Raw genomic sequence first — 55404 nt, forward strand, 5'->3', positions numbered from 1 at the left:
TCGAGGCGGCCGTCTACACCGGGGAGCTGGAGCGGGCCCAGTGGGCGCTGACGCAACTCGAGCAGCGCACCGTCAACACTGAAACCGGTTGGGCACGCGGCACGGTGGCCGGAGCGCGGGCATTGATCACCGGCGATGACGCGCTGTTCCGCGCCGGCATCAAACATCTCGGCCGCGCCCGGGTGGGCGTGCACCTGGCCCGCGCCCACCTGCGCTACGGCGAGTGGTTGCGCCGCGCGCACCGGCGCAACGACGCGCGCCACCACCTCACGCTCGCGCATGACATGTTCACCCGCTTCGGGGCCCAGGGTTTCCAGGACCGGGCCCGGCGCGAGCTCGTCCCCGCGGGGCAGAAGGTGCAGAAGCACCCGGTGGCGGCCGGGGAGCACCTGACGGCGCAGGAGACCCAGATCGCGCGGCTGGCCGGGACGGGCCTGACCAATCAGGAGATCGCCGCGCAGTTGTTCATCAGTGCGCACACCGTCGACTGGCACCTGCGCAAGGTGTTCGTCAAGCTCGGCATCACCTCACGCAGGCAGCTGCGCACCCTGTCGTGGGCCGGCTGAGTCACGCCGCAGCAGCGGCAGTGCCGCCGGTGCGTCCCGGTGCTCTGTCTGCCAGCGCCATCCGCAGTCTTTTGCGCGCGCGGAACATCCGTGACATCACGGTGCCGATCGGGATGTCGAGCATCTCGGCGATCTCGGCGTAGGCATATCCTTCGACGTGCGCGTAGTACATCACCAGGCGCTGCGGTTCCGGCAAGGCGAGCATGGCTGCTCGTATTCCGTTGTCCGGGAGCGTGTCCAACACATCCCGCTCCGGCGAAGCCGGGTTCGCGGTCCGGTCCGTGCCCGCGGCCAGCTCGGTGTCGGTCACCGAGTCCAGGGCCACCTCGGCGGGGCGGCACTGGGCGCGACGGTGATTGTTGATCCAGCGGTTCTGCATGATCCGGAACAGCCAGGCTTGGACATTGGTGCCCGGTGTGAAGGTGGCGAAGCCACGGTAGGCCGAGAGCAGCGTCTCCTGCAGGAGGTCCTCGGCGTCCGCGTCATTGAGGGTGAGCCGCTTCGCCCCGCGTAACAGGGTGCTGCGCAACGGAAGTACGTCCTGCTCGAACTGGGTGGTGAGAGTGGAAGTCATGTGATCAGAATCATCTTCCGCGAGCTCGGGCGAGCCCTCGTAACCACGTAGTCGTCCTCACGTGGTGCCGGCTACGTGGTGGTGTCACACCCGGGGCCGCTGTCCGGTCATAGCGGGTAGGGCGGCGCGGCCGTCTGGAAGCCCACTGAGGAGATGAACATGAGCGTGGTCAACCTGTCCCAACCCGGTGTCGTCGAGTCGACGCCGTCGCGCTACGCCTTGCAGGTCGGCGACATCGACGTGCTGGTGATCAGCGACGGCGTACTACCCATCACGGCGGTCACGATGGCCACCAACGCCCCACCGGCGGCCCTGTCGGCGTGGCTGCGGGACATGTACCTGCCGCCGGAGGTGCTGGATTGGCCGCTGAACGTCGCCGTGGTGCGCAGCGGTTCCCAGACCATCCTGATCGACTCCGGGCTGGGCACCGAGTTCCCGGACTTCCCGCGGGCCGGGCAGTTGGCGTTGCGGTTGGAGGGCGCCGGGATCGATCCCGCGTCGGTGACCGACGTGGTGCTGACCCACCTGCACATGGACCACATCGGCGGCCTGCTGGTCGACGGCCTGCGGGGCCGGCTGCGCCCGGACCTGCGGGTGCATCTGGCGGCCGCGGAGGCGGAGTTCTGGGAGGCGCCGGACTTCTCCAAGACCGTGATGCCGGCACCGATCCCCGAGGTGCTGCGCTCGACGGCCGCGCAGTTCCTCGACGTCTACCGCAACCAGCTGCGGCCGTTCGAGACCGAGTACGAGGTGGCCCCCGGTGTGCTGCTGCGCCGCACCGGCGGTCACACCCCCGGTCACAGCATCGTGCGGATCGAGTCCCGAGGCGAGGCCCTGACCTTCGCCGGTGATGCGGTGTTTCAGCCGGGCTTCGAGAACCCGGACTGGCAGAACGGCTTCGAGCACGATCCGGAGGAGTCCACACGGGTCCGGATCAAGCTGCTGCACGAACTGGCGGCCAGCGGCGAGCAGCTGGTGGCCACCCACCTGCCGTTCCCATCGGTGTGCCATGTCGCGTTGTCGGGCAACACGTTCCGGTTCGTGCCGACGGTCTGGGATCACTGACTAGGTGAGCTGCACGAAATTGCCTGCGTCGATCTGCGTTTCGCCCGACCAGCGGTAGGCGGTCAACGCGCCGCCCTTGGCAACGCTGAAGTCCAGACACGCGGCGTTGGCGCTCCAGTCGAGCCGTTCTTCGGGGGCGCCGCGGCGCCAGTAGTGACCGAAGAACACCGGCACGTGCCCGGTGTAGACGAAGTTGCGATCGGCGGCCGGCACCTCGACATCGGGCAGCTCCGGGTACGGGGAACCGTCTCGGGTGGTGAAGGTGGGCTCGATCATCGCCAGCTCCGCCACCGAGACGGCGTCCTCGACCCACCACCGCAACCGGGCCTGCTCGCGGCTGTGGTTGCCCTTGTCGAGGTACGGCGGCAGGCCGTAGGGCCGCAAATCCAGCTCGGGACCTTTGAGCAGCGTCTCGATCGCGGCGTACAGCGGGTGCGCCGGATCGCAGGCGTGCGCGATCTGCTCGGTGCTGGTGAACCGAGCACCGCCCACTTCGCGTTCGACCACCTGGATCGAGGCGGGATGCCAGCAGGCGTGCACCACCCGCAGATCGCCGAGGTCCAGCCACACCGGCAGCGTTCGGAACCAGCTGAGGTAATCGGCGCGCTGCGGCGGCGGCACCTGGTCCAGGAACGCGGCGTGCTGCTGGGTGTTCTTGGCCGAATGCGGACGCAGCGGACGGCCGCTGCCGGCCGGCCACTCCGCGTCGAACGCCATCGCGTTGAACTCGTGGTTACCGAGGGTCACCAGCGCGGCGCCGGCGTCGACGGTGGTCTTGACGATCTCCAGCACCCGCAGCTGACCCGGCCCACGGTCGATCAGATCGCCGACGAAGATCAGGCTGCGCCGGGGATGCCGGAACGCGCCACCCGCATCAGGCGCATACCCGAGCTGGTGGAGTAGTCGCTCGAGGTCGTCGGCGCAACCGTGGACGTCGCCGATGATGTCGTAACCGGTCACCGGCTAATTGTCTCAGGATCCAGAAGCTCAGCGGGAAGAGTCAGCCTCCTCGCCAGGTCCGGTCCACCCACCTCGCGGATGAACTCCGGGTCTCCGCACACCACCAGTTGGTCACGCGCCCGGGACAATCCGACGTAGAGCCGTTCCCGGGAGCGTTCGAACTTGCCGGTGTGTCCGCAAGCCCGAGCTCAGTCGCGTAGGACCTGGCACGGTTGAGAGCGTCGCGGACGGCGCTCGTTCGAACCCGCTCCATTTCCAGACCCTGTCGCTCTGCCGTCAAGGTCCACCGGACGTTCGTGGCGTGGAACCCCTCGGTACTGGCGACCTGCTCACTGACCCAGGCAGACAACGCCGCGAAGTCCCGGAATTCCACCTCGACGTCGACACTCGCGTGGTGCACCAGCGGGAGTTGCTCGCCGTCCTGATTCCAGGGCCGCGACCAGGTGCGAAGGTGACCCGCGGACCACCGGGTGACTGCTGGGTCACTTCAGGAAGAACTCCAGCAGCTCGCTCATCTGGCACTCCGTTCCGATCGTGACGCTTTCCGGAGGAGCCAGCTATAGGGGTTCGCCGATGTCAGGCAGAAGGGCAATACCTTCCGGCTGACCATTCCGGAACATCGCTGCTAACTCACGCACCTGACGTTTCGCCCACTCGGGACTGAATTTGCTCAGCACCTCGTACTGGTACAGGAAGCTCTGCTTTCGGTCTCCGATGTGCCTGGACGCCTGAGTGCTGACGATGCCCTCGCAGTACCAGTACAAGACATCATCGAGGTCTCCGACGCGGTCAAAACCAAGCTTTCCCCGTTCGAAGTAGGCAAAGTGATACAACCCGTCGTCATCGACGTAGATGTTGAGTCCGTCGTTGGTCCGCATACCGACGGGCATTGAGTGCAAGCCCAGTCGTTCCGAGATCCGGTCGAGACTTGCCTGAAGCTCCCCGGACTTATCGCCCGAGGGGTGGGCCGTCGTCACGGGGCAATTCTCTCTTGATGAGTTCGCTGACAGTAGGTTTGGCCCCGGGACCCTCAACGATCTGCCAACCCTCAAAACAGACACTCAGCGCCCTTGCTTCGCCGATGCGCGACCCGCGGCCAAGAACTCAACCGGCGGACGTCAAATGGGTTCGCCGATATCCGGCAAGAGAGCAAGATCCTGGGGCTGACCATCTCGAAAAGTCTGCGCCAACTCGCGGATTCGTCGCCTGGCCCACTCCGGGTCAAACTTACTGAGTACTTCGAACTCATACTTGAAGCGCTCCGCGCGGTCCCCGAACTGCCCCGCGGCCCGGTCTCTGACCACCCCTTTGCAGTACCAGTACAAGACGTCATCAAGATCGCCAACCAGGTCGAAGTTGATCTGGCCACGTTCGTAGAACGAGTAGTGATAGCTCCCATCTTCAGCGACGTAGATGTTGAGACCATCGTTCGTCCGTGAGCCAACTGGCACCGGTCGAGCACCGAGATCGTTAGCCAGGCGGTTGATTTCGCCTTGAAGTTCACTCAGTTCAGCGTCCAAGGGGTGGCCCATACCTGTCGAGAATACCCCTATCAACCAGCTCTGCGACGCTTACTCTCACACCGTCGGGGCCAACGATCATGTACTGCGTCGAATTCGGCGCCGGAGTTTGTCCGAACCACGGTTCGACAGGTCCTTGCAGGATCTGCCAGCCGGGCGGAAGTGGCTGCCCTGTCACCAGATAGCGGTTGTAATCCCCTCCGACCGATTCCGGCGTGAGGGCCCGGTCCGCGAAAGGAGTGCCGTCTGGTGCGAGGTATCGACCGTACTCGGAGCCAAACCGGTCGATGATGGTTCCCTCCGACAGCTGAGCAGGCTGCGGGACGTACTCGGAGGGGAACCCGTTGTTGTCTGGCCAGATGCGCGATGCTGGTGTGCCGAACAACGACTCGAAATCCGCCGCAGGCAGGCCACCCGTCGGATCCCAGCCTCGCAGAACAGCGGCGGGTGCGCCGCCGGGGGTAACGAGCTCCGCCGGCAGCCCAGCCCGCACCGCTGCGAACTCACCACCGAACGGCAGGGTGGCTGCGGACGCGCCGACGTCGAAGGTCTTCTCACCGAGGTAGTGCGCGGCGCTGGGCGAGTTCAATGCGTTCTGGACCTCTCCAACAGCGGTGCCGACAGGATCGGTGATCGTCTCATTGAGGCCATGGACGAGGCCCGACCATGACTCTTTGAGCGCGTCCACGCCCTCTTGCCCGGTCAGGTTCTTCAACAGTTGCTCGGTCGCAAACCAGCGGTCGCCGAAGCCCTCGGCGAAGCCAGGAGCGGGCATGCCGCCGGGTTCAGGCGGCTTCGCCTGAGGTAGTGGCTGTTGTGCGCGCATGACCATCTCGTTCAGCCGCCGCTCGATCTGGTCTGCAGGCACACCGTCGCGTTTCATGACTTCACGGGCCACTGACTTGAATTCGTCGACCGCTCGAGGGTTCAGCGGAACCGGCACAGCGGCCGATGGAGGCGCGCCTAACAGCTCCCCCAAGTTGGTCGGCTCAAGGGGGCCATCCGACGGAACATCGGAGCCCGCCGGCGTAGAGACTTCTGAAGGCTGACTGACTGCGGGGTCACGGCCGTCGATGGGATTGCCAGCAGCACTCTCGCCGGTCAGGGATCCAAGTAGGTCGTCCAGATTTGGTCCTTGCGCAGCGGACGGTGCGGCGATGGGAACAATGCCGCCCGCCATGTCAATGGCGTTGGCAAGCGCGGCATCAACCAAGTTGGCCTCACCGATCAGCTTGTCGACTCTCGACTGAAGCTGCTCCTGCTTGAGCAACAGCTCCATCGGGTTACCGCTGAAGCCGGGACCGGCCACCACTTGCCCTGATATCGGGTCGATCTCCATGCCCAGCGAGGCGGCGTCCGCCTTCAAGGTCGCCAAGTCTGACCTGATGCGTTCGATCTCATCGGCCGCGCTGCGGGCCGCGTTCGCAACTGCCAGGGCCTCTCTGCCGTGCGCATCCAGATCGTCACGGGTCTTCCCGATCGCTTCCTTCGCCGCTTCGGCTGCTTCACCGCCCCAGGTGGTAAAGGCGGGCAGTGTTGCCAAGCCGTTTGCAGCGTCCTGCACCGCTTGAGCACGGCTGGTGGCAGCGTGGAAAACCTCGCGGACGTCACCCGCATTCCAACGCTCGATATCGGCAAAAGTCAGGGTCATCGCACGCAGCCGCTATATCTCAGCGGATCCACTCTTCACAGCGATCACTCCCCCCGTTCTGCTCCTCCACCCACATACTTAGCAGCATCGGCAAGGTAGCGGTAGTCACCCGGCCGCGGCGCCGACCATGCCTACGTGATGCCCCCACCCTCAACCCGCACCACAGTGATCTCCGCCTTCTCGAACGGCAGCACATCGTCATCCGTCGCAGCACTGTCGGTCACCAGCGTCGCCCCGGGCGGGATCGGCGCCCACGCGTGGAAGGGGCGCCGGCCCAGCTTGTCGGCGTGCGCCAGCACGTATAGCTCCGAACTGCGTTGCATCATCAGCTCTTTGAGCCGGGTCTGCTCCAATTCTGCTTCGCAGATGCCGAACTCAGCGGTCACGGCGTCGGCACCCAGGAACGCGCGGTCGAAGGTCAGCCGCTCCAGGGTGGCCTCGGCAATGGGCCCAACGAAGCCCTGACTCAGATGCCGCAGGGTGCCGCCGATGCATTCCACCCGCACGTCGTTGGCGTCGGCCAGCGCCTCCAGTGTGGTCAGGCCCGAGGTGACGACAGTCAGTCCGGGCACCCGGCCCAGGTACTCCCCCATCGCCCCCACGGTGGTGCCGGCGTCCAGCAGGATGGTCTCACCCGGGCGCACCTGGCTGGCGGCCCACCGCGCGATCGCGTGCTTGGCGTCGAAGCCCTGCTGAGCGCGCTGGCGCAGCGACGATTCGGGGTGCCGCTCCAGCGCGATGGCACCGCCGTAGGTGCGGGCGATCAACCCCTGATCGGTCAGCATGCTCAGGTCCCGGCGGATGGTAGACGCCGTGACGCCGAACTGAACCGAGAGTTCCTCGACGTTGGTCAGCCCCGTGGAACGCGCCAGCCGGACGATCTCGGCGCGCCGCGCTGTGGAACCCCGTGGGGGCATCAACTTCTCCTAATTGAGAACAGTTGTGCTGGTGGCCAGTTCAGTGGCCTGCCGTAGAGCTTCGATCATGCTACCCGCTTCGGCAATGCCCTTACCGGCGATGTCGAAGGCGGTGCCGTGGTCCACCGAGGTCCGGATCACGGGCAGCCCCACCGTGATGTTCACCCCGGCCTCGATGCCCAGCACCTTCACCGGGCCGTGGCCCTGGTCGTGGTACATCGCGACGATCAGGTCGTAATCACCACGGCCGGCCAGGAAGAACGCGGTGTCGGCGGGCAGCGGGCCGTGCGCATCGATGCCGTCGGCCACCAGCGCGGCCACCGCGGGCACGATCTTCTGGTCCTCCTCGCCGTACCCGAACAGCCCGCCCTCGCCGGCGTGCGGGTTGATACCGCACAGCCCGATCTTCGGGTTCGGGATGCCCGAGCGCACCAGCGCCTCATGGCCGCGGCGCACCGTGCGCTCCACCAGCCCGGGCTCGATCTTGGCCACCGCATCGATCAGGCCGATGTGGGTGGTGACGTGAATGACCTTGAGCTTGGGCGTCGAGAGCATCATCGACACCTCCTCGGTGCCGGTCAGATGCGCCAGCAGCTCGGTGTGCCCGGGGAAGATGTGCCCGGCGGCGTGCAGCGCCTCCTTGTTCAGCGGCGCGGTGCAGATGGCCTGCACCTCACCGCGGGTGGCGAGTTCGGCGGCCACGCGGATGTATTCGTAGGCGGCGTTCCCTGCGACGGCGGACAGCTCTCCCCACGGCAGGTCGGCGGGCAGCAGATCCAGATCGATCACATTGATCCGGCCGAGCACCGTGTCGGCGTCGGCCACGGACTCGACGGTCACGATGTCGCAGGAGATGCCGAGCAGTTCGGCGGCCTGGGCCAGCCGCTTGGCGTCACCGATGACAACGGGCACACACCGGCTCAGCGTGGCCTGGTCCAGCACGGCGGGCACGATCACCTCGGGGCCGATGCCGGCGCCGTCGCCCATGGTGATGGCAACAATGGGACGAGTGGTCATGGTGGGTGTCTCCTGACTGGTGATAGCGGTGTCACGCTCCGGCGGCGATGCCAGATACGCGGCGATGTCGGCGAGGCTGGTGCGTTCACCGAAACTGCCGGGGCGGGTGACGATTCGGCGGCCGTCAGACGCGGTGCTGACGACGGCGCCGTGATGCACGGTGTCCACGGGGCACAAGGTGTGAACCCCGAGGGCATCGACAACCGCTCGCGCGGTCTCTCCCCCGGTGAGAACCAGATCGGGGTTGTGTGACACGGAGCGGTCCACCTGGGCGATGAAACGGCCGAGCGCGGTGGACAGGGCCCGCTGGTGTGCGACGGGGACGGATCCGACGATGGCGACGACGACGTGCTCGTCACCGCCGAGAAGCGTGGCGACACACTCACTGTCGATGCTCCCGGCCAGCAGGCGATCAGCGTCGAGGGCGACCTGCACGGCCCCACGATCGAGGAGCGCGGCCACCTGGGCGGGCGCGTTCGGGGCGGCCGAGCCCACCACCGTCAGCACGGGGCCGACGCCGACGGTCGGTGACGCCGGTTGCGGAACCATCGGAAAGGTGCGCGCCAGCGCGGCGCCCAGGGCAGCGGTGCCGACCAACTGGGCGCCTGCGACTGTGGCAGCCACGGCCACCGCGGCATCGAGGTCGGCATCGTCAGCGACATTGCACACGGCCACCAGCCCGGCCTCGAGCGCGTCGAGCACTTCCAGCGGTGAGGAGCACAGTGCGCTGGGGCGGTGGATCAGGTCGGTGACGCTGTGCGGCGCGGGCCGGTCTTCCAGGTGCCACAACGTGGTGTCCGGTAACGGGATCCCGTTGACGTAGAGCACCCCATCGCGCATGGTCCGGCTCAGCGCGGGCAGTCCGGCGGCGACAATCACCGGACCGCGGGCGGCCAGGGTGTCGACGATGACGCCGACGTGGCCGCGCAGCAGCGAGTCGATCTTGTGCATCACCGGCCGACCAGATGGCACCGCCTCGAGCGCCGTGCGCAGCACACATTCGGCGGCGTGCGCGTCCATGCCGCGGGAGTCCAGGTCCACCACGGCCACCGGGTGTGAGACGCCCTGGTGGGCGCGGAGTTCCAGCACGGCACCACCTCGGCCGAGGAACGCCGAGGCGGTCTCGGCGGCCCCGGAGAGGTCGTCGGCGAAGATGGTGATCCCGGCGTTCACAGTGACATCCCCGCACACTGCGTGAGCACTTGGCCGGTGATGCTGCGGGCGTCGGGACCGAGCAGGAATGCGACCAGCCCGGCCACCTCGTCGGCGTCGATGAGGCGGCCCATCGGCGGCATCTTCGGCGGGGTGTGGGTGCGGTTGGGGTCGGCCAGCATCGGGGTGTCGGTCGGGCCGGGGGCCACCACGTTGACCGTCACCCCACGGGTCACCAGTTCGGCGGCCCAGGAACGGGCCAGCCCCGCCAGTGCCGCCTTGGTGGCGGCGTACTGGCTCTTGCCGGCACTGCCGGTCATGGTGCGGCTGCCGAGCAGGACGATGCGTCCGCCGTCGGTGATCCGGGGTGCCAGGGCGTTGGCCAGCACCTCGGCGGCGCCGACGTGCACGCGCCACATCTGGGCGCTGTGCTCGGGGTCGAGGTGGCCCAGGGGTGCGCTGAACTGCAGACCGGCGGCATGCACCAGGGCGTCCACCGACTCGACTGTGCTGAGTTCTGCCGCGAGCGAATCGAACTCGGTCATGTCGGCTGCCACCCACCGGAAGCCGTCGGCGGCGATGCCGGGGTCGCGGCGGCTCAGCCCGAGGACGTCCCACCCGTCTGCCAGCAGCCGGGTGGTGATGGCGGCGCCGATGCCGGAGCTGGCGCCGGTGACGACCGCTTTCATGGTGTGGCCCCGCGCAGCCAGTCGGGCTCCAGGGCAACGTATTCGATGGCCTGGCGGAAGCGGGTAAAGGCGACATGGAGCCGGTCGCCATCACAGCAGATCGACGGGTAGGACAGTTCGCGGTTCAGCGCGTCGCGGGAGTTGTTGGACAGGCAGTACCCGTCGCCGTCTTCGATGGTGCGTCGCCACGGCCAGGTGAGGCCGCCGTCGTCGGAGAACGCCAGCGTCATCGGCGCGCGGGGCGCGCCCCAGAAGGCGGTGCGCTCGCCGGTGTCCACCACCACCGGCGCTGCACCGTCGGGTGCGGGGCCGTCGGCGATGCCGTCGTCGTCGATCTCGTCGTACAGCGAGAGCCGGCGCGCGGTGGCGTCGGCGGCACTGGAATGGTTGAACACCAGGGCCAGCCGGTCCTCGGGCAGCACCACGAACTGGATGGAGGAGTTGTTGTTGGGCAGTTCGGTGGGCTGGGGCGCCGACCAGCTCTGCCCGTCGTCGGTGGACACGCTGCGGTAGATCGCATCGGCCCAGCGGCTGCGGAACAGCGCCACCAGGGTGCCGTCGGAGAGCCGACCGATGTTCATGTGCACACAGCCGGTGCTCTCGGGCACCGCAACCTCGGACCAGGTGGCGCCGCCGTCGTCGGAGAGCAGCACGGCGCTGTAATCGCGGTTGCCCACCCACTTTTCGCCGGGCACCCGCACGCAGTAGAAGATCGGCAGCAGCAGGCGTCCGCTGCGCAGCTTTACCGGGGGTTGCCGAATGAACACCCCGGCCTCGTCGGTGGCCGGGATCAGGGTGTGGGTGGGGCCGAAGCTGCGGCCGCCGTCGAGGGAGATCCGGCGCTGCACCCGGGCGGTGTCCTGGTTGCCGGCGTGCTGGGAGGTCCACATCAGCCACACCTCGTCGCCGCCGTGGACGTAGAGCACGGGGTTCTGCTCGGAGCGGGTGTTGTCATCGGAGAGCTGCTGCGGGGTGGTCCAGGTGTCGGCGCCCGGGTCCAGGCGGGAGAACCACACGCTGATGTCGGCGACACCCTCCTGGGTGCCGGAGAACCACACGCACGCCAGCGCGCCGTCGGGCAGCACGGTGAGGTTGGCGGCGTGGTTCTGGATGTGCGGGGGCGGCAACAGGGTTTCGCGACGGCCGGGCTCGTCGTGCGGGCGCAGCACACCGTCGGTGTGCAGGGTGGAGGTGTCCGCGGTGGTGGTCATGAGTTTCCGTTCAGGGTCACAGCAGCCAGGTCGTAGGAGTTGGTGGGGCGCAGGTCGATTCCGTCGATGCGGGTGCGCCGGCCGAGCACGGCCTTGGGGACGAAGGACCACAGCATGGGGCAGGTGTCCCAGATGCGGCGCTGCGCATCAGCCAAGAGCGCATCGCGGCGGGCGGGTTCCACCTCCTCGGAGGCCTGGGTGATGATCGCGGTGATCTCCGGGAACAGGTAGCCGTGGTAGGTGTCGCGGGTCTCTTCCTTCTCCGGGGTGCCGGCGTACATGCCCTGCAGGATGGTCAGCGCCAGGCCGGTGGGGCTGGGGTAGCCGTTGCCCAGGATGTCCCAGTCGCCGGCCTTGCCCTGGCGCCACTGCGCGATGTCGCCGCCGGGTTCGAACTGCTGCAGGGTGGCGCCCACGCCGGCCGCCGAGAGCATCTGCAGCACCGATTCCATGATGTCGGTGTCGGCGGCGAATTCCCCGCTCTCCCAGATGATCTTGACACGCAGATCCTCCAGGCCCAGGGAACGCAACTCCGACTTGGTGCGATCAGGGTCGAAGGTGTAGCTCCCGGTTTCGATGGCACCGGCCAGGCTCAACGGGATGACGCCGCGCGAGGCGGTGGCCGAACCCTGCATCACATTGTCGATCAGCGACTGCCCGTCGATGGCATAGGTCAGGGCTCGGCGGACGCGGGCGTCGGCCAACGGGTGCCCGGCCGGCTTGCGGAAGTTGTAGAACAGCTGGTTCAGCCGCACCCCGTCGGTGTGCTGGACGGCGACGCCGTTGAGTCCCTCGATCTGGTCGGTGGAGTCGGGGGTGATGGAGTCGATGACGTCGAGCTCGCCGCTCCGCAGGGCGACCACGCGGCTGGACTCGTCGGGCATGAAGCGCACCTGCACCTGCTCCACGTGGGGTGCTGTGCCCCAGTAGTTCTCGTTGCGCGCCAGCGAGTAAGTGCCCGAGCCGCGGTCGGAGGCGGTGACGATGTAGGGCCCGGTGCCGACACCGCCGGAGAGGTCTTCGGGCTTGTTGGCCGCCGCCGGGGTGATGAGGATGTTCGACATCAGGTAGTCGAGCACCGGCACCGGGCGGGTGGTGTTGAGGAAGAAGCTGTTGGCGTCGAGGGGCTCCACCGTCGGCCACTCGGGGAAGAAGCCGGCCACGAACGATCCGTCGACCTGTTGGTACATCGACAGGGCGGTGGCCACGTCCTGCACCTGCACCGCGCTGCCGTCGGAGTAGCGGATGCCGGGGCGCAGGTGGACGAACCAGCGGGTGGGCTCGACGAGGCGGAACTCGTCGGCCAGCACCAGCCGCGGGGTGAGGTCGGTGGTGATCTCGGTGAGGGCCTGGCGCACGGCGCGCTGCACAGTGAGCGCGGCGTCGTACTGAAGAAGCTTGTTGTCCAACGTGTTCAGTGCGCGGTTGAGGCCCAGGCTGATCGCGTTGGGCCCGGGGCGGCCGGTGGGCGTGGCGCAGGACGCCACGACGGGCGCCAGGGCCATGCCGGCGCCGAGCAGCAGGCTGGAGCGCAGCATCGACCTGCGGGTAAAGCGTCGATCGAGTGGCGACTCGGTCATCGTCGACCTCCGAGTAGTGGCGGGTGGCGCGGTCACCAGAAACCAGTGAGCCTGTGACTGCTGCCACACAGACCATAACCGTTCTGCGCACAACACGCAATATTGGATTTGCATCTTGCGCATTACGCGCATCAATGTCATTGTGATCTGGACGACAAACCTTTCGTCAGTCGGCGTCCACCACGCGTGGAGTGCCGCTGCAGATCAGAAGGGTCGATGATGACCACACAGGTTCTTCACGAGGCCGGTGACTGACGTGGCCGACCAGCTCCTGGCGCCCATGCCGGCGTCCTCGGCCCCCGCGGCCACCACCCAGCGCGGTGTTCTCAGCAGACTGGTGGGCCCGATGCCGCGCTACATCCTGCGCCGCCTCGGGCAGAGCGTGCTGACGGTGTTCCTGACCCTGACCACCGTCTTCGTCCTGATCCGGATGGCGCCGGGTGATCCGGCCTACTCACTGGCCGGGCCGCTGGCCAGCACCGAGGACCTGGCCCGCATCCGCACCGACATGGGCCTGGACCAGTCGGTGTTCGTGCAGTACCTCAAATACCTGCAGGGTCTGCTGCACCTGGACCTGGGCACGTCGTACTCGTTCCAGGCCCCGGCGTTCGACGTGGTGCTCTCGCGGCTGCCCTACACCATCACCTTGGCCGTCTCGGCGATCCTGCTCACCACCCTGGTCGCGATCCCGCTGGGCGTCTGGATGGCCCGGCGCGCCGACACCCGCCGCGAGCTGGCCGCCAACGCCGTCACCATCGCCGGGCAATCCATGCCGGACTTCTGGACCGGCCTGATGCTGATCACCGTGTTCGCCGTGCTGATCCCGGTGCTGCCGCCGGCCGGGTTCACCACCTGGTCCAGCCTGATCCTGCCGACGGTCACCATCGCCGTGCTGCAGGTGGCGCTGATCTCCCGGATGGTGCGCCGCGAGATGGTCGGGGCGTTCCTGTCGCCCTACATCACCGTCGGGCGCGCCCGCGGCGTCTCCGAGCGCGAACTGATCTGGCGCTATTCGCTGCGCAACTCCGCGATCCCGGTGCTGACCGCCCTGGGCACCCGCTTCGCCTCCATGCTCAACGGCGTGGTGGTGGTCGAGGTGGTGTTCGCCTGGCCCGGCGTCGGTTCCCTGGTGGTGCGGGCGCTCGAGACCCGCGACTACCCCCTGATCCAGGCCACCGTCCTGGTCACCGCCGTGCTGGCCATCCTGGTCCAGTTGCTCGTCGACCTCTGCTACCCCCTGCTCGACCCGCGCGTGCGGCTCGGAAAAGGACGCTCGAAATGACCACTCCGGCAACCACCGTCATCGATCCCCCGGCCCAGCCGCGGCCCTCGGCGGTCACCGAACGCGACATCGCCCGCGCCGGCGCCACTCGACGCCGCCGCGACAGCCGCATCAAGGTCTGGGTGGGCACCATCGCCGTGCTGATCGTGGTGGCACCGGTGGCCCTGGCACGGATCCTGCCGCTGCCCTCCCCCGATGCCACCAACCTGGCCGCCCGACGGCTCCCGCCGCTGACCGACGGCCACCTGTTCGGTACCGATCAGCTGGGCCGCGACCTGCTGGCCCGCGTGCTCTACGGCGGCCAGGTGTCCCTGGCCATCGGCCTGCTGGCGGTGCTCGTGTCCGGGCTGATCGGCCTGACCCTGGGTGCGCTGGCCGGCTACCGCGGCGGCTGGATCGACACCGCCGTCAGCCGCCTGCTGGAAGCACAGCTCTCGCTGCCGCTGCTGATGATGCTGCTGTTGGTGGTCGCCCTGTTCGGTCCGTCCATCCCCGTCATCACCTTCGTCATCGCCATTGCCCAGTGGCCCGAGATAGCGCGCCTCACACGGTCTTTGACGCTGGTGGAACGCGAGAAGCCCTACATCGCGGCTGCCCATGTGCTGGGCCTCGGGCACGCCGGCATCCTGTTGCGCCACATCATCCCCAACATCGTCAAGCAGGTCTCGCTGGTGGTGCTGCTGCTGCTGGCCCAGGCGGTGCTGCTGGAAAGCGCCCTGAGCTACCTCGGCGCGGGCCCACAACGCCCCTTCGCCACCTGGGGCCGCATCATCTCCGACGGCCAGGACTACGTGACCACCTCGTGGTGGCTGGTGACCCTGCCTGGTCTGGTGATCGCCCTGCTGGTGGTGGGCGTCAACCTGCTCGGCGACGGCCTGCGCGACGGCCAGGGCGGCGGTCTGCGAAAACTGTTCTCCCTGCGCACGAAGGAGGCCTGAGATGGGTAACCTGCTGCACGTCGACGAACTGCAGATCGAGCTGATCACCACTCGAGGTGTGGTCCGCGCGGTCGACGGAGTGTCGTTCAGCATCGATGCCGGCGAGACCGTGACGATCATCGGTGAGTCCGGCTCCGGAAAGTCCACCACCGCCATGGGCATCCTCGGACTGCTGCCCGCCGACCTGGCCGTGCTCTCCGGCAGCGCCCGCTTCAAGGACACCGACATCCTGGGCAACGACGCCGCGCTGCGCAAAGTCCGCGGCCGCCACATCGCCCTGATCCCCCAGGACCCGATGACCGCGCTGAGCCCGGTGCACACCATCGGCGCCCAACTGCGCGACGCGGTGCGCCACAGCGGCGTCTCCGGCCGCGCCGCCCAGCGCCAGCGCGCCGTGGAACTGCTGGACCAGGTGCACATTCCGCGCCCGGCCGAACAACTCACCAAATACCCCCACCAGCTCTCCGGCGGCATGCTGCAGCGCGTCCTGATCGCCGCCGCACTGGCCGCCGGCCCTGAACTGATCGTCGCCGACGAACCCACCAGCGCCCTCGACGTCACCGTGCAGGCCAGCATCCTGGACCTGCTGCTCGAACTGCAGGAACGCACCGGCGTCGCGATGCTGCTGATCACCCACGACCTCGGCGTGGCCCGGCTGATGTCGGACCGCATCTTCGTGATGAAAGACGGCCGCTTCGTCGAAGGCGGCTGCGCCGAGAGCCTGCTGGGCAACCCCCAGACCGCCTACAGCAAGCGACTTCTCGACGCCGTGCCGCGGCTCGACGTCCCCACCGGCATGGAGGTACCGGCATGAGCGAACCATTGCTAAGCATCGAGGATCTGGTGGTCGAGTACCCGGTGCCCGGCGGGGTGTTCCGGGCGCTGGATTCGGTGAGCCTGAGCGTCGAACGCGGCGCCTGCCTGGCCGTGGTGGGCGAATCCGGCTGCGGCAAGTCCACTCTGGCCAAGGCCATCGTGCGGTTGGTGCGCCCGGCGTCGGGCACGATCTGCATCGACGGTGTGGACATCGCCGCGATGTCGGAACGCAAACTGCGCCCGTTCCGCTCCCGCATCCAGATGGTGTTCCAGGACCCCTACGGCTCGCTGGACCCCCACCTCAACGCCGTCGACATCGTGGCCGAACCGCTGCGGCTGCGCGGGGTGCGCAGCCGGCGCGACCGCGAGGCCCGGGCGGCGAAGCTGATCGACCAGGTGGGCCTACCCAGCAGCGCGCTGCGCCGCAAGCCGGCCGAGTTCTCCGGCGGCCAGCGCCAGCGCATCGGCATCGCCCGCGCCCTGGCCAGCGAGCCGGAGCTGCTGGTGTGCGACGAGGCCACCAGCGCCCTCGACGTGTCGGTGCAGGCCCAGGTGCTCGACCTGCTGCGCGACATCAAACGCGACACCGGCCTGACCTACGTCTTCATCTCCCACAACCTCGGGGTGGTCCGCGAGATCAGCGATACCATCGTGGTCATGCGTTCCGGCGGTATTGTCGAATCCGGTTCCACCGCACAGGTTCTGACGCACCCCAGCCAGCCGTACACCGTGGCGCTGCGGGCCGCGGCGCTGGATCCCACCACCATGACCGGAATCAAACCGCGCGACGTGGTGTCGCGCCTGACCACCGCAGTCCAAGGAGCAGCCTGATGCCCGAGCTCGACTTCACCCGCCCGGTTCTGGGCACCATGACCTTCGGAGACACGGTCACCGCCGACGTCGCCGCCCAGATGGTGGACGCCGCCCTGGCCGCCGGCATCACCCACATCGACACCGCCAACGGCTACGCCGGCGGCGAGGCCGAACGGATCCTGGCCGACGTGCTGCGGGGCCGTCGCGATCAGGTCACCGTCGCCACCAAGGCCGGGATCCCCCACCCGGACGCCGACGGCCATGCACCGCTGTCGCCGGTCGGGTTACGCGCCAGCGTCGAGGGCAGCCTGCGCCGCCTGGACACCGAACGGGTGGACCTGTTCTACCTGCACCAGCCCGACCGCGCCACCCCGCTGCACGAAACCCTTTCCACCGTTGCGCAACTGGTGGAGGAGGGCAAGATCGGCGCGCTCGGGGTGTCCAACTACGCCGCCTGGCAGATCGCCGAGATCAATCACCTGGCCGACCAGGTGGGCGCACCCCGGCCGGTGGTGGCCCAGCAGGTCTACAACCTGCTGGCCCGCCGCATCGAAGACGAGTACGCCGAATTCGCCGCCGTCACCGGGCTGATCACCATGGTGTACAACCCGCTGGGGGGCGGGCTGCTCACCGGCAGGCACAGCTTCGACGCCGACCCCGCCGAGGGCCGCTTCGGCGACTCCCGGCTGGCGGCGATGTACAAGCAACGCTATTGGAACACCACCGTTTTCGACGCCCTGTCCCAGCTGGCGGTCCTGGCCGACAAGGCCGGGCTGCCGATGACCGAACTGGCGCTGCGGTGGCTGGTCAGCAAGCCGGTGGCCGGCCCGCTGCTGCTGGGCGGATCCAAGGTGAGCCACCTGGAGAACAACATCGCCGCCATCAACGCCGGACCGCTGGACGCCGACCTGGTGGCCGAGTGTGACGACATCGGTGCCGCGCTGCGTGGCACCATGCCGAACTACAACCGCTAGGAGCGCCATGACCGCGAGTGACTTCGCCGCCCGCCTGCGCCGCCGCGAGCGCCTGATCGGCTACTGGTCGGTGCTGGACTCCCCGGTGTCCACCGAGTGGCTGGCCCACGTGGGCTATGACTACCTGGCGCTGGACATGCAGCACGGGCTGATCGGCTACTCCGGCATGGTCGCGGGGCTGACCGCCATCGACGCCGCGCACGGGCCCGTCGGCCTGATCCGGGTGGAGGCCAACAACCCCACCCCGATCGGGCGGGCGCTCGACGCCGGCGCGGCCGGGATCATCGTGCCGCTGGTCAACACCGCTGACGAGGCCGCCGACGCCGTGAACGCCGCCACCTATCCGCCGGCCGGGATCCGGTCCTACGGCCCCATGCGCTCACAGCTGCGCATCGGCCCCGTCCCCGCGATCGCCGATGCCGACACCGTGGTGCTGGCCATGATCGAGACACCGCAGGGCCTGGCCAACGTCGAAAGCATCTGCGCGACACCGGGTCTGGCCGGGGTGTACGTCGGGCCGTCGGATCTGCGGCTGGCTGTCGGCGGTGCCCACCCGCAGGACCCCGCCGTGGACGACGAGTTCGAGGCGGCCCTGGTGCGGGTACGCGACGCCGCCGCCGCGGCCGGGGTGGCTGCCGGCATCCACACCCCCGACGGCGCCACCGCCGCCCGCCGCCTCGGCGAGGGCTTCACCTTCGCGTCGATCGCCTCGGACCTGACGCACCTCAAGCAGGCTGCTGCCGCGCATCTGAAGGCCGCCACCGGGGGTTGATCTGCGGAAGCCCCGGGCCCCGAGAAGGGTCCGGGGCTTTCGGCCAAGCAGCAGCGCGGTTTTCTGCATCCGGGCTGCGATCCGTCGGCATTCGCGACCGTGCTGCAGAAAAGCGCTTATCCGACCAGCGGCTCATTAATCAGCGTCTCGCCATAAACCCCACGAGGTCAATCAACGACGCGCCAATCAGTTCCCATTAGGCGGTCAAACAGAGGGCCGCGGCCCCGATGCGCAGTACCGAGCCGGGGGTGCCCCCCTGCCCCCGGACCGAGAACTACGGGTTTTCCGTGGTCCCTGACCACGGCCTCCAGTGCCATCGTCGTAGGCATGAAGGACGTGCTGGTTCTCGGTGGTGGCTTCGCCGGGGTGTGGAGCGCCGCCGGCGCGGTCCGCCTGGCCCGCTCGGTGGGCAACGACGACCTGCGCGTCCGCCTGATCAGCACCGGCGACGACATGGTGATCCGGCCGCGCCTCTACGAGCGCAACCCGGACAAGATGCGCGTCAGCCTGGACAGCCTGCTGGGCCCCATCGGAGTCAACCGGATGAATGCCCGCGTCGAGTTCATCGACGTCACCGCCCAGATGGTCAGCGCCCGCGACCATGACGGAACACCCGTCACCGCGATCTACGACCGGCTGGTGCTGGCCACCGGCAGCCAGCTCAACCGACCGACCTTCCCCGGGTCGGCCCACGTCTTCGACATCGACACCGTCGAGGCCGCCACCGCCCTGGATGCACATCTGCACCGGCTCCCCCGGCTCGACCAACAGGGCCGCTACACCGCCGTTGTGGTGGGCGCCGGCTTCACCGGCGTGGAGATCGCCACCGAGTTGGTCGGCCGGCTGCGCGAGATCGCCGGGACCGACGTCCGCGTCGTCCTGGTCGAACTCGCCGACGTCCCGGGTCCTGAACTCGGACACGCCCCGAGGCCCTTCATCGTCGACGCGCTCACCGAGCTGGGCGTCGAGCTGCGCCTGGGCCGCACCCCGATCGCAGCCACCACCGATACGGTGACCCTGGACGACGGCGAGATGATCCCGGCCGCCACCGTGGTCTGGACCGTCGGCATGGCCGCCAGCCCCCTGACCGCGCAGATCCCTGGTGAGCGGGACCGGTTCGGCCGCCTGCTCGTCGATGAGTACCTGCGCGTGACACCCACGGTCTACGCCGCCGGCGACACCGCCGCCGCGATCGCCGATGACGGCCATCCCACCATCCAGAGCTGCCAGCACGCGCAGCCGATGGGCAAGTACGCCGGCCACAACGTCGCCGCGGACCTCCTCGGACTGCCGATGCTGCCGTTCACCGCCGACCCGTACAGCAACTGCCTCGACCTCGGCGCCGCCGGCGCGCTCATGACGGTGGGCTGGGACCGGGTCGTCGACAAAGCCGGTGCGCAAGCCAAAGCGATGAAACAGGCCATCAACACGCAGTGGATCTACCCGCCCATCGACTCCGCCGACGCTCTGCTCGCCAAAGCCGGCCACTTCAGCAACAGCGCCTAGGAGGAAAACATGTCCCCAACCAGGATCGTGGTCGTCGGCGGCGGATACGCCGGCGTCCTGGCCGCCAACCGCCTGCGCCAACGCGCCGACGTCGACATCACACTGGTCAATCCGCGGCCTCAGTTCGTCGAACGGATCCGCCTGCACCAGTTGGTCGCCGGCAATGACGACGCCATCGAGGACTACTCGGCGGTGCTCGCCGACTCGGTGAAGCTGGTGGTCGACAGCGCCCGACGCATCGATGCCGCTGCCCACCAGGTGCAGCTGGGATCAGGAGCGTCCCTCGATTATGACTACCTGATCTACGCCGTCGGCAGTACCGCCCCCGTGCCGCCGTCGGTGCCCGGCGCCGCCGAGTTCGCCTACCCACTCGGTGAATTGGAGGCAGCGCAACGCCTGACCGCGCGACTGGCCGATGTGCCGCTGCAGGCGCCCATCGTGGTGGTCGGCGGCGGACTGACCGGAATCGAAGCGGCCTCCGAATGGGCCGAAGCCGGCCGCAACGTCACCCTCGTCACGGGTGCGCTGGGTCCGTCACTGGCCCGCGGCGGCCGCAAGTCGGTGGCCAAGCAGCTGAAGAAGCTCGGGGTCACGGTTGTCGAGAACGCCACCGTCACGCAGGTGGACAAAGACCGCGTCATCCTGCGCGACGGCACGCAGCTGCCGAGCGCTGCCACCGTGTGGACCGCCGGCTTCGGTGTCCCCACCCTGGCGGCCGACAGCGGTCTGCGCACCGACCGGCTGGGTCGGCTGCTCACCGACGAGACCCTCACCAGCGTCGACGATCCCACGATCATCGCCGCCGGCGACGCGGCCTCCCCCTCCGGTGTCCCGTTGCGAATGAGCTGCCAGCTGGCCATGCCCCTGGCCTCCCACGCCGCCGACACCCTCTTGGCGCGCCTCGACGGCACGAAGCCCAAAGACCTGAACCCGGCCTCGGTGGGTCAGTGCATCAGCGTGGGCCGCCACGGCGGCACCATCCAGATGTCGCACTTCAACGACGAAGCCCTGCCGATGCACCTCGGCGGCCACCTGGCCGCCACCATCAAGGAATCGGTGTGCAAGGGCACGGTGTCGTTCCTGGCCAAGGAGGCCCGCAAACCGGGCAGCTACTTCTGGCCCAAAGGTGGTAAGCGGCAGAAGAATCTGAGGAAAGGGACAGCCAGTGTCTGATGTGATGGACAAATTGATGAAAGCCATGACCGTCATCCAGTCGGTCACACCACCCCACATCCCCGACGGTGCGGACGCGATGACCGCCATCATCGAATGGGGCCCCGGCGACAAAGGCGCGCCGCCGCACCGCCACCCCGGCGGACCGTGTTTCGGTTACGTCCTCGAAGGCGAGATGCTCTTCGAACTCGAAGGTGAGGCGCCGCGGGTCATTCGAGCCGGAGAAGCGTTCTGGGAGCCCGGTGGCGACGTCATCCACTACTCCGACGGCAACAACCGCGACGACATCCCACTCCGATTCCTCGTCACCATGCTCTGTCAGCCGGGCGTGGACATGTTTGTCCTCGTCGACGACGCTGAACTCGACGAACGCAAAGACCGCCGCTTCCAGGAGGGACAGAAATGAAGATCACGATCATGGGCGCCACCGGCCAGATCGGCAGCCAGGTTGTCGAGTTGCTCACCGCCGCAGGCCACGACGTCAACGCAGCTTCCCGGTCCTCGGGGGTGGATGCGGTCGCCGGAGAGGGGGTGGCGACCGCATTCGCCGGGGCCGACGTGGTGGTCGACGTCCTGAACTCCCCCACCCTGGAACCCGGCCCGGCGCTGGACTTCTTCACCAACTCGGCCACCACCCTGCTCGGCGAGGCTGCCAAGGCGAATGTGGCGCACTACGTGCTGCTGTCCATCGTCGGTGTCGGGAGCATCGACGCCGACGGCTACCTGCGCGGCAAGCACCTGCAGGAGGAACTGGTGGCCAACTCCGGCGTGCCCTACACCATCGTGCGGGCCACCCAGTTCCACGAATTCACCGCAGGAATCGCCGAATCACTGGTGGTCGACGGTGTGGTGCACGCACCGGATGCGATGATCCAGCCGGTTTCTGCAGCCGAGGTCGCGGGCGTGGTCGCGCGGGTGGCCACGGAGGCGCCGCGCAACGGCGTGCTGAATTTCGGTGGCCCGGAGAAGATGTCGTTCGCCGACCTGGCTCGCACCGTGTTCGCCACGCAGGGCAAGGATCTGCAGGTGATTGTCGATCCGCAGGCCACCTACTTCGGGGTCCCGGTCCAGCAGCACAGTCTGGTCACCGGCGACGGCGCCGAGCTGGGCACCACACGGCTCTCGGAGTGGCTGCGGCGATGAGCGAACTGGAAGGCCGCACCGCACTGGTCACCGGCGGTAGCGCCGGAATCGGTTTCGCTACGGCCCGACGGCTGGTCGACGCGGGCGCCTCGGTGATCATCACGGGGCGCAATCCGCAACGCGGAGAACGGGCCCGGGACAGCCTCGGACCGGCGGCACAGTTCGTTGCGGTGGACATGGCCGACCCGGCCGGGGTGGAGCGGCTGGCCCGCGAACACGAACCCGACATCCTGGTCAACAACGCCGCACGCTTCCCGGCGGCCCTCACTGTCGACCAGGACGAGAACGACTTCGGGCACACCTTCGCCACCAACGTGCGCGGGCTCTACTTCCTGGTGGCCGCAACGGTGCCCACCATGATCCGCCGCGGTGGCGGCGCCATCGTCAACGTCACCTCCATGGTGGCGTCCAAAGGTGTTCCGGGCGCCTCGGTGTACAGCGCGTCCAAAGCCGCGGTAGAGCAGTTGACCCGGACGTGGGCCGTCGAGTTCGGCCCGCACCACATCCGGGTCAACAACGTCGCGCCCGGACCGACCAGCACCGAGGGGGTCGCCGCCGAATGGGGCGAGACCAACGACGAACTCGGGCGCGCCTTGCCGCTGGGACGCACGGCGGATCCCGCCGAGATCGCCGAGGCCATCTACTTCCTGGCCTCGCCGCGCGCCAGCTTCATCACCGGAACCACCCTGCACGTCGACGGCGGCGGCACCGCCGTCTGAAAGGAAAATCATGGACTTCGACGACGTGGTGCTGCGCAGGCACTCCTCGCGGATGTTCCTGCCGGACAAACCCGTACCGCAGGAACTACTGGAGGAGGCGCTGACGCTGGCCATGCGCGCACCCTCGAACTCCAATGTCCAACCCTGGCGGCTGTTCCTGGCCTCGGGCGCCCGACGCGAACGCCTGGGCGCCGCGCTGGCCAAGGAAGTGCGCACCACGCCGCCGCCGAATCTCGGTCTGCCCGAGTCGCACAGCCATCTGCGCCGTGAGCTGGGTGCGCTGCTGTACGGCGCCATGGGGGTGGCCCGCGACGACAGCGCCGGCCGCTGGAACGCCCAGCTGCGCAACTGGGACTTCTTCCACGCGCCGGTGGCCGGCATCGTCTGCATGCACCGCGATCTGGGCCTGCCCGACGCCATCGGCGTGGGCATGTTCCTGCAGACGCTGCTGTTGGCGCTGACCGAACGCGGCCTCGACAGTTGTGTGCAGGTCTCCACCGCCCTCTACCCGGACGTGGTACGCCAACACCTGGACATCCCCGACGACCTGACGGTCCTGTGCGGCATCTGCATCGGGTATGCCGACCCCGCGTTCGCCGCCAACAGCATCAACACCCCGCGCAACCCAGTGACCGAGAACGTCGTCTTTCTCGACGACTGACATGGACGACGCACTGTTACTGCCCACCGGCAGCCTCAAAGACGAACTGCGCACCGTCTTCCTGTTCCAGTTCCTCACCGAGGAGCAGCTGGATGCGCTGTGCGGCAATGGCCGCTGCACCACGGCTGCGGCAGGGACGGTATGCCGCGAAGGGGAGCCGGCGCAGTTCTTCTACGTGCTGCTCGACGGCGGTGACGTGGTGGTGTCGAAGCGCTCCGGCGACAACGATGTCGAACTGCACCGGACATCCGAACGCGGAACGTATTTCGGCGCGATCTCCGATGCGGTCCAGGTGTACGACGTGTCGGTGCGGGTGACGCGGCCGTCGCGCCTGTTCGTCGTCGACGCCGGGTTCTTCACGCAGTTCACCCGGGCGGTGTGGCCGGTGGCGGTCCACCTGCTCGAGAGCAGCGTCACCGGCGGTCTGCGACAGCGTCAGCTGCTGGGGCTGCAGGAGAAGCAGCACGCGCTGGCGACCATCACGGCGGGACTCACCCATCAGCTCAACAACCCTGCGGCGGCCGCCGTGCGGGCTGTGGCCGACCTGCGCGACAGCATGGCCGAAGCGCACCGCCATCTCGGGGTCCTTGCGCGGACTGCTCCGCAGGCACTGAGCGGAGTGCTCGCGATTCAGGACGAGATCAGCGCGCTGCTTGCCACCGAGGTGACGCTGACGCCGCTGGAAACCGCGGATCGTGAAGACGCCCTGGATGACTGGTTTACCGACCACGGCATCGCCGACGGTTGGCGCTTCGCCTCGACGTTCGTGGAGGCCGGACTCGACGCGGGCTGGCTGGACCGCATTGCCGCAGCCACACCGGGATCGCTGCCGAGCGCCGTCTGCTGGCTGCGCCACATCATCGACATCGAGATGCGAACCCGCGAGATCGCCGAGGCCACCGCCCGCATCTCTACGCTGGTCGACGGCGCCAAGCCCTACTCGCAGATGGACCGCGGCCCCTACCAGTGCATCGACATCCACGAGATGCTGCGCAGCACCGTGCTGATGTTCGGCGACAAGATCGCCATGGCGGGCAAGGCGGTGACCCTGATCAAGGACCTGGACCACACACTGCCCGAATTGCATTGTTATCCCGCTGATCTGAACCAGGTGTGGACCAACTTGATCGACAACGCCCTCTACGCGATGAACGGCCGCGGAACGCTGACGGTGCGCACCCGGCGCGAGGGTGATGCGATGATCCGGGTGGAAATCTGCGACGACGGTCCCGGCATCCCTGTCGACATCATCGACCGGATCTTCAACCCGTTCTTCACCACCAAACCCGTGGGTGAAGGGCCGGGGCTGGGTCTGGATCTGGCGTGGCGCATCGTCGTCGACCGGCACGGCGGCCACATCTCGGTGCAGTCAGTGCCCGGCGATACCCGCTTCATCGTGTGTCTGCCGCTGGAGGCGCCCGCCCCGACGGCGTCCTGACTGCCACGATTGTCCGAGCGCAGCGGGAGGGGGGTCCGGTGATGAGCGCTCCAGAACTGACCGGGCGCACGATTTTGGTGACCGGGGGCACCTCGGCCGTGGGCGTGGCCACCGCGGCCCTGTTCGCCGCGGCCGGCGCCCAGCTCATCATCAGCGGCCTCGACGCCCGCGCCGGACGGGCTGTCGTCAGCGACCTCGGCCCCGGCGCCCGGTTCATCGCCGCGGACCTGGCCGACCTGGAGTCCGTCGACCACCTGGCCCGGCAGGTGCCCGTCGACATCCTGATCAACAACGCCGCCGTCACCGACGTCGACACCCTGGGCGGACTCTACTTCCTGGTGTCCGCCGTCGCGCCGTGCATGATCCGCCACGGCGGAGGCGCCATCGTCAACGTCGTTTCCGAGGGTCCCGGTGCCGTGGCCGCGCTGACCCGCACCTGGGCCGCAGAGTTCGGCGGCGACGGGATCCGGGTCAACTGCGTCGTCACCGGGGTCCGGGCCAATCCGCTGGGGCGGCGCGCAGAGCCGCGCGAAATCGCCGAAGCGATCCTGTTTCTCGCCTCACCGCGGGCGAGCTTCATCACCGGCGCCAGCCTGCTCGTCGACGGCGGTGCCGATGTCCTGTGAGCGGGCATTGAGTGCATACGCGTGCCGCAGCACCCGCACCTGGAGATAGCCGACGGCGATCGCCAGCGGCACACCGGTGAGCAGGTCCACCACACCCAGGGCCACCACGTTGTCGCTGAAGTAGAACGGCAACTTCGTCAAGGTCCGGGTGGCCGCGGCGGCGGCGAAAAGGGCTGTGGCCCAGTCGTATCCTCGCAGCAGGGTCTTGTTGGTGCGCCACTGCCGGCCGGACACCAACGGGCCCAGCAGCATTCCGAGCAGCGGCCGGCGCACGGCGATGGACAGTAGGAAAACGACGGTGAAGACGCCGGTCTGGATGAGGTCGGGCAGGAACACGTCACCACCGTCGCCGCCGGCCAGAGCCATCAGCCCGGACAGGGCCACCAGGATCATGCCGCCGACCGCGGGGGCCACCGACTGACCCGCGATCCGGCGGGCCGCAGCCAGTACCACCGCCAGCCCCAGCGCCGACATCGTGGACACCACCAGGTCCGGGGTGACGAGATAGACCACCAGGAACAGCAGGTTGGGACCTACGGCGTCGACGATCCCCCGCCAGCCGCCCACCACGTCGATGATCGGGATGTCCGGGGAGGCGATGAGCGCGGAGAGCCGCTGCCGCGCACCGGAGCTGCGGACCGGAGGTTCGGTGTCGAGTAGGTTCGTCAATCGGGTGCTCTCCCTGTGAGTTGCAGTGTGTCGGTGGCAACTCCACTGTTGCCATCCCGGCATGGTCCAGCCAGGACTCAGCAGTCCCTGGATCACCGACCCCTTCTCGCGGCCGCCCGACGTCGGGAAACTGGGCACCATGTGCACCCTCGACACCCGCCGTGATGTGGCGGCACCTCCAGACGGCCTGCTCTTCCTCGGCCAGTTGCTGCGCGAGCCGCGCCACGTGGGCGCGGTTGCACCGAGCTCCGCCCGGCTGGCGGCGGCCATCACCGCGGCGATTCCGGAGCAGGGCGATCCGGTGGTGGTCGAACTGGGCGCCGGTACTGGGGTGTTCACCGAGGCCATCCGGGGCCGGCTGCACGGGCGCGGTCACCACGTCGCTGTCGAAGTGAACCCGACGTTCGCGGCGCTGCTGCGCCGGCGGTTCCCAACGGTCGACGTGGCCGAGGCCGACGCCGAGGCGCTACCCGAGATCGTCGCGTCCCGGGCGCTGACGGCCGCCGACGTGGTGGTGAGCAGCCTGCCGTGGGCGTCGTTCGGTGCCGGCACCCAGGACCGCCTGAGCCGGGCGGTGCTCGGGGTCCTGACCCCGGACAGCGTGTTCACCACCTTCGCCTACGCGCACGCCCAGTACCTGCCGTCGGCGCGCCGGTTCCGTGCGCTGCTCGCCGAACGGTTCGAAGAGGTGGTGACCAGTCGCACGGTGTGGCGCAACCTGCCGCCTGCACACGTGCTGCACGCCCGGCGGCCACGCCTGTAGCTACTGTCGACCGGAGGGCGCTGCGCTTGCTTTGCGGCCATTCCGACCGACCACTCAACTGCCTGAGCTAGTATTTCCGGCCGTGGCTAAATTGACCGTTGCGATAATTGCCTTCGCCGCCGCGCTTCCCTTCGGACCCGTGGCGAACGCCGAGCCCAGCTCGTCGTGCGACGCGAACTACTCGGGCCCGTGCGTACCGGTAGACAGCGATGTCGACTGCGCCGGGGGCAGCGGCAACGGCCCGTCCTACGTGCAGGGTCCGGTGCGTGTCGTCGGCTCCGACATCTACGGCCTCGACCGCGACGGCGACGGCATCGGCTGCGATTCCTGACTCAGGTGCCGACGAAGTCCCAGGTGCCGGCGAGCACGGCCACGGCAATGGAGCCGGCGCCGATCACCAGTCCGTAGCCGATGATCGCCCACTCCGCGCGGCCGAAGCGTGACGGCCTGGCCCAGGTGCGGGTGGGGTAGGCGCCGAAACCGCGGGCTTCCATGGCGGTGGCCAGCTTGGATCCGCGCCGCAGCGCGAAGACCAGCAGTGCGAATGCCTGCCCGAGGAAGCGCCGCACCCGGGCGTGGTCGGCCACGCCGCGGGCCCGCCGCGCGTACCCGAGGTATTGCCAGTCCTGGCGCAGCAGCCCGACCATGCGCAGCCCGGCCAGCGCGCCGATGACAAAGCGGGCCGGGAGTTTCAGGATCTGACCCAACCCGTCGGCCAACTCGGTGGGCTGGACGTCGAGGAACAGGAACACCGAGGGAAGCGCGATCGCCAGCACCCGCAGGAACATCGCCGCGGCCAGTTCGATCGAGCCGTCGCTGACGGTGATCAGCAGGAACTGCCAGTGCACGGTCCCGCGTGGCTCGCCGTAGAGCAGGTTGGTCACCGCGGTGAGCGCCGCTGCCACGGTGATCAAAGCGGCGCGAATGAGGAACGCCCGCAACGGCACCCGCATCGCCAGGAACAGCGGGATCTCCAACACCAACGCCGTCAGCGCCGACACCCAGTCCACGCTTAGCACCAGCGCCACCGCGATCACCCCGGCGGCCATCAGCCGGGCGACGGGATTGACGGCGCTAGACATCGATGCGCTCATCGGCCAGCAGGTCCACGAATTCGGCGTCGTGGGTGATTGTCACCACCGCGGTGCCCTCGTTGGCGATCTCGGCCAGCAGCAGGATCAGCTCGGCCCAGGTGCGGCGGTCCTGGCCGAAGGTCGGCTCATCCAGCACCACCAGGCCAGGGCGCGTCATCAGCACCGTGGCCACCGACAACCGGCGCTTCTCACCGCCGGAAAGGGTGTAGGGGCTGCGGTCAGCCACCCCCGTCAGCCGCAGCCGCTCCAGCAGATCGGTGCTGCGCGCGTCGATCTCGGCCTCGGGCATTTTCAGCGCCCGCGGGCCGAGGGCCACCTCGTCGCGCACCGTCGGCGCCAGGAACTGGTGCTCGGGGTCCTGGAAGACGCTGGTGATCCGGGTGAGCAGTTCCCGGGACCGCCAGCGAATGGGGTTGCGACGCTTGGGTGTCGGCGCGAAGTCCACCGCAGCCTCCACCGCACCCCCTCGCGGCGGCAACAACCCACCCAGCGTCAGGGCCAACGTCGACTTGCCGGAGCCGTTCGGGCCCGTCACCGCCAGCACCCGACCGGGGGTGATGTCCAGATCCAGGGTCAGCAGGTCGGTGCGGTAGCCGACGGTCAGATCCCGCGCCGACAGAATGGGTTCGGCGCTGGTGTGCGTGCGGGACACTGCGGGAGCCGGTGCGCCCGGCACCCAGATGCCGGACTCCACCAGGTGGGTGTGCTCCCGTTCGATGGTCTGCTCGGGCGGTCCGTCGGCGATCACCTCTCCCCCGGCGCTGAGCACGATCACCCGGTCCACCACCGGCAACCAGACCTCGGTGCGGTGCTCCACCACCACGACGGTGGCCCCGGTCAGCTCAGCCGCCGCCGTCACCGCGTCGCGGACTTCCAGCACCCCGGCGGGATCAAGGTTGGCGGTGGGCTCATCGAGCAGGATCAGCCCGGGCCGCATCGCCAGCACACCGGCCAGGGCCAGGCGTTGCTTCTGCCCGCCCGAGAGCTGCGCCGTGTCGTGCTGCAGTGGCAGCGTCAACCCCACCGACTGCAGCGCGACTTCGACCCGCGGCCAGATCTCGGCGCGGGGAACACCGAAATTCTCCATGCCGAATGCGACGTCGTCGCCGACGCGGGACAGGATCACCTGAGAGTCCGGGTCCTGCAACACCATCCCGATGCGGGAGCGTTGCGCGGTGGGTGGCGCTCCGTCGACCAGTAGCCGGCCGGCGGCATGGCCTTCCTCGGCGCCGCCCAGCACACCGGCCAGGCCGTGCAGCAGGGTCGACTTGCCCGACCCGGAGGGGCCGAGCAGCAGCACCCGCTGACCGGCATCGATGGTCAGATCGAGTTCGCTGATGGCCCAACGCTGTTGGTCAGCATGACGCCAACCCCACTGCTGTGCTGTGACTTCGGCTCCGCCCGAAGCCGGCGTCACCGCGCGGTCGCGGTCCGGCCGGAGGCAAACCGGCTCAGCGCACCGGTTTTGGCCAGGCCGCGGACCACGAACCAGGACAGCACGCCCGCGATCAGAGCGCCGGAGATCATGGCCGACCCGGTGTAGATGACGGCAAACGCCGTGGTGGAACCCGGGTAGTAGAGGAAGAGTTCGTTGATGCCGAGCGCGAGACCGGCTGCCACACCGGCCAATACGGCCACCGGCAGGTTCCAGCGGCGGTAGAGGAAGATGGCGAAGATGAGCTCAGCGCCGAGCCCCTGCACCAGGCCGGACTCGATGGTGAGCACCCCCCACTGGTTGCCGACCAGTGCCGAGACGGTGGCCGCCACCAGCTCGCCGTAGAGCGCGGCGCCGGGCTTGCGGATCACCAGCGCAGTCAGCACCCCGGCGAACAGCCAGCCTCCGCCCAGGAGACCCTGCAGCCCGGGCAGCAGCGCGCTGAGCGGTTCGGAGATGGGGTTGTAGGCCACGTTCCAGAACACGAACACCAGGCCGGAGGCCACCGCGAGCACACTGGCCACGACGATGTCGACGACACGCCAGCGCAGCGCCGAGGGTTGCGTGATGGTCTGTTGGTCCATGAGGACTCCTTCATCTCCCTACGCCGGCATTACCCGGTCAGGTTCGTACGGTCGACGGCCGTCCAGCCGTCCTCTCAGCGCACTCGGTGTGCACTCCCGTGTGGTTTTGCGTTTCCCACGCTAGCCCAGGACGAGCGGTGCTCGCTACACCGGGTCGACCCGGACCCGTCCGTCGCCGCCGTCGGTGACCACGAAGTCGGCGCGGTCGCGCGGATCGAATTCGGCGATCAGCGCGTCCTCCTGGCGCGCCCAGCGGTCCCAGTGCGGTCGGAAGGTGTCGCCGTCGCGCTGCAACGCCCGCTCTTTGCGGACCCCATCGGGTACCTCGACCCAGATCCTCACGTCGGCCAGCTCGGCGTTGCCGCCGGACAGCGCGCCCACGCCTTCCACGATCAGGCGCTCGGCGTCGACGGTGCGCCATTCTGCCGGGCGGTCAGCGGTCCAGTCCCAGCGTCGCCACCGCGCCACCCGCCCCGCCGAGCGGGGTGCCAGCAGTTCGCTGTGCAGGTGCTCGACGGCGGCGGCCAGGCCGTCCCAGCCGGGGTAGATGTCCTCCAAACGCACCACGGCGCTGCCGGCCCAGCGTCCCTGCAACTCGTCGGCCAGCGTCGTCTTGCCCGCTCCGGAGCGTCCGTCGATCAGGACCGTGGTGGCGCCGGTGGTGTGCAGCAGCCAGGCCAGGTCATCGAGAGTCATCCGCGAGAGTCCTTGTCGGCGAGTCCACTTCCCTGCGTGTCGAACATCTGTTCTAATGGCTCCCGCTCGCCGGTCCGCCGTCTGCGGGCAACCCAGAGAAGGAGTTCACCGTGACGATCACAGTAGACAATCCGACCATCATCGACGTTCCCGAGCCCGCAGTACCCGCGACGGACACCCCCGTCGTCGCCGAGGAGAAGCCCAAGAAGCGGGCCGGCCGCAAGACCAAAACGCTCGAGCTCACCCTCACGGTCACCGGTACCGCCGACGGCGAATGGCACGCCGACCTCAAGCAGGGCAGTACCTTCCTGGCGCGCAATCTCGCCGTCGCTGCCGCAGCCGTGTCGCGCGCGGCCAGAGAATTGCATGACGACCTGTCCGGCCCCATCGACGAGGTGATCGAAGAGGCGCGTTCGCAGCAGGCTGCCAAGGTGGCCGCGCTGGAGGCTGAGTTGGCCGCCGCCAAGCTGGCGCTGGCCGAGTTGGACTGACCTCCTAAGGGACCACGGCGCGGCACCCTAATATTGACCGACACGTCGGGAGTGGGGTGAGGTCAATGCTGCGCTTCGCGACGCCGCTGGTGGTCTTTCCCGTGCTCTACGCGCTGTCGGTGCTGGTCGGACGCGCCACCCGACTGGGCGGCGGCGAAGTTGCGCTGGTGTGGCCCGCGGCGGCGGTCGGCGTCATCTGGCTGCTGTCGACCCGGCGCGCACCTCGGTGGGAGCGCCTGCTGCATCTCGGTCTCCTTGCTGCCGTGGCGTTGATCATGAACGTGGCCACGGGTGGATCGTGGTCTCTTGCTCTGTGGTTCAGCCTGGTCAACGTCGTCCTGTCGGTGATCACCGTCGAGATGCTGGCGTTCGGCCGCGACGAGGTGGCACTCCGGGATCCCGCCGACTTCGCCCGTCTGATCGTGGCGGTGGGCACAGGTACGGTGTGCGCCGCAGTATTGGCGACGGGGTACTTCGTCGTCGCCCTCGATGCGCCCCTGTGGGAGACGTTCGCGCTGTTCGCGGTGCGCAACGGGGCGACCGCGCTGCTGGGGCTGTCGGTCTGGCTGGTGTGGCGGCACCGGCCTCCGCGGCAGATGCGTTTCGGCATGACGTCGATCGGCGAAGCGGTACTGGTGGCCGGCGGCCTGACGTTCGTCTTCTTCTGGACGTTCTGGCTGAATTTCACAGTCCCGACGGCATTCCTGACCCTGGTGCCGGCCATGTGGGTCGCGCTGCGCTACAGCACCACGATCAGCACGGCCTTCCTGCTGGCCGCGGGCGTGTGGATCATCTACGCCACGCTCGCGAACCGAGGCTTCCCGGTGACCGACATGCATATCCGGGCACTGCTGGCGCAGGCCGTGATCTGCAGCCTGAATCTGGTGGTCCTGACCCTGTCGCTGTACCGCGACTCGCGGACCCGCCTGATCGCCGAGCTGGAACAGGCCCGCGATCGGGCCGACCACCTGGCCACCCACGACCCGCTGACCGGGCTGGCCAACCGCGCTCTGTTCACCGAGCGGCTGGAGCACGCCCTGGCCCAGGCGCAGGACGGGGCCTCGAACGGGTTGGGCCTGATCTTCCTCGACCTGGACGGCTTCAAAGCCGTCAACGACACCTGGGGTCACGTCGAAGGTGACGAGGTGCTCCTGGAGGTCGCGAAGCGGGTCGAGACGGCGATCCAGCACACCGACACCGCGGCCCGCCTCGGCGGCGACGAGTTCGCGGTGCTGCGCCCCGGAACCGCCGACGTGGCGCAATTGGAGGTGCTCGCCGAGTATCTGCGCACCGAACTCCGCCGGCCGATCCCCCTGCGCGTCGGCGTTGTCTGCGACCGACTGTCGGTCAGTGTGGGTGTGGTGACCTCGCGTACCAACTGTGATGTCGAGGTGCTGCTACGGCGCGCGGATGCCTTGATGTACCACGCCAAGCGGAATGGGAAAGACTGCGTCGTCAGCATCGATGCGTCGTCGGAAGTGGGCACAGGAGAAGAAACTCCGGCGTAGGGCGGGCGGGGCTCGAACCCGCGACCAAGGGATTATGAGTCCCCGGCTCTAACCAACTGAGCTACCGCCCCCAGGCGCGTCTGCGCGGCCGTAATCTTCGCATGCGGCCACACCGCATTCCACAGCGCGCCCGGGTCGAGACTGCGGTGACGCCCGCCCTGGGGTGCCGAACATGGGCGTCACCGCAGTCTCTAGCGGGTGGTGAGGTCAGGACGAGATCGACGTCGACGGCTTCCACGCCAGCGCGCCGATGACCAGGCCGAGGAACGGGATGGCCGCCAGCACCGTGCTCAACCCGACGCTGCCGCCGGTGACCAGGGTGAAGTTCGACAGCACCAGCCACAGGCAGCCCAGCAGTCCGAGCACGGCCAGCCCGGGCGCGATGCGGGTCTGCCACACCCCCGACACCCGGTCCTTGTTGCGCAGGAAGAACACCAGCACGGCCACCGAGGTGGTGAGCATCAGGATGACCATGCCGACGGTGGCGACACCGGCCATCGAGCCGAACACCCCGACCAGCGGGTCGATGCCCAGCACGGCCAGGATCGCGACGATGATGGCCGCGGTGATGGTCTGCACCACAGAGGAGAACGCCGGTGACTCGTGCCCGTCGTGCACGGCCGCCAACCGCGACGGCAGCAGGCCCTTGCGCGACAGCACGAACTGATAGCGGGCGATCACGTTGTGGAAGGACAGCACGCAGGCGAACAGGCTGGTCAGCAGCAGCACGTTGACGATGTCGCGGCCGATGGTCCCGAGCATGGTCTCGGTGGTGTCCAGCAGCATGTTGCCCTCACCGTCGAGAGTCTGGTTGGCCACCGCCGTGACGTTGTCGGGACCGATGGCGACGACGAAGGCCCACACCGTGATCGCGTAGAAGGCACCGATGATGATCACCGCGGCGTAGGTGGCGATGGGGATGGTGCGCTCGGGGTCGCGCGCCTCGTCGCGGAACACCGCGGTCGCTTCGAAGCCGATGAACCCGGTGAGCGCGAACAGGATTGCGATGCCAATGGTGCCTTGGGTGAACACCGAGGGACTGAAGGACGCGAGGGTGACGCCGGCCGGCCCGGGGTTGGTCACCATCACCAGATCCAGCACCACAACGATGCCGATCTCCAGGGCCAGCGCCAGGCCCAGCACCTTGGCGCTCAGGTCGATGTGTCGGTAGCCCAGCACCGCGACAATCGCGAGAATCACGAAAGAGTAAATGGGCCAGGGCAATTGCGGGCCGCCGTAGAACTGCACCGTGTCGCCGATGGCCCAGCCGATGTAGCCGTAGATGCCGATCTGGATGGCGGTGTAAGCGATCAGGGCCACCACGGCCACACCTTTGCCCAGCCGTTGGCCGAGGCCCAGGGTGACGTAGGAGAAGAAGGCGCCGGCCTCGGGTACATACGGAGTCATGGTCACGAAGCCGACGCTGAACACCAGCAGCACCAGGGCGGCGATGACGAAGCCGACCGGGGCGCCGGCGCCGTTGCCCAGCCCCATGGCCAGCGGCATGTTGCCGCCGATCACAGTCAGCGGGGCGGCGGCGGCCACCACCATGAAGACGATTCCGATGGGGCCCAGGTGCCCGTTGAGACGCCGCCCTTCGGTCTGAGTTGTCATGCGGTCTCCTGGAATTGAGCGGTGAGTTGGGCGTGGTCGATGGCGTGCACGGTGTAGCCGCGGTAGCCGGTGACGGTCCGGGCAGCCACCATGGCGTTGACGATCGCCTCTTCGGTGGCCTCGATGGTGAGGTCGAACAAGTGGTCCATCAGGTGCGGGGCGACCATGCGAACGGGCACCTCGGGCGCGAGCGACTCGCCGTCGGTGACCATGCCGTAGGGCGGGATGCCCCAGTTGCCGGTGGAGAAGGCCAGCATGAGATCGCCGCTGTGCTGCTCACCGGTGCCGCCGAGGCGTCCGACCGCGAGGGCGGATCGCTGCGCCAGCCGACGACACTGGTGCGGCAGCAGGGGCGCATCGGTGGCGACGATGACGATGATGGAGCCCGAACCGGGTTGGTAACCCGGCGGGTGCGCCGGCAAGGGTACGTCGGGCTGGGTGGCGGCGCGGCCGTTGATCCGAAGTCGTTCGCGGCGGCCGTGATTGGCCTGCACCAGCACCCCGACGGTGTAGCGGCGCTGCCGCGACGCAGTGCCGATGCCGCCCTTGAACTCATGGCAGATCATTCCGGTGCCGCCGCCGACGTTGCCTTCGGCCACCGGGCCGTCGGTGGCGCCGTTCAGCGCAGCCCGCACGTGCTCGGCGGTGACGTGAAAGCCGTTGATGTCGTTGAGGAATCCGTCATAGGTCTCCCCTACCGCCGGCAGTGACCAGTACGCACCGTCACCGCGCGCTCGCACCTGCTCGGCCACCAGCGCGTCGCGCACCACGCCGACGCTGTGGGTGTTGGTCAGCCCGATCGCGGTGGTGAGTTCTCCGGACTCGCGGATCCATTCCAGGCCGGTCAGTTCACCGCTGCCGTTGAGGACGTGCGCACCGGCGAACACCGGTTCGGTCCAGATGTCGTCATGGGGAACCACGACGGTGACACCAGTGTGTACGTCGCCGTCGTCGAGGGTGGTGTGGCCGACGCGGACGCCGGGCACGTCGGTGATGGCGTTGTTGGGTCCGGTGGGGTGTTCCCCGATGACCACGCCGAGATCTCTGGCACGCATTGGTTTCTTCTCGTTCAGGAGTTATTTTCCTAATTGGAAAAGAACTATGCGCCCGAGTGAGCGGGGACGCAACAGGAACGGCAAAATCAGTGGGGGCGGAAAGGAGAACGCGTGGCACGGCCCAACCGGCAGCAAGAACGCCGCGGCGAGATCCTCGACGCCGCGATCGCCTTGATCGAGCGCCATGACCTGGCCACATTGAAGCTGGCCGACGTGGCCGGCGAACTGGGGCTGACCACCAACGCGGTGCGGTACTACTTCAAGGACATGCCGGCACTGCTGTCGGAGTTGGCGCTGCGCTCCGACGTCCGCTTCTACGACGCCCGGCTGGAACTGGGCAACCAGACCGACGATCTACGCACGCAGCTGGCCCTGACCATCGCGGCCGGCCTCCCCACCGGCCCCGAAGACGCCGAGTGGCGGGCCATCTGGCGCGCAGTGCTGGCCGCGGGCTTCGAACTGGACCAGCGCGCCGACGTGCAGGGCATCTATCACCGTCAGGTGGACCTTTACACCGATCTGCTGACCACCGGCGCCGCCACGTCCGCCTTCACGCTGCAGTCGCCGGCGCGCGATATCGCCATGACGTTGATGGCCATGGAGGACTACTTCGGCTACCGCATCGTGGCCCGCGATCCTCAGGTCAGCCGAGGGCACGCGCTACGGCTGATGCGCCAATACGCTGAATTGGCAACAGGAACCTCTCTACCTGCACTGACCTGAGCGGCGGGCACCCGCAGATCACGGCAAAACGCCGTTCGGCAGTGGACTGGTCTCCCTACTGACGCGTAACATGGTTGTTATCACGCGCTCTTGCTTGCCTGGTTCAGCTCAAAGCCCCGCGAGTGCACGCGCCGACATCAACGGCTGCGAGGCATCTTCATGTTTTCGAACCCAGACCCCCCTATCGATCTCAGTCACTGCGTCATCGAGGACCACTGGTTCGGCCAAACAGTGGTCGTCACCTGTCGAGGTGTGCTCGACATGCTCACCGCACCCGTGCTGGAACGGCACCTCGTCGAGACGGTCGAGGGGCATCCATCAGCGGTGGTCATCGACCTGACCGGCGTGGATTTCCTGGCCTCCCACGGCATGAGTGTGTTGATTGCCAGCTACGACCGGGTGTCCGACCGCCTTCCCTTGTGTGTGGTGGCGGACGGACCGATCAGCCGGCCGCTGAAACTCGTGGGCTTCGACGAACTCATGCCGATGTACGCCCGGCTGGATCAGGCGCTGCAGCAGGTGCAGTCCGACACCCGGCAGGCGTTCGCCTGACGGGTCTCCGGCAAACTCGACCGGAACATCGCTGAATTGTCGCGCAGAGGCAGGCGCAAACACCGTTTCCCGCTTTCGGCGACAGATGGGGCACGTGATTCGCGCCCCTCATCTGGTGGTACACCGGTTGCGCCCTGACTACCATTCGTGGTGCCTGCCCCTCAAGCCCGTCGTCGGAGGTCCCCGATGAGCGCCGATCCAGCCCCGGTCGTGCCCGTCCTACCCCCAGTTGAGTTCACCGACGCCGATTACCTGCGCGGTATGGAACGCCTGCTGCAGGCAGTCCAAGAGCTTTCGCTGGCGCGCAGCATCGGCGACATCCAGCTCATCGTGCGCACCGCCGCGCGGGAACTGACGGGGTGTGACGGCGCGACGTTCGTCCTGCGCGACAACGGTAAGTGCTTCTATGCCGACGAGGACGCCATCGCTCCCCTGTGGAAGGGCAGCCGCTTCCCGATGGAGATCTGCATCAGCGGCTGGGCGATGTTCAACAAAGCGGCCGCGGTGATTCCCGACATCTACCTCGACGCCCGCATCCCCCACGAGGCCTACCGCCCCACCTTCGTCAAGAGCCTGGTGATGGTTCCGATCCGCCAGCTCGACCCGGTGGGCGCCATCGGCAACTACTGGGCGCACCAACGGCAGCCCTCCGCTCCGGAGGTGTCGCTGCTGCAGGCCCTGGCCGACGCAACGTCCATCGCCATGGAGAACGTCCGTGTCTACGGCGAGCTGGAGCAGCGGGTCAGCGAGCGCACCGCCGAGCTGGAGCGGGCCTACGAAGAAATTCGCGAGCTGTCCATCACCGACGAGCTGACCCAGCTGTACAACCGCCGAGGGTTCTTCCTGTTGGCCGAACCCACGCTGGAAGCCATCCGCCGAGACCACCGCGACTGCGTTCTGGGCTTCATCGACGTCGACGGCCTCAAACAGATCAACGACGCACGAGGCCACGCCGTCGGCGACGCCCTGATCGCCGATACCGCCCACATCCTCAAGTCGACGGTGCGCCCGTCGGACATCCTCGCCCGTCTCGGCGGTGACGAGTTCTGCGTCCTGATCACCGACCCGTACGCCGATCCCACCGCCGTGCGTCGGCAACTGCTGGATGCGGTGGCCCTGTTCAACGAAGCCGAGGTGCGGCCCTACGAGCTCTCGGTCAGCGTGGGTCTGATGCTGGTGCGCGCCGACGACATCGACGACATCGACGGCCTGCTCAACCGGGCTGACGAACTGATGTATCTGGAGAAGAAGGCACGCCTGTCCGGTTGAATGAGGGGCATGGCCACCCCGATCACCGCAGACCGGCACCGCTTCGGAATCGGCGTGGTGGGCGGCCCCACGGTGGTGGTCGATTACGCGGGCGTCCGTTTCGTCACCGATCCCACCTTCGACCCGCCATGCGACTTCGGCGCCATGACGAAGCTGAAAGGTCCCGCCGTCGCAGCCGAGGACATCGGCGAGGTGGACGCGGTACTGCTGAGCCACGACGACCACAAAGACAACCTCGACGAGGCCGGACGGGCCTTCGCCGCGGCCGCGCCGCGCCTGCTCACCGGCCCTGGTGCGGCTGCCCGGCTCGGGGGTAACGCCGTAGGGCTGGACACCTGGGAGGCCGCGACCATCGGCGCGGTGACGGTGACGGCGCTGCCCGCGGTGCACGGCCCGCTGGACGGCACCCGTGACGCCTCCGGTCACGTCAACGCCGAGGTCACCGGTTTCCTGTTGCAGGCCAACAACTTTCCCTCCGTGTACATCAGCGGTGACAATGCATCGCTGAAACCCGTGGCTCAGATCGCGCGACGGTTCCCGGACATCGAAGTGGCCGTGCTGTTCGCCGGGGCGTCCCGACTGCCCGCCAAGAACCAGGGCAGGCCGCTGACGCTCACCGGCCCGCGCGCTGCCGACGTCACCGCCGTGCTGAACGTGCCGCGAGTGGTGATCGCGCATATCGAAGGGTGGTCGGTCTACAGCGAGACCATCGACGACGTCCGGACGGGGTTCGACGAAGCCGGTCTATCGGATCGGCTGGTCCCCGCCGAGTCCGGGGTGTGGGCGCTGACCGGCTAACGCCGCGACCACCGCGCGCACGGCGGGCCGGGCCTCGTCACGACGCGAGACCAACAGCCACGGCCAGAACGGCTGCGGATCCACCACAGGCCGGCGCACCACGCCCGCGGGCCACACCACGTTCTGCTCCTTCGGGGAGTTCAGCACCGGCCGGCGTAGCCGCCGCACGTGGGCGATGAACGCTGCGCCGGTGATACCGCCGTCATCGATGCGTTCGACGCGGGCGCCGGTCTGGCCGGCGAACTCCTCGGCGTAGCGGTTCCACGATTCCCAGCTGCCGAGGTCGGCGTCCACCAGTACCACCGTGTCGCGGGCCGCCACGGCGGACGAATCCTCGCCCACCGCAACGGCATACAACAGATCCGAACCGATCACCGTGCCCTCGAGGCCCAGCGCGGACAGATCCTCGGGCGCAGCCCAGCAGATCGCCACGTCCAGCGTCCCGTCGGCCACCCGCGCGGCCTGAGCGTGCGACGGCAGCACCCAGGTGTCCACCCGCAGCGCCGCCACACCGGCAGTCCGCTCGGCCAGATCGGCGGGACGCCAACTCACGTAACCGAGGCGAACCGGGTGAGTGTCGGCCAGACCGCGGGCCCGCTGGTGCAGCCGGTCCGCACGGTCCACCACCTCCCGGACCTCGGGCAGCAGCGCCGCGCCGGCCGCCGTCAACGTGACCACCCGCCGGTTTCGGTCGAACAGCCGCACCTGAAGATCGCGTTCCAACGCCTTGATCTGCTGGGACAGCGACGGCCCGGCGATGCGCAGCCGTGCGGCGGCCCGGCCGAAGTTCAGTTCCTCGGCAACGGCCACGAAATACCGCAGCTGACGCAGCTCCACCGGCAGAAGTCTAGGAGCCACAGCCTCCCAGCAGCGAGGAAACCGGTCGTATCCAGCAGGAAGTCTGCCGGCTCAGAATCGTTTCACCGACCATGAACACCTCAACTCCCGTCGCCGTCATCACCGGCGCCTCCCGGGGTATCGGCGCAGCGCTGGTACCCGTTTACCGCGCACTCGGTTACGGCGTCGTCGCCGTGGCCCGCACCATCGCCGACAGCACCGACCCCGACGTGCTGACCGTCGGCGCCGACATCGGCGCACCCGGCGCCGGCGACCGGATCGTCGCGGCCGCGCTGCACCGCTTCGGCCGTATCGACACCGTGGTCAACAACGCGGGGATCTTCGTGGCCAAACCGTTCACCGAGTACACCGACGCCGATTACGACGCTGTCCTCGGCGTGAATGTGCGGGGGTTCTTCGAACTCACCCGCGCCGCCATGCCGACCCTGCTCCACGGTGGGCGTGGTCACGTCGTCACGATCTCGACAACCCTTGTCGAGCATGCCAATTCCGTACTCCCATCGGTGCTGGCCTCATTGAGCAAAGGGGGCGTGACAGCCGCCACCCGGTCGCTGGCCATCGAATACGCCGGTCGAGGGGTGCGCGCGAACGCCGTCGCACTCGGCGTCATCGACACCCCCATGCACGCACCCGAGACCCACGAGGCACTGGCCGCCCTGCATCCGGTCGGACGCCTGGGCGAGATCAGCGACGTGGTGGACGCGGTGCGCTACCTCGAAACCGCCCCGTTCGTCACCGGCGAAATCCTGCACGTCGACGGCGGCCAGAGCGCCGGACACTAGAAAGGACCACGATCATGGCACTTCTACAGTCCCATCCGAACGACCCCGGAGCCGCCGGCGGTAAGTACCGCACCGACTCTCTGCTCACTACCGCTGTATCCGTGGATGACCGTCGAGGTCATCCGATGAAGCTCGACGACCTCGCCGAATTCGTCGTCCAGGCGCAATCCGCTGACATCGGCCACCCGGAGTTGCTGCGCCGCAACCTGCTCGACAGCGTGGCCTGCGCCATCGCGGCGCTGGGCGGCGAGACTCTGGGGCGACTGCGCGACCAGATCGACATCGTGGGAGGTACGCCGCGGGCGACGCTGATCGGCGGCGGTCGTACGTCAGTGGACCAAGCCGCCCTGTACAACTCCGTCGCGGTGCGCTCGGCCGACCTGCTGGACACCTACCTCACCCCGGGTGGCCTGTGCCATCCCGCAGACAACATCGGTGCGCTGCTGGCCGTTGCTGACAGTGTGAGAGCCGGCGGGGCGGACTTCCTGCTCGCCATGGCACTGGCCTACGAGGTACAGTGCCGCTTCTCGGCGGCGGTGCCGGTGATGGCGCGCGGGCTCAATCACGCCCTGCAGCTGGCCATCTCGGTGGCCGCCGGAGCCGCGCGGCTCTACGGTCTGGATGCGGGGCAGACAGCGAATGCCATCGCGATGGCCGCCGCCGACAACGTGTCACTGGCGGCCATCCACTCCGAGCCGGTGTCGAACTGGAAAGGCATCTCCCCCGGGATCACCGCCCAGCGCGCCGTCTACGCCACCGGCTTGGCCCGCCTCGGTGTCACCGGGCCGCGCGGACTCTTCGAGGGCCCCAACGGGTTGGAACAGCTCTTCGGCCAGACCATCGATCTGCGGCTCGACGATCGCAGCCTGAATGTGGTGGAGCAGACCCACCTCAAGCAGTTCAGCGCGCTGATCCACGGGCAGGCCCCGATCGAGACGATACTGACCCTGGCCGACGGCGTGCACCCCGACGACGTGGACCGGATGGAGGTGGCCGTGTTCCAGACCGCCTACGACATCGCCGGCGGCGGCACCTTCGGCCCCAAGGACACACCGCGCACCAAGGAGCAGGCGGACTACAACCTGAAATATCTTCTGGCGGTCGCGCTGTTGGACGGTCATGTGGGCCCGGACCAACTGCGAACCGAACGCGTGGTGCAAGCCGACGTGCAGAGCTTGTTGCGCCGCATCACTGTTCATCCCGATGACCAGCTGACCGCGGCGTATCCGCGGGCCACGCCGGTGCGCATCGATCTGTGGTTGAGCGACGGGCAACACCTCAGCCGCGCGCAGGATGATTTTCACGGCGCTGCCACCCGGCCCTTCGACTGGGCGCGTACCGTCGAGAAGTTCCACTGGCTGGCCGAGCGGCACGCCGAGCGGGACCTGCGCGACACCATCATCAACACCGTGGCCGGAGTGGTACACACACCGATCTCGGCGTTGACCGATCTCCTGACGCACGTTCACCTCGAGGAGCAACGATGACCTCACTTCTGACCAACCTGGGTCTGGACATCCCGGTGATCGCCGCCCCGATGGCGGGCGGGGCAACCACCCCGGCCATGGTGATCGCGGCCGCCGACGCCGGCGGCGTCGGGTTCGTCCCGGCGGGCTACAAGGCCATCGACGCGTTGCAGGCCGACATCACCGCTGTGCGCCAAGCCTCGGTTCCGTTCGGCGTCAACGTGTTCGCGCCCAACCCGGTGCCCATCAGCCCCGCCGACTACCGGGCGTACGCCGCGCAGGTCCAGCGGGAGGCCGACCGCTTCGGCGTGACGTTGCCTGCCGAACCGAAAGACGACGACGATGCCTGGGCCGCCAAGATCGACCTGCTGCTCTCGGACCCGGTGCCCGTGGTGAGCTTCACCTTCGGTCTGCCCGATACCGCGACCATCAGCGCTCTGCAGAAGCAGGGCACGGTGGTCATCCAGACCGTCACCACGGCCGAGGAGGCCCGCGTGGCAGCCTCGGCGGGCGTCGACCTGCTCGCCGTGCAGGCCAGCGTGGCCGGCGGGCACTCGGGCACGCTGACGCCCTCCGGTCCGCCGACCGAGGTCCCCATCGGCGAACTGATCACCCAGGTGACCCACGCCGTCGACACCCCCGTGATCGCGGCGGGCGGCATCACGTCGTCGGCAGCGGTGGCCGCCGCGCTGCACTCCGGAGCCTCGGCTGTGGCTGTCGGAACACTGCTGCTACTGGCCGACGAAAGCGGAGCCTCGGCCACCCATCAAGCGGCGCTGCAGGATCCGGCCCGCACCGAGACGGTGCTGACGCGGGCATTCACCGGGCGCCCGGCCCGCGGACTGCGCAACAGCTTCATCGACACCTTCGAAAGCCACGCGCCGCTGGGTTATCCCGCGATCCATCATCTGACCAGCCCGCTGCGCAAGGCCGCGGCCGCTGCCGGCGTGGCCGATGACGTGCACCTGTGGGCGGGTACCGGCTATCGACAGGCCCGCCGCGCTCCCACCGCAGCCATTCTCACGGCACTGACGTCAGCTCTCTGAGCCGTACGCGGCCAGCTGCTGGGTCAGCTCCTGCGCGTAAGCCAGTTGCTGGGTCAGCGTTACGCACGCCTCCTGCGCGCGGGTGTGGCACACCGCGAGAAACGCCCTGGCCTGCGCGCGTTCGGCGTCGCTGTACGACGGGTCGGCCAAGGTGTCGAGTGCACCCAGCAGATCCCGCATCTCGTCGAGGCTGAAACCCAGCGGCTTCATCCTGCGGATGGCGATCAACCGGGCGACGTCATCGGCAGTGTAGAGCCGGAAGCCGCCGCCCGAACGCGCCGACGGCCGCACCAGACCCACATCGTCGTAGTGCCGAATCGTTTTGACGGACAGCTCGGTTCGCGTGGCGACCTCGCCGATCTGCAGAAGCTCGTCGCTCACGATTCGCCTCCCAGGGCGCCGCTGAGCCGTGCGTGCCGCTGGGCGCTGTTGTCGTTCATGCCGATGATGGTCACGGTCTTGCCCTTGGCAGCGTATTTGGTGGTGATCGCATCCAGGGTGGCGACGGTGGACGCATCCCAGATGTGCGCGGCAGACACGTCGATGACGATGTCGTCGGGGTCATCGGAGTAGTCGAACTGGTAGATGAGGTCATTGCTGGAGGCGAAGAACAACTCGCCGGTGACAACGTAGTGCCGCACGCCATCGGCGGTGTGCGCCTCGACGGCGGTGAAATGTGCCACGCGCCGGGCGAACAACACCATGGCCGCCAAGGTTCCGACGGCGACCCCGTAGGCGAGATTGTCGGTCGCAACGGTGACCGCGACGGTGCACACCATGACGAACGTCTCGCTCTTGGGCATGCGCCGCAACGTTTTCGGATTCGCACTGTGCCAGTCGAACGTCGCCACCGACACCATGATCATCACCGCGACCAGCGCGGCCATCGGTATCTGGGCCACCAGATCGCCCAGGCCCACCACCAGCGCCAGCAGGAACGCACCGGCCAAGAACGTCGAGATCCGCGTGCGGGCGCCACTGACCTTCACATTGATCATGGTCTGCCCGATCATGGCGCAACCACCCATCCCACCGAAGAAACCCGTGACCACATTGGCCACGCCTTGGCCGACGGCTTCGCGGGACTTGTTGGAGTGGGTGTCGGTGATGTCGTCGACCAACTTGGCCGTCATCAACGACTCGAGCAGACCCACCACGGCCATGGTGAGCGCGTACGGGGCGATGATGCGCAGGGTCTCCAGGGTGAACGGGACGTCCGGAATGAGCAGCGCAGGCAGGCTCGACGGCAGCTCACCCTCGTCACCGACATCGGGCACGGACCAACCCAAGACCAGCGTGGCGGCCGTCAGGACCACAATGGCGACCAGCGGCGCTGGGACCGCCGTGGTGAGTTTGGGCAACAGCACGATCACCGCGATGGCGAATGCCACCATCGGATAGACCAGCCACGGGACGCCCAGCAGGTGCGGGATCTGCGCGACGAAGATCAAGATGGCCAGCGCGTTGACGAAGCCGACCATGACGCTGCGCGGGACGAAGCGCATGAGTTTGGCCACGCCGAGTCCACCCAGGACCAACTGGAGCACCCCGGCCAGGATGACCGTCGCGATCAGATAATCCAGGCCGTGATCACGCACCAGAGGCGCGATCACCAACGCCACCGCACCGGTGGCCGCGGAGATCATGGCAGGACGGCCACCGACGATGGCGATGGTGACGGCCATGGTGAACGAGGCGAACAGTCCCACCCGCGGATCCACCCCGGCGATGATGGAAAACGAGATGGCCTCGGGTATCAGCGCCAAGGCCACCACCAGCCCCGCCAGGACCTCGGTGCGGAGCCGTTTCGGCGAACGCAGCGCCGTGAGGACAGTGTCGGACAAGCAAACTCCTCGAGTGGATTGTGGGCACGATGGCCGGGCCTCGAAACTCTAACCCTCCGGGAGGGTTAGAGTGCAAATCCTGGTCGGTAACGCCGCGCTGGGCGCGGTCGATGAACCAAGAGGTCAACATTCGCGTGGCCGGTCTGACACAGACCGGTTCGCCACAAGAGAGGAGACCCCTTGATGAAGAAGACACTGGTCACCGCCGCTCTCACCGGCGCGTTGGGCGCCGCAGCCCTCGGATTCGGGGCGGGCAGCGCTGCAGCACACCCGGATCCCTGGGTTCCCCTGCCCCCTCCGGGACAGGTCGCCAAATGGGTGGGTGTTCCCCCGGGTCAGATCGGGCAGGTCGTCGGCGTCCCCCCGGGACACTGGGACAAGCCCTGGAAATGGCTGAAGTAAGGACCACCTCCGTTTACGCAGACGCCGAGGCGGCAATCACATGGCCGTGAATGAGCAGGACCTGCTCGCTGGCCGTTACCGACTCTGCGGCCCGCTGGGACACGGCGGCATGGCCGAAGTGCACGACGGCTGGGACGAGCGCCTGGGCCGCTCCGTGGCGGTCAAGTTGCTGCATGCCGCCCTGGTCACCCAGCCCGACGTGCGCGGCCGCTTCGAAAGCGAAGCCCGCGCCGCCGCCCCACTGGCACACCCCAACATCGTGGCCATCTACGACTATGGCGAACACGAGGGCGCACCGTTCATCGTGATGGAACGGCTGCCCGGCCAGACGCTGGCCGACGTCATGGAACGCGGACCGATGCCGCCCGACCTGGTGCGGCGGATGCTCGACGAGGTGCTCTCGGCGCTGGACACCGCGCACGCGGCCGGCGTCCTGCACCGCGACATCAAGCCCGCCAACATCCTGGTCTCCCGAGGCGGCGACAGCCTCAAGGTCGCCGACTTCGGCATAGCCAAAACCGGCGGCGCCGCGCACACGATGACCGGCCAGATCATCGGCACCATGGCCTACATGAGTCCCGCCCGGATCTCCGGGGCGCCGGCCTCGGTGTCCGACGACCTGTACGCGGTGGGGCTGATGGGGTTCGAGGCTCTCGCGGGCCGATACGCCTTCCCGCACGACAACCCGGCCGTGCTGGCCCGCGCCATCCTGGACACCGCACCGCCGCCGGCACACACGGTGGGCGCTGATCCCGCACTGGCGGCCGCCATCGACGGCGCGATCGCCGGCCGGTTCAACAGCGCCGCCCAGATGCGCGCCGCGCTTGCCGGTCAGCCGGTGGGGACCCGGCCCGCCACCCGACTGCTCGCGGAACCGCTGCCCCCGGAGGCCACCCAGATGCTGGCCGCGCCGCCGCGCCGGCGGCTGGCTCCCAGGACCCGCAAATCTTTGGCTGCAGCCGGTATCACCACTGCGTTCGTGGTGTCGGCGCTGGCTTTCACCCTGGACACCGGTGACAGCACCCCGGCACCGGAACCGGTCAGCACCAGCACCCCCTTGCCCACCCCGTCAGCACCCGTCGTCCCTCCGGCCGCGGTGACGCCCGTCAGCGAACCGGCGCCGGTGACCCAGGCGCCGGCACCGCCCAAAAAATCCGGGCCGGGCGGCGGGCCGGGGAACAAGGGCAACCAGGGGCACGGACAGGGCAAGAAGCCCAACTGACATGATGGCGGGGGTGAATGCCTCCGCCGCCTTCGCTTCCGACAACGCCGCGCCCGCCCACCCGGCGGTGCTGGAGGCGGTGATCGCCGCGAACCAGGATCCGGCGATGTCCTACGGCAGCGACGACATCACCAGCCGCGCCGCCGCACTGATCCGGGAGACCTTCGACTCCCCCCACGCCGAGGTGCTGTTTGCGCTCACCGGCACCGGAGCCAACGTGATCGCCCTGACCGCCGCTACCCGGCCGTGGCACGCCATCCTGTGCAGCGATATCGCGCACTCCCTGGTGGACGAGGCCGGCGGCCCGGTGCGACTGTCGGGCGCCATGCTGACCGTGCTGCCCAGCGACGACGGCCTGATCGACCCCGCGGCGCTGGCCGCACACGCGGCCCGCCGGGGTTCGGTCCACCATTCCCAGCCCAGCATCGTCACCATCACCCAGTCCACCGAGAACGGCCGCCTCTGGCGCGCCGACGCGATCAAGGAATTCGTCGACGAGGCCCACCACCAGGGTCTGCTGGTGCATGTCGACGGTGCCCGCATCGCCAATGCGGTTGCCGCGCTGGGCGTCTCCCCCCTGGAGGCAATGGGCGACGCCGACATCGTGACCGTCGGCGGCACCAAGAACGGCCTGCTGTTCGGTGACGCCATCCTGGTGCGCAGGCCCGAGCGCTTCGACGGGATCCGCTTCGTGCACAAGCAGATCGGTCACCTACCCAGCAAACACCGCTTCGTGTCGGCGCAGTTCGAGGCCCTGTTCACCGCCGGCCGCTGGCTGGAACTGGCCGCCCACGCGAACACCATGGCTGCGCGGCTCGCCGCCGGTTTCGTCGAGCGCGGCCTGACCCTGGCCAGCCCCACCGAGGCCAACGAGGTGTTTGTTCTTCTGGAGCCCGAGCTGCATGCCCGGGTGGCGGCACGCTTCGCCGTCCACGCACCCGATCCGCAGCGCCCGGTGTACCGCTTCGTGTGCTCCTGGGCGACCACCGATCGGGAGGTCGATGCGGTGCTCGACCTGCTCCGGTAACGCCGGCACCGGTTCGGGCGAATCTTCTGCGGAAGGCGGTGTCAGCAATTAGCGTCACGGAACGTGTGCCACGGCGGCGTGGGGGAAACGGTGTGAGACTGCATTCGATAGCCAGTAGCGCGGGCGCGCTGGCGGCTGCCCTGTGCATCTTTGCCGCCCCGGCGGTGGCCGAGCCGTTCCCGGGCGCCCACATCGACTTCGGCGGCCTGCCCCGTACCTACGTCCTGCATGTCCCGCCGGGACCGGTCAACGGGCTGGTGATCAACCTGCATGCCGGCGGCCACACCGGCGCGTCCCAACAGGCGCTGACCCACTTCGACGGCATCGCCGACGCGCACGGTTTTGTGGTCGCCTACCCCGACGGCATCGATTTCAGCTGGGCCGACGGCCGGGGTGCCTCGGTCCCGGACCGCCAGGGCGTCGACGACGTGGGCTTCATCTCGGCGTTGGTCAATCAACTGGTCACCCAATTCAACATCGACCCCAACCGCGTGTACGCGACCGGGCTGTCGGCCGGCGCCTTCATGGCCAACCGGCTGGCCTGCGAGCGTGCCGACATCTTCGCCGCCATTGCACCCGTCGACGGCACCCTGGGCACCAACTATGCGTGCGCGCCGTCCGAGCCCGTCGCCGTGATGGCCACCCACGGCACCGCCGACCCGGTGGTGCCGTTCAACGGCGGGCCCATGCTGGGTCGCGGCGGGGTAGCACCGTCGTGCCCGCACCGGCCATGGCCGACGTATGGCGCAACCTCAACGGGTGCGGTGCGCCCACCGAGGTGCCGCTGCCCGATGCGGGTGACGGCATGCGTTCGTTCCGGATCAGCTCAGGCTGCGCCGACGACGCCTCGGTGGTGTTCACCCGCGTCGACGGCGGCGGCCACACCTGGCCGGGCGCACCCACCGTGCTCCCGGTGCAGCAGGTGGGTGCCACCACCCGCGCCTTCGACGCCTCGGTGGACGCCGGCAATTTCTTCGCCACGCACTGGCGCTGACGGGTAGTCCACTACGCGTGTGACGCCGCGCCCCGGCGGAGATGCTCGACGCACCACACCACGTCGAGACCGAGGGGCAACGATGACCGGCGTACTTTCACGATCCCTGCACCAGAACACCGTGATCCTGCGGACCCCGGGAGCCGCCGCACGGCGCAATCCGAACGACGGTCCCGGCGCCAGCGTCTTCGAAGCACTGACGCCCCCGGCCGACATCACCGTCGACGTCGAGGAGCAACTCGATCGCCAGACACTGCACACCATCCTCAACGATCCGACAGTGGTCAGCTTCGCACCGGCGATGCCGATCACACTGGTGCAGCCGCTGGAGGCAACCCCCGGGTTCAGCGATGACGCCGCCGTGACCTGGGGCGTGGAAGCGGTGGGGGCCACGAGCTCACCGTTCACCGGCCACGGCGTCACGGTGGCCGTCCTGGATACCGGCATCGACGCCGGACACCCCGCCTTTGCCGGAATCGAGTTGGTGCAAAAGGATTTCACCGGATCCGGTAGCGCCCACGACACTCAAGGTCACGGCACCCACTGCGCAGGAACAATTTTCGGCCGCGACGTCGACGGCGTACGCATCGGGGTGGCCCGCGGTGTACAACGGGCCCTGATCGGCAAGGTGCTGGGCCCCGGAGGTGGTGGCAGCGACACCCTGTGCGAGGCCATCACCTGGGCCGCCGACCAGGGCGCCAACGTGATCTCGATGTCCTTGGGTATCGACTTCCCGGGCTGGGTCGAGGAACTGGTGGCGCACAACGGTTTCAGCATTCCGGTAGCCACTTCCATCGCACTGGAGCAGTACCGGGCCAACATCCGGCTGTTCGAACAGCTGTCCAACCTGCTGGGTGCCCGCGCGTCGTTCGCTCAGACGGTGGTGGTGGTCGCAGCCTCGGGGAACGAAAGCGGCCGTAACCAGAACCCGCCGTACGAGATCAACGTGGCCCCGCCCGCCGCTTCCACCGGGGTGCTGGCCGTCGCAGCGCTGGGCAAAGGAACGGGTGGTTTGCAGATCGCGCCGTTCTCCAACACCCGCGCCACCATCGCCGGCCCCGGGGTCGATGTGGTGAGCGCCAAGGTGGGCGGCGGAACCCGCCCGCTCAGCGGCACCAGCATGGCCACCCCGCACGTTGCCGGCGTGGCGGCGTTGTGGGCGGAGAAGCTCACCGCCGCCGGGCAACTCAGCCCGGTGTTCCTGCAGTCCAAGCTCGTCGGCTCGGCGACCATGACCGGCCTGGCGCCGGGCACGGACTCACTCGATGTGGGCACCGGCCTGGTGCAGGCTCCGACGAACTGAGGCGGGACGCCATGACCACCCCCACCGTCGTCTACATCCACGGGATCGGCGACAAGCCTGCCGCCGAGGATGTGAAGCAGGAATGGGATCTCGCGTTGTTCGGCAATCCCATGGGCACGCAGACCCGCATGGCGTACTGGGCGCACCTGCGGGTTCCCGATGCAGGCGAATTCGAGGCCTTGCCGGCCGCAGCGGAGTCCCCCGAACAGTTCATCGAGGCGACATTGAGCGAGATCGCCTCGCAAACAGGTGTTCTCGAGAGCCTACAGACCTCACCGCTGGCACCGTGGCTACGCGACATGACCTATGCCGCCGACGCGGTGGCCGACGGCGAGAGCCTGGCCGAATCACAGTTCGAGGTGCTGCCGCTGCCCGCACCGTTACGCAAGGCAGCGTTCCGGGCTCTGGTCAAGGTCGCGCTCAAGGACGTCCACGCGTATTTCTTCGGCGGCCGCGGGCCCGCCATCAGGGCGGCACTGCAGCAGGTACTCGACGACATCGGCGGGCCCGTGATCGTCATCGGCCACAGCCTCGGGTCGGTGGTGGCCTACGACGTGCTGAGCAACCCGGTCAACCAGGACCGTACGGTGCCGCTGTTCGTCACGCTGGGTTCACCGCTGGCCGTCACCGAGATCCAGGACCTGGTGGTGACACCGCTGAAGGTGCCGGATCCCGTTGCAGCGTGGCGCAATTGTTGCGACGCGCGTGATGTGGTGGCGCTGGACAAGACCATCCGGGGCGAGTACGACCCCGCCGCGATGTGCACGGACGTGCTGGTGGTCAACGACACCGACAATCATCACGGCATCGGGCCGTACCTGCGGGCGGCGGTCGTCCGCGAGGCGGTGACGGCGGCTCTCGGCGCCACTGCGACCACCCAGCGGCGGTGAGCAACGCAGCCTACCCGGCGATGCCGCGCAGGATCAGATCGACACCGGCGAGGAACTGCTCGCGATCATCGTGGTCCGGAAACCGACCGGCGATCTGGTGCACGAAGGGATAATCCAGCGGATCGTTGCTGGTCCATTGCGCGGCAACGGTTTTCAGAAACGTGGAGCGATCCGGTTCCGGCGCGCGCAAGCGGAGCGCGGAGGCGTACTGGGCGGCAAGCCCGAGGATGAACCCGATGAGCGCTGCGGCGCTGTTGAATTGGGATTCCTCCGCGACACCCATCGCCTGGATCTGGCGGCCCACCCGCTCGAAGATCTGCACCATGGCCGGCTGCCACGGTTCCTGCGCCAATTGTGCACCCACCCAGGGGTGGGCGTCGATGGCGTCGAAGACCGCGGAGGCGATGGCGCGGACGGTGTCACGGGGATCCCCCGCGGCGTGCACGGCCCCGAGCGTACGGCCGATCACGTCCTGGGTCGCGGCGGCCAACAGGTCGTTCTTGTTCGTCACGTGCCAGTAGATGGCCCCGCTGCCGGTCGACAGGCGGGCCGCGAGCGCGCGGAAGGTCAGGGCGTCGGCGCCGTCGGCATCGAGGATGGCGACGGCAGTCTCGACCAACAGTTCCTTGGACAGTCGCGCCGGTGGCATAGGCCATTTTGACACATCTGGAATGCTGTTCCAGACTGACTGGAACGATGTTCCAGTGGAAGGACCACCATGACACCATCCGTGACCATCGTCGGCGCCGGCCTGGGCGGCCTGTTGCTGGCGCGGGTTCTCCATGTGCGCGGAATTCCGGCCGTCGTCTACGACGCAGACCCCCGCGCGGGATCCCGCACCCAGGGCGGCCAACTCGACATCCACGAACACGACGGACAGGCTGCGCTGGCGGTGGCGGGGCTCACCGCTCAGTTCCGCACCATCGTGCACCAGGGCGGCGAAGCCACCCGGGTCCTGGAGCCTGACGGCACCGTCCTGCTCGACCGACCCGATGACGGCACCGGGACGCGCCCCGAGGTGCTGCGCGGCGATCTTCGGCAGATCCTGCTCGACGCCCTGCCCGAGGGCGCTGTGCAGTGGAACCGCAAGGTCATCGAAGTGCACCCGCTCGGCGACGGAACGCACCGGCTGATGTTCGCCGACGGGCCGGCCGTCGACACGCGTCTGCTCGTGGGGGCCGACGGCGCGTGGTCGAAGGTCCGGTCACTGGTCTCACCTGCGACGCCCGCCTACACCGGCGCGGTGTTCGTCGAGACGTACCTCCACGACGTCGACGTCCGGCACCCGGAACCGGCCGCGGCGGTGGGCCAGGGCGCCATGTATGCCCTGACGCCGGGAAAGGGCATCGTCGCGCACCGGGAGGCAGGCGCGGTGGTACACACCTACGTGATGCTGCAACGGCCAGCCGGGTGGGCCGACAACATCGACCGCGCTCGCCTCGCCGCCGAATTCGACGGATGGGCACCACAATTGAGAGCTCTGATCGCTGACAGCGACACCGTTCCCGTGCCGCGCCCCATCTACGCGCTTCCCGACACGCACCGCTGGCAGCGTGTGCCCGGGGTGACCCTCCTCGGCGACGCAGCGCATCTGATGCCACCGTCAGGCGACGGCGCGAACCTCGCAATGTTCGACGGTGCGCGGCTGGCCGACGCAATCGCCACACACCCCCACGACGTCGAATCGGCGTTGGCCGCCTTCGAAGACGAGATGTTCACCCGCAGTGCGTCCGTCGCGGTCGGCGCCCGCGAGACGATGACGATATGCCTGGGCAGCGGCTCACCGCACGGCCTGCTGCAGCTGCTGGCCGGATAGTCAGCGCTTCTGCCAGACGCAGTCGCCGCTGAGGGTGATCCGGAAAACCACCGGCAGCACGGTGACCTCGAGCGGCTGCCCGGGCAGGCCCGCAGTGGTCTGCTCGGGCCCCACCTCGCCGGCGGCCACCACGGCCGACTGCGTGGCGGCACAGGCCGCCGCGGGATCCAGCGGCGTGGCAGTCCACTGCCCCGACACGATCTCCGGGTTGCGCAGACCCTGGCCGTGCAAGCTGATGCCTGCAGCGTCGCTGACCCAGATGTCACTGCTGGGGTAGGGGCCGTCAAAAGGCGTCCACGTCCCCCCGGAACAGGTGAGCACGCCGCCATCGGGCAGTTTGGTCAAGGCGCCGGTCGGACACGGGCCGCCGGCGTGCGGCTGGGCCGATGCCACCGGGGCGAGCGCCAACGCTGCGAGCGCCGCTGTCAGCACGTACTTCATATGCGGCCTATCGGTTCTCGGCGCCACCGCGCTACACCCGGGTCAGATCGGTGCGCATCAACGCCACGTTGTACTCGTTCCACTGCGACAGATTCCAGTACAGCATCTGGGGGTCCTCCACCGATCCGTCCGCCTTTTTCAGCAGCGACGATCCCGACCACGGGTGGATCATCGGGGCGTACAGACCCGGGTACTGCGACGATGTGACCAGCGTCTTGGCTGTGGACCAGGTGCCCTGCGGCGTGGACGACGTCCGCATCACCACATTGTTGGACCCATCGGTGTAGAGCATCACGTACTTCTTCAAGTACGGGTTGTACTGCACCGACATCTCCCCCGCCGACGGATAGGTGGTGTTCTTGACCAGGCCGAAGAAGCTGGTGGTGGTGGTTCCGGGCAGGATCGGTTTGGCGGCCGCCGGGTTGTTCTTCACCCAGCTGCTGCCGTTCCAGTATTCGTATTTGGTCTGGTCGAGGATCTGCTTGTCGTTGACACGCGACAGGTAGACGGTGCCGCCGCGGCCGGCGGGCGTGCCGTAGGAATAGACCCAGCCGGCCGTCGAGTCGGCCGAGCCCGCCGGCGGTTTGACGTAGGCGCCCTGTTGGAAGTTCTGATTGCCGTTGATGAACGGACGGGTGGAGCGTCCGGAGGCGGCGGGGCGGATGCTGGAGGCGGGCACCACCGTCCAGTTCTGGCCGTTGTCGTCGGACCAGATGATGCCCGAGTAGTTCGTGGTCCACCGTCCCGGTGTGTCCCACGACCGCACCGACATGAAGTTGACGTACTGCCGGGTGGCGCCGTTGGCGCCGGCACCGGGCACCGCGATGCCCGCCGTCGGGATGATGGTGACCTCGGGGCCGACGGCGTAGCCGTACTTGCCGATGATCTCGCGGGAGAAATTGGGGTTGGTCATCGGGGAGCCGCTGTAGGCGCCGGGGTCGTGGATGATCCCGTTGGGCACATAGAGCCCGTTCGACAGCACGTTGTCGGCGCTGCGCAGGAGCACGTTGTTGCGCCAGATGCCCGTCATCCGCGGCTGGGAGAACGTGTCGCCGAAGGCCATCAGAACCTGGCGCTGCTCCTTGATGGCGGTGGCGGGGTTGTCCTTGGTGATGCCGTTGTCCCACATGACGCCGATGTCGGTGCCGGCGATGCCGAACCGCTTGACCGTGTCGTTGAGGCCGCCGGCGCCGGTGACCCAGCCGATGCGGGTGGTGGCCGGGGCGGTGACCGCGGCTCGCGCCACGGGCTCCACGGCTGCGGCCTCGGCCTCGCGCCGCGTGCCCTGAGTGACCAGCCCCAGCAACAGCGAGGACTGCTGCGGCGTCGTCGGGCGAGGCGCCTGCGGCGTGCGCAGGGTGACGCTGTTCAGCGCCTGGGTCACCAGGCGTGCGGGTGCGGAGACGGTCTCGGCCACCAGGTCACGGACCGCCTCGGCCGGATCCGTCTTTCTGGCACTGGGCTTGGCAGAGGTTCTGTCGCTGGATCGGTCGGCGGCGTCAGCAGCATCAGTGTGGTCCTCGGCCGCACGACGAGTGGTGGTGCGGCCGTAGGACTTCCGAGATGTCTCGGCGGCTGCGGCCTTGTCGGCCTTCTGGGTTTTCGCTGTGCTGTCCGCGCTGCGTGACTCGGCTTTGGAGGTGTCCTTGTCCGAGGTGTCGTCGGAGTCGTTCTTCGAGTTGTCGGACGAACTGGACGTGGTGTCTGTGTCGGTCGTCTCCGCGGCGGCAGCGCCGGCGCCGACGACCACGGCCAGACCCACCCCGAGTGCGACCGCCAGACCGCCCACCCGACCGATGTGTACCTCTGTATTCATGACTGGCCCCTCCAAGGACTCCCCGACCCTGGAGCTCTCTGACGGACGGCGTACCGAAGAGAGCGGCATCAGAATGACACCGCGCGCGCCTTTGCGCTGGACTTTCAGCAAACTTTGCCGAGTGGCAGTTTCAGCGTCCAGCAGGTTCGGATGGCGATACACTGCCGCCACACCTCCACGAGGGCGTGAGCCGATGACGCTGATGAACCCCTGCCTGCGGGTACTTGCCGTGGCGATGATGCTCGCACTCGCCCCGGTGGCCGCAGCAGAGCCGACGCCCCTGCACACCATCGACCCGGCCCGACTGCAGACCGCCGTCGCCGACGCCGCGGCCGGACTCCTGGTCCCCGGCGCACTGGTGCTGGTCCGGACGCCGCAGGGCTCGTTCACCGCCGCCGTCGGCACCACCGACTTGGGCACCTCGCAGCCGCCGACGCCGCAAACGCACTTCCGCATCGCCTCCAACACCAAGACAATGACCGC

Annotated in this window: 58 protein-coding genes, 1 tRNA gene, 1 pseudogene and 1 riboswitch (2 of these 61 cut by a window edge); of the genes and pseudogenes, 35 read left to right on the top strand and 25 right to left on the bottom strand. The window is 68.3% G+C overall.

What is annotated here, in order from left to right:
- Positions 1–566 carry the 3' portion of a helix-turn-helix transcriptional regulator gene (locus G6N58_RS28800; protein WP_115280501.1) on the top strand. Its footprint begins 2242 nt before the window's first position, so only the last 566 of its 2808 coding nucleotides appear in the window; its start codon lies beyond the left edge, outside the window; the stop codon is at positions 564–566.
- A 1-nt stretch (position 567) separates the two neighbouring features.
- On the opposite strand, the gene G6N58_RS28805 is transcribed toward G6N58_RS28800, so the two are convergent.
- On the bottom strand, positions 568–1140 hold the full coding sequence (locus G6N58_RS28805; protein ID WP_115280500.1) for a sigma-70 family RNA polymerase sigma factor: 573 nt from the start codon (positions 1138–1140) through the stop codon (positions 568–570).
- A gap of 159 nt (positions 1141–1299) precedes the next feature.
- Here G6N58_RS28805 and G6N58_RS28810 point away from each other — a divergent pair, with 159 nt between their 5' ends.
- Positions 1300–2205, top strand: a complete 906-nt coding sequence (locus G6N58_RS28810; RefSeq protein ID WP_115281974.1) for an MBL fold metallo-hydrolase — start codon at positions 1300–1302, stop codon at positions 2203–2205.
- Here the strand turns inward: G6N58_RS28810 and G6N58_RS28815 are convergent, their stop codons facing one another.
- The 10 genes and pseudogenes from G6N58_RS28815 to G6N58_RS28860 all read right to left on the bottom strand — a co-directional run bounded on the left by G6N58_RS28815 (position 2206) and on the right by G6N58_RS28860 (position 12860).
- On the bottom strand, positions 2206–3165 hold the full coding sequence (locus G6N58_RS28815; protein ID WP_115280499.1) for a metallophosphoesterase: 960 nt from the start codon (positions 3163–3165) through the stop codon (positions 2206–2208).
- Between the two features lie 190 nt (positions 3166–3355).
- Positions 3356–3604 (bottom strand): annotated as a pseudogene (locus G6N58_RS31270) (SIMPL domain-containing protein); the annotation flags it as partial.
- A 118-nt stretch (positions 3605–3722) separates the two neighbouring features.
- On the bottom strand, positions 3723–4142 hold the full coding sequence (locus G6N58_RS28825) for an Imm63 family immunity protein (protein WP_115280497.1): 420 nt from the start codon (positions 4140–4142) through the stop codon (positions 3723–3725).
- Between the two features lie 141 nt (positions 4143–4283).
- Positions 4284–4616: an Imm63 family immunity protein gene (locus tag G6N58_RS28830; RefSeq protein ID WP_115281973.1), complete on the bottom strand. Its 333-nt coding sequence runs from the start codon at positions 4614–4616 to the stop codon at positions 4284–4286.
- 58 nt (positions 4617–4674) lie between these two features.
- A complete protein-coding gene (locus G6N58_RS28835; RefSeq protein ID WP_115280496.1) occupies positions 4675–6336 on the bottom strand; it encodes a TNT domain-containing protein in 1662 nt (553 codons plus the stop codon).
- A 131-nt stretch (positions 6337–6467) separates the two neighbouring features.
- On the bottom strand, positions 6468–7253 hold the full coding sequence (locus G6N58_RS28840; RefSeq protein WP_115280495.1) for a DeoR/GlpR family DNA-binding transcription regulator: 786 nt from the start codon (positions 7251–7253) through the stop codon (positions 6468–6470).
- 9 nt (positions 7254–7262) lie between these two features.
- Positions 7263–9443, bottom strand: a complete 2181-nt coding sequence (pdxA, locus tag G6N58_RS28845; protein WP_115280494.1) for a 4-hydroxythreonine-4-phosphate dehydrogenase PdxA — start codon at positions 9441–9443, stop codon at positions 7263–7265.
- Complete coding sequence (locus tag G6N58_RS28850) at positions 9440–10111, bottom strand: SDR family NAD(P)-dependent oxidoreductase (protein ID WP_115280493.1); 672 nt, start codon at positions 10109–10111, stop codon at positions 9440–9442. The genes pdxA and G6N58_RS28850 overlap by 4 nt, the downstream gene beginning before the upstream one ends.
- Entirely contained in the window at positions 10108–11322 is a 1215-nt protein-coding gene (locus G6N58_RS28855) for a sialidase family protein (protein ID WP_115280492.1), read from the bottom strand. The genes G6N58_RS28850 and G6N58_RS28855 overlap by 4 nt, the downstream gene beginning before the upstream one ends.
- Positions 11319–12860, bottom strand: a complete 1542-nt coding sequence (locus G6N58_RS28860) for an ABC transporter substrate-binding protein (protein ID WP_435406178.1) — start codon at positions 12858–12860, stop codon at positions 11319–11321. The genes G6N58_RS28855 and G6N58_RS28860 overlap by 4 nt, the downstream gene beginning before the upstream one ends.
- 388 nt (positions 12861–13248) lie before the next feature.
- Between G6N58_RS28860 and G6N58_RS28865 the strand changes: the two genes are divergently transcribed.
- The 14 genes from G6N58_RS28865 (at position 13249) to G6N58_RS28930 (ending at position 25763) form a co-directional block, all read left to right on the top strand.
- Positions 13249–14184 carry an ABC transporter permease gene (locus tag G6N58_RS28865; RefSeq protein ID WP_068920016.1) on the top strand — a complete coding sequence of 312 codons (936 nt, stop codon included), beginning with the start codon at positions 13249–13251 and terminating at the stop codon, positions 14182–14184.
- Positions 14181–15122 (top strand): ABC transporter permease, encoded by a 942-nt coding sequence (locus G6N58_RS28870; RefSeq protein WP_115280490.1) that lies wholly within the window; start codon positions 14181–14183, stop codon positions 15120–15122. Before G6N58_RS28865 ends, G6N58_RS28870 begins: the two co-directional genes overlap by 4 nt.
- Before the next feature lies 1 nt (position 15123).
- Complete coding sequence (locus tag G6N58_RS28875) at positions 15124–15936, top strand: ABC transporter ATP-binding protein (RefSeq protein ID WP_115280489.1); 813 nt, start codon at positions 15124–15126, stop codon at positions 15934–15936.
- A complete protein-coding gene (locus tag G6N58_RS28880; protein WP_115280488.1) occupies positions 15933–16769 on the top strand; it encodes an ATP-binding cassette domain-containing protein in 837 nt (278 codons plus the stop codon). Before G6N58_RS28875 ends, G6N58_RS28880 begins: the two co-directional genes overlap by 4 nt.
- The gene (locus G6N58_RS28885) at positions 16769–17725 is read left to right on the top strand and encodes an aldo/keto reductase (protein WP_115280487.1); all 957 of its coding nucleotides are present in this window, start codon (positions 16769–16771) and stop codon (positions 17723–17725) included. Before G6N58_RS28880 ends, G6N58_RS28885 begins: the two co-directional genes overlap by 1 nt.
- A 7-nt stretch (positions 17726–17732) precedes the next feature.
- A complete protein-coding gene (locus G6N58_RS28890; RefSeq protein ID WP_115280486.1) occupies positions 17733–18497 on the top strand; it encodes an HpcH/HpaI aldolase family protein in 765 nt (254 codons plus the stop codon).
- A gap of 327 nt (positions 18498–18824) precedes the next feature.
- Positions 18825–20003: an NAD(P)/FAD-dependent oxidoreductase gene (locus tag G6N58_RS28895; RefSeq protein ID WP_115280485.1), complete on the top strand. Its 1179-nt coding sequence runs from the start codon at positions 18825–18827 to the stop codon at positions 20001–20003.
- A gap of 9 nt (positions 20004–20012) precedes the next feature.
- Positions 20013–21176 (top strand): NAD(P)/FAD-dependent oxidoreductase, encoded by a 1164-nt coding sequence (locus tag G6N58_RS28900; protein ID WP_115280484.1) that lies wholly within the window; start codon positions 20013–20015, stop codon positions 21174–21176.
- A 16-nt stretch (positions 21177–21192) separates the two neighbouring features.
- Positions 21193–21582 carry a cupin domain-containing protein gene (locus G6N58_RS28905; RefSeq protein ID WP_232068050.1) on the top strand — a complete coding sequence of 130 codons (390 nt, stop codon included), beginning with the start codon at positions 21193–21195 and terminating at the stop codon, positions 21580–21582.
- Positions 21579–22319 carry an SDR family oxidoreductase gene (locus G6N58_RS28910; RefSeq protein ID WP_115280483.1) on the top strand — a complete coding sequence of 247 codons (741 nt, stop codon included), beginning with the start codon at positions 21579–21581 and terminating at the stop codon, positions 22317–22319. Before G6N58_RS28905 ends, G6N58_RS28910 begins: the two co-directional genes overlap by 4 nt.
- Positions 22316–23038, top strand: a complete 723-nt coding sequence (locus G6N58_RS28915) for an SDR family NAD(P)-dependent oxidoreductase (RefSeq protein WP_115281971.1) — start codon at positions 22316–22318, stop codon at positions 23036–23038. Before G6N58_RS28910 ends, G6N58_RS28915 begins: the two co-directional genes overlap by 4 nt.
- A gap of 10 nt (positions 23039–23048) precedes the next feature.
- Positions 23049–23699, top strand: coding sequence for a nitroreductase (locus G6N58_RS28920; RefSeq protein WP_115280482.1), 651 nt, complete (start codon positions 23049–23051; stop codon positions 23697–23699).
- 1 nt (position 23700) lies between these two features.
- Positions 23701–25137 carry an ATP-binding protein gene (locus tag G6N58_RS28925; protein ID WP_115280481.1) on the top strand — a complete coding sequence of 479 codons (1437 nt, stop codon included), beginning with the start codon at positions 23701–23703 and terminating at the stop codon, positions 25135–25137.
- A 41-nt stretch (positions 25138–25178) separates the two neighbouring features.
- Positions 25179–25763 (top strand): SDR family NAD(P)-dependent oxidoreductase, encoded by a 585-nt coding sequence (locus G6N58_RS28930; RefSeq protein WP_115280480.1) that lies wholly within the window; start codon positions 25179–25181, stop codon positions 25761–25763.
- Here the strand turns inward: G6N58_RS28930 and G6N58_RS28935 are convergent.
- The gene (locus G6N58_RS28935; RefSeq protein ID WP_163908525.1) at positions 25698–26432 is read right to left on the bottom strand and encodes a DUF3159 domain-containing protein; all 735 of its coding nucleotides are present in this window, start codon (positions 26430–26432) and stop codon (positions 25698–25700) included. The genes G6N58_RS28930 and G6N58_RS28935 overlap by 66 nt on opposite strands.
- A 61-nt stretch (positions 26433–26493) precedes the next feature.
- Between G6N58_RS28935 and G6N58_RS28940 the strand changes: the two genes are divergently transcribed.
- On the top strand, positions 26494–27195 hold the full coding sequence (locus G6N58_RS28940) for a class I SAM-dependent methyltransferase (protein WP_197746459.1): 702 nt from the start codon (positions 26494–26496) through the stop codon (positions 27193–27195).
- An 82-nt stretch (positions 27196–27277) separates the two neighbouring features.
- Entirely contained in the window at positions 27278–27526 is a 249-nt protein-coding gene (locus G6N58_RS28945) for a hypothetical protein (protein WP_115280478.1), read from the top strand.
- Position 27527: 1 nt separating this feature from the next.
- Here the strand turns inward: G6N58_RS28945 and G6N58_RS28950 are convergent, their stop codons facing one another.
- The 4 genes from G6N58_RS28950 to G6N58_RS28965 all read right to left on the bottom strand — a co-directional run bounded on the left by G6N58_RS28950 (position 27528) and on the right by G6N58_RS28965 (position 31004).
- A complete protein-coding gene (locus G6N58_RS28950; protein ID WP_115280477.1) occupies positions 27528–28277 on the bottom strand; it encodes an energy-coupling factor transporter transmembrane component T family protein in 750 nt (249 codons plus the stop codon).
- Positions 28270–29706 (bottom strand): ABC transporter ATP-binding protein, encoded by a 1437-nt coding sequence (locus G6N58_RS28955; RefSeq protein WP_115280476.1) that lies wholly within the window; start codon positions 29704–29706, stop codon positions 28270–28272. Before G6N58_RS28955 ends, G6N58_RS28950 begins: the two co-directional genes overlap by 8 nt.
- Positions 29703–30308, bottom strand: a complete 606-nt coding sequence (locus G6N58_RS28960; RefSeq protein WP_115280475.1) for an ECF transporter S component — start codon at positions 30306–30308, stop codon at positions 29703–29705. Before G6N58_RS28960 ends, G6N58_RS28955 begins: the two co-directional genes overlap by 4 nt.
- A riboswitch (TPP riboswitch) is annotated at positions 30307–30418 on the bottom strand. Its footprint overlaps the gene before it by 2 nt.
- 34 nt (positions 30419–30452) lie before the next feature.
- Positions 30453–31004, bottom strand: coding sequence for a nucleoside/nucleotide kinase family protein (locus G6N58_RS28965; RefSeq protein ID WP_115280474.1), 552 nt, complete (start codon positions 31002–31004; stop codon positions 30453–30455).
- Between the two features lie 110 nt (positions 31005–31114).
- On the opposite strand from G6N58_RS28965, the gene G6N58_RS28970 reads away from it, so the two are divergent.
- Together G6N58_RS28970 and G6N58_RS28975 are read left to right on the top strand one after the other, a co-directional pair.
- Complete coding sequence (locus G6N58_RS28970; RefSeq protein WP_407664120.1) at positions 31115–31495, top strand: DUF6319 family protein; 381 nt, start codon at positions 31115–31117, stop codon at positions 31493–31495.
- Positions 31496–31560: 65 nt separating this feature from the next.
- Positions 31561–33003, top strand: a complete 1443-nt coding sequence (locus G6N58_RS28975; protein WP_115280473.1) for a diguanylate cyclase domain-containing protein — start codon at positions 31561–31563, stop codon at positions 33001–33003.
- Here the strand turns inward: G6N58_RS28975 and G6N58_RS28980 are convergent.
- The 3 genes from G6N58_RS28980 to G6N58_RS28990 form a co-directional block, all read right to left on the bottom strand.
- Positions 33001–33074 (bottom strand) — tRNA-Ile (locus tag G6N58_RS28980). The genes G6N58_RS28975 and G6N58_RS28980 overlap by 3 nt on opposite strands.
- 136 nt (positions 33075–33210) lie before the next feature.
- Positions 33211–34617 (bottom strand): APC family permease, encoded by a 1407-nt coding sequence (locus G6N58_RS28985; RefSeq protein ID WP_115280472.1) that lies wholly within the window; start codon positions 34615–34617, stop codon positions 33211–33213.
- Positions 34614–35672, bottom strand: coding sequence for a DmpA family aminopeptidase (locus tag G6N58_RS28990; protein ID WP_115280471.1), 1059 nt, complete (start codon positions 35670–35672; stop codon positions 34614–34616). The genes G6N58_RS28985 and G6N58_RS28990 overlap by 4 nt, the downstream gene beginning before the upstream one ends.
- 111 nt (positions 35673–35783) lie before the next feature.
- On the opposite strand from G6N58_RS28990, the gene G6N58_RS28995 reads away from it, so the two are divergent.
- From G6N58_RS28995 to G6N58_RS29010, 4 genes are all read left to right on the top strand, one after another.
- Entirely contained in the window at positions 35784–36395 is a 612-nt protein-coding gene (locus tag G6N58_RS28995) for a TetR/AcrR family transcriptional regulator (RefSeq protein ID WP_115280470.1), read from the top strand.
- A gap of 159 nt (positions 36396–36554) precedes the next feature.
- The gene (locus G6N58_RS29000; protein ID WP_163908702.1) at positions 36555–36947 is read left to right on the top strand and encodes an STAS domain-containing protein; all 393 of its coding nucleotides are present in this window, start codon (positions 36555–36557) and stop codon (positions 36945–36947) included.
- A 186-nt stretch (positions 36948–37133) separates the two neighbouring features.
- Entirely contained in the window at positions 37134–38216 is a 1083-nt protein-coding gene (locus G6N58_RS29005) for a GGDEF domain-containing protein (RefSeq protein WP_115280469.1), read from the top strand.
- Between the two features lie 9 nt (positions 38217–38225).
- On the top strand, positions 38226–39014 hold the full coding sequence (locus G6N58_RS29010; protein ID WP_115281967.1) for an MBL fold metallo-hydrolase: 789 nt from the start codon (positions 38226–38228) through the stop codon (positions 39012–39014).
- Here the strand turns inward: G6N58_RS29010 and G6N58_RS31140 are convergent.
- The gene (locus G6N58_RS31140; protein WP_115280468.1) at positions 38961–39851 is read right to left on the bottom strand and encodes a LysR family transcriptional regulator; all 891 of its coding nucleotides are present in this window, start codon (positions 39849–39851) and stop codon (positions 38961–38963) included. The two genes, G6N58_RS29010 and G6N58_RS31140, sit on opposite strands and share 54 nt — an antisense overlap.
- Before the next feature lie 92 nt (positions 39852–39943).
- Between G6N58_RS31140 and G6N58_RS29020 the strand changes: the two genes are divergently transcribed.
- From G6N58_RS29020 to G6N58_RS29030, 3 genes are read left to right on the top strand one after another with little or no spacing between them, the layout of a single operon-like run.
- Positions 39944–40654, top strand: a complete 711-nt coding sequence (locus tag G6N58_RS29020; protein ID WP_115280467.1) for an SDR family NAD(P)-dependent oxidoreductase — start codon at positions 39944–39946, stop codon at positions 40652–40654.
- Between the two features lie 14 nt (positions 40655–40668).
- On the top strand, positions 40669–42141 hold the full coding sequence (locus G6N58_RS29025) for an MmgE/PrpD family protein (RefSeq protein ID WP_232068051.1): 1473 nt from the start codon (positions 40669–40671) through the stop codon (positions 42139–42141).
- Positions 42138–43166, top strand: a complete 1029-nt coding sequence (locus tag G6N58_RS29030) for an NAD(P)H-dependent flavin oxidoreductase (protein WP_115280465.1) — start codon at positions 42138–42140, stop codon at positions 43164–43166. The genes G6N58_RS29025 and G6N58_RS29030 overlap by 4 nt, the downstream gene beginning before the upstream one ends.
- On the opposite strand, the gene G6N58_RS29035 is transcribed toward G6N58_RS29030, so the two are convergent.
- A complete protein-coding gene (locus G6N58_RS29035; protein ID WP_115280464.1) occupies positions 43155–43547 on the bottom strand; it encodes a MerR family transcriptional regulator in 393 nt (130 codons plus the stop codon). The two genes, G6N58_RS29030 and G6N58_RS29035, sit on opposite strands and share 12 nt — an antisense overlap.
- Positions 43544–45010, bottom strand: coding sequence for a SulP family inorganic anion transporter (locus tag G6N58_RS29040; protein ID WP_115280463.1), 1467 nt, complete (start codon positions 45008–45010; stop codon positions 43544–43546). Before G6N58_RS29040 ends, G6N58_RS29035 begins: the two co-directional genes overlap by 4 nt.
- A gap of 183 nt (positions 45011–45193) precedes the next feature.
- On the opposite strand from G6N58_RS29040, the gene G6N58_RS29045 reads away from it, so the two are divergent.
- The 6 genes from G6N58_RS29045 (at position 45194) to G6N58_RS29070 (ending at position 50848) form a co-directional block, all read left to right on the top strand.
- Positions 45194–45412, top strand: coding sequence for a hypothetical protein (locus G6N58_RS29045; protein WP_115280462.1), 219 nt, complete (start codon positions 45194–45196; stop codon positions 45410–45412).
- A 40-nt stretch (positions 45413–45452) separates the two neighbouring features.
- Positions 45453–46634, top strand: a complete 1182-nt coding sequence (locus tag G6N58_RS29050) for a serine/threonine-protein kinase (protein WP_115280461.1) — start codon at positions 45453–45455, stop codon at positions 46632–46634.
- 4 nt (positions 46635–46638) lie between these two features.
- The gene (locus tag G6N58_RS29055; protein ID WP_115281966.1) at positions 46639–47661 is read left to right on the top strand and encodes a threonine aldolase family protein; all 1023 of its coding nucleotides are present in this window, start codon (positions 46639–46641) and stop codon (positions 47659–47661) included.
- 92 nt (positions 47662–47753) lie between these two features.
- A complete protein-coding gene (locus G6N58_RS29060) occupies positions 47754–48662 on the top strand; it encodes a CE1 family esterase (RefSeq protein ID WP_337769783.1) in 909 nt (302 codons plus the stop codon).
- A 75-nt stretch (positions 48663–48737) separates the two neighbouring features.
- The gene (locus G6N58_RS29065) at positions 48738–49958 is read left to right on the top strand and encodes a S8 family peptidase (RefSeq protein ID WP_115280460.1); all 1221 of its coding nucleotides are present in this window, start codon (positions 48738–48740) and stop codon (positions 49956–49958) included.
- A gap of 11 nt (positions 49959–49969) precedes the next feature.
- Positions 49970–50848, top strand: coding sequence for an alpha/beta hydrolase family protein (locus G6N58_RS29070; RefSeq protein ID WP_115280459.1), 879 nt, complete (start codon positions 49970–49972; stop codon positions 50846–50848).
- 10 nt (positions 50849–50858) lie between these two features.
- Here G6N58_RS29070 and G6N58_RS29075 read toward each other — a convergent pair whose 3' ends face one another.
- The gene (locus G6N58_RS29075; RefSeq protein ID WP_115280458.1) at positions 50859–51497 is read right to left on the bottom strand and encodes a TetR/AcrR family transcriptional regulator; all 639 of its coding nucleotides are present in this window, start codon (positions 51495–51497) and stop codon (positions 50859–50861) included.
- 69 nt (positions 51498–51566) lie between these two features.
- Here G6N58_RS29075 and G6N58_RS29080 point away from each other — a divergent pair, with 69 nt between their 5' ends.
- Positions 51567–52664, top strand: coding sequence for an FAD-dependent oxidoreductase (locus G6N58_RS29080; RefSeq protein ID WP_115280457.1), 1098 nt, complete (start codon positions 51567–51569; stop codon positions 52662–52664).
- On the opposite strand, the gene G6N58_RS29085 is transcribed toward G6N58_RS29080, so the two are convergent.
- Complete coding sequence (locus tag G6N58_RS29085; protein WP_115280456.1) at positions 52665–53105, bottom strand: hypothetical protein; 441 nt, start codon at positions 53103–53105, stop codon at positions 52665–52667.
- 31 nt (positions 53106–53136) lie between these two features.
- A complete protein-coding gene (locus G6N58_RS29090; protein WP_115280455.1) occupies positions 53137–54921 on the bottom strand; it encodes a glycoside hydrolase family 183 protein in 1785 nt (594 codons plus the stop codon).
- A 202-nt stretch (positions 54922–55123) separates the two neighbouring features.
- Here G6N58_RS29090 and G6N58_RS29095 point away from each other — a divergent pair, with 202 nt between their 5' ends.
- Positions 55124–55404 carry the 5' end (the start) of a serine hydrolase domain-containing protein gene (locus G6N58_RS29095; RefSeq protein WP_232068172.1) on the top strand. It continues 916 nt past the right edge of the window, so the window shows 281 of its 1197 coding nt (coding positions 1–281); it begins with the start codon at positions 55124–55126; its stop codon lies beyond the right edge, outside the window.

Source organism: Mycolicibacterium tokaiense, from assembly GCF_010725885.1.
Taxonomy (GTDB): Bacteria; Actinomycetota; Actinomycetes; order Mycobacteriales; family Mycobacteriaceae; genus Mycobacterium; species Mycobacterium tokaiense.

Bases quoted from the DNA above. Each gene is read 5' to 3' on its own strand.
- G6N58_RS29075 (WP_115280458.1), bottom strand. From the start codon at position 51,497: ATGCCACCGGCGCGACTGTCCAAGGAACTGTTGGTCGAGACTGCCGTC.
- G6N58_RS29050 (WP_115280461.1), top strand. From the start codon at position 45,453: ATGGCCGTGAATGAGCAGGACCTGCTCGCTGGCCGTTACCGACTCTGC.
- G6N58_RS29000 (WP_163908702.1), top strand. From the start codon at position 36,555: ATGTTTTCGAACCCAGACCCCCCTATCGATCTCAGTCACTGCGTCATC.
- G6N58_RS28870 (WP_115280490.1), top strand. From the start codon at position 14,181: ATGACCACTCCGGCAACCACCGTCATCGATCCCCCGGCCCAGCCGCGG.
- G6N58_RS29090 (WP_115280455.1), bottom strand. From the start codon at position 54,921: ATGAATACAGAGGTACACATCGGTCGGGTGGGCGGTCTGGCGGTCGCA.
- G6N58_RS28840 (WP_115280495.1), bottom strand. From the start codon at position 7,253: ATGCCCCCACGGGGTTCCACAGCGCGGCGCGCCGAGATCGTCCGGCTG.
- G6N58_RS28880 (WP_115280488.1), top strand. From the start codon at position 15,933: ATGAGCGAACCATTGCTAAGCATCGAGGATCTGGTGGTCGAGTACCCG.
- G6N58_RS28920 (WP_115280482.1), top strand. From the start codon at position 23,049: ATGGACTTCGACGACGTGGTGCTGCGCAGGCACTCCTCGCGGATGTTC.
- G6N58_RS29085 (WP_115280456.1), bottom strand. From the start codon at position 53,105: ATGAAGTACGTGCTGACAGCGGCGCTCGCAGCGTTGGCGCTCGCCCCG.
- G6N58_RS29080 (WP_115280457.1), top strand. From the start codon at position 51,567: ATGACACCATCCGTGACCATCGTCGGCGCCGGCCTGGGCGGCCTGTTG.
- G6N58_RS28910 (WP_115280483.1), top strand. From the start codon at position 21,579: ATGAAGATCACGATCATGGGCGCCACCGGCCAGATCGGCAGCCAGGTT.
- G6N58_RS28885 (WP_115280487.1), top strand. From the start codon at position 16,769: ATGCCCGAGCTCGACTTCACCCGCCCGGTTCTGGGCACCATGACCTTC.
- G6N58_RS28950 (WP_115280477.1), bottom strand. From the start codon at position 28,277: ATGTCTAGCGCCGTCAATCCCGTCGCCCGGCTGATGGCCGCCGGGGTG.
- G6N58_RS28855 (WP_115280492.1), bottom strand. From the start codon at position 11,322: ATGACCACCACCGCGGACACCTCCACCCTGCACACCGACGGTGTGCTG.
- G6N58_RS28990 (WP_115280471.1), bottom strand. From the start codon at position 35,672: ATGCGTGCCAGAGATCTCGGCGTGGTCATCGGGGAACACCCCACCGGA.
- G6N58_RS28890 (WP_115280486.1), top strand. From the start codon at position 17,733: ATGACCGCGAGTGACTTCGCCGCCCGCCTGCGCCGCCGCGAGCGCCTG.
- G6N58_RS29020 (WP_115280467.1), top strand. From the start codon at position 39,944: ATGAACACCTCAACTCCCGTCGCCGTCATCACCGGCGCCTCCCGGGGT.
- G6N58_RS29065 (WP_115280460.1), top strand. From the start codon at position 48,738: ATGACCGGCGTACTTTCACGATCCCTGCACCAGAACACCGTGATCCTG.
- G6N58_RS29025 (WP_232068051.1), top strand. From the start codon at position 40,669: ATGGCACTTCTACAGTCCCATCCGAACGACCCCGGAGCCGCCGGCGGT.
- G6N58_RS28900 (WP_115280484.1), top strand. From the start codon at position 20,013: ATGTCCCCAACCAGGATCGTGGTCGTCGGCGGCGGATACGCCGGCGTC.
- G6N58_RS29030 (WP_115280465.1), top strand. From the start codon at position 42,138: ATGACCTCACTTCTGACCAACCTGGGTCTGGACATCCCGGTGATCGCC.
- G6N58_RS28865 (WP_068920016.1), top strand. From the start codon at position 13,249: ATGCCGCGCTACATCCTGCGCCGCCTCGGGCAGAGCGTGCTGACGGTG.
- G6N58_RS28835 (WP_115280496.1), bottom strand. From the start codon at position 6,336: ATGACCCTGACTTTTGCCGATATCGAGCGTTGGAATGCGGGTGACGTC.
- G6N58_RS28930 (WP_115280480.1), top strand. From the start codon at position 25,179: ATGAGCGCTCCAGAACTGACCGGGCGCACGATTTTGGTGACCGGGGGC.
- G6N58_RS28860 (WP_435406178.1), bottom strand. From the start codon at position 12,860: ATGCTGCGCTCCAGCCTGCTGCTCGGCGCCGGCATGGCCCTGGCGCCC.
- G6N58_RS28895 (WP_115280485.1), top strand. From the start codon at position 18,825: ATGAAGGACGTGCTGGTTCTCGGTGGTGGCTTCGCCGGGGTGTGGAGC.
- G6N58_RS28975 (WP_115280473.1), top strand. From the start codon at position 31,561: ATGCTGCGCTTCGCGACGCCGCTGGTGGTCTTTCCCGTGCTCTACGCG.
- G6N58_RS29010 (WP_115281967.1), top strand. From the start codon at position 38,226: ATGGCCACCCCGATCACCGCAGACCGGCACCGCTTCGGAATCGGCGTG.
- G6N58_RS29055 (WP_115281966.1), top strand. From the start codon at position 46,639: ATGGCGGGGGTGAATGCCTCCGCCGCCTTCGCTTCCGACAACGCCGCG.
- G6N58_RS28875 (WP_115280489.1), top strand. From the start codon at position 15,124: ATGGGTAACCTGCTGCACGTCGACGAACTGCAGATCGAGCTGATCACC.
- G6N58_RS29005 (WP_115280469.1), top strand. From the start codon at position 37,134: ATGAGCGCCGATCCAGCCCCGGTCGTGCCCGTCCTACCCCCAGTTGAG.
- G6N58_RS28805 (WP_115280500.1), bottom strand. From the start codon at position 1,140: ATGACTTCCACTCTCACCACCCAGTTCGAGCAGGACGTACTTCCGTTG.
- G6N58_RS29045 (WP_115280462.1), top strand. From the start codon at position 45,194: ATGAAGAAGACACTGGTCACCGCCGCTCTCACCGGCGCGTTGGGCGCC.
- G6N58_RS28850 (WP_115280493.1), bottom strand. From the start codon at position 10,111: ATGAAAGCGGTCGTCACCGGCGCCAGCTCCGGCATCGGCGCCGCCATC.
- G6N58_RS28960 (WP_115280475.1), bottom strand. From the start codon at position 30,308: ATGGACCAACAGACCATCACGCAACCCTCGGCGCTGCGCTGGCGTGTC.
- G6N58_RS28925 (WP_115280481.1), top strand. From the start codon at position 23,701: ATGGACGACGCACTGTTACTGCCCACCGGCAGCCTCAAAGACGAACTG.
- G6N58_RS28965 (WP_115280474.1), bottom strand. From the start codon at position 31,004: ATGACTCTCGATGACCTGGCCTGGCTGCTGCACACCACCGGCGCCACC.
- G6N58_RS28940 (WP_197746459.1), top strand. From the start codon at position 26,494: ATGGTCCAGCCAGGACTCAGCAGTCCCTGGATCACCGACCCCTTCTCG.
- G6N58_RS28810 (WP_115281974.1), top strand. From the start codon at position 1,300: ATGAGCGTGGTCAACCTGTCCCAACCCGGTGTCGTCGAGTCGACGCCG.
- G6N58_RS28905 (WP_232068050.1), top strand. From the start codon at position 21,193: ATGAAAGCCATGACCGTCATCCAGTCGGTCACACCACCCCACATCCCC.
- G6N58_RS28915 (WP_115281971.1), top strand. From the start codon at position 22,316: ATGAGCGAACTGGAAGGCCGCACCGCACTGGTCACCGGCGGTAGCGCC.
- G6N58_RS29070 (WP_115280459.1), top strand. From the start codon at position 49,970: ATGACCACCCCCACCGTCGTCTACATCCACGGGATCGGCGACAAGCCT.
- G6N58_RS28985 (WP_115280472.1), bottom strand. From the start codon at position 34,617: ATGACAACTCAGACCGAAGGGCGGCGTCTCAACGGGCACCTGGGCCCC.